Origin of the sequence: Cohnella luojiensis (assembly GCF_004564235.1) — a bacterium.
In the GTDB taxonomy this organism is placed as follows: domain Bacteria; phylum Bacillota; class Bacilli; order Paenibacillales; family Paenibacillaceae; genus Cohnella; species Cohnella luojiensis.
In genome coordinates this window covers 1-54122 of record NZ_SOMN01000036.1, presented here as the reverse complement: position 1 = coordinate 54122, position 54122 = coordinate 1, and the positions used below count along the sequence as shown (strand labels likewise).

Here is a 54122-nt window from a genome sequence, read left to right as displayed (position 1 = left end):
ACACTTTTTCATCTACTTGTCAAGTCCTGTTTTCATTTTTTCATGCAAAAAAAAGAGCGGGCTATCTTTTAGATAACCTGCTCTTGTTCTTAATTTTGGCCCTGCGCCTTAACTTAATGACATTGCCTCTAGGGGTCGGCTTTTATTTCAATTTGAAGTATGATAAGGGTAAGGATTCGTCGAACATGAATTTAGATGGAGGGCTTCCTCGTGAACGAATTCAATGCCAAGCTGATCAGGCCGAATGGAACGGGGACGTGGACGTACGTGAACGTTCCTTTTCAAGTGAAAGAGGTATATGGAAGCAAGGGACAAGTCAAGGTCAAGGGGACCCTGAACGGCATTGCCTATCGAGGTTCTCTCATGCCCCATGGCGACGGAACCCACTATATGGTCGTAAATCAAACTCTGCGAGAAGCTGCAAACGCGATAATGGGAACCATCGTTGAAGTTGTGATGGAGCGAGACACGGAAGAGCGCGTGATCCGTATTCCGGAGGATTTTCTAACTAGCTTGGAAGAAAACGCGGAAGCGTCGGCCTTTTTCCGGAATCTCGCCTATTCCTATCAGAAGGAGTATGTCGTTTGGATTGAGGCGGCGAAGAAACCGGAAACAAGACAAGCTCGGATCGCTAAATCTATAGAGAATCTGAACGAGGGCAAGAAACTAAAATAATGTCGAACAAGAAGGGCAATTAGCCAACAAATGGAGTGGGGGTAAAGGTGTACTAATTAGTCGAAGATGAGTATGATAGATAGGATGAGTAGTCAGGGGCCTATGGTTGGAAAAGAAAAGGGGAACAAAATTGAACGTGAAATTGAATTTTACCGCCAAAGGGAAAATAGCGATCGCGAACTTCTCGAACGATGAATTAATCGAATTGTTTACGAGGTACTCGAATACGTTATCCAAGAATCATTCGATCGATATCTCGATTCCCAATGAAGCGAATCGGAATATCGTTGGCGACGGCTTCATTAAGCTTGCCCTGTCAAACGTGGAATGCGATATCGATGTCTTCTTCCGGGAACTGGGGAGAGATATTAAGGTTCCTCTAAAGAAAAGGCTCGGAGTAGCGATAGACAACGTGTTTAAGTTAGAACGGGTATAGCCCAGCCATTGAAAACCTCAAGCATGAAGCCATGCTTGAGGTTTTTAAGTACAAATTAAAGCATCAAGTCCAACCATTGTTCCTTCGTCACGGGGCCGCAGTAGAAAGGCAGATCTATGCCGTCAAGAAGCTGGCTTAGCGCTCCGGCTTCGTAACGCGTCCCTACGAACTTGGATGCCAACTCCGCGCTGTCGCCCTTGCCGAAGAAATCTCCGTATATCGTTGCCTCCGCGATAATGCCTTTTTCTACTTGAAGGCGAATATCGAACGTTCCCGCACCCTCGATTCGCTTCGTCTGGCGTACATTAAAAGCCGGCGAACGTCCGTAATTCCATTCCCAGCTTCGGTAACGTTCGTCCGCAAGCTTGCGTACGTTGGCCCAGTCCTTCTCGGTCAACTCATAGTAAGGAATCTCGGGTTCGCCTTCGAATAAGGAAGTCAGCAGGCTTTGCTTGAATTGCTCGATGGTCATCGGCTCAGCAAGGAATTCCGAGATATTGGCAACCCTGCTTCGGATCGACTTCGTCGATTTGGAGGCGTATTTCTCGACATTCGCTTTCAGCGCGGAGACGACATGGTCGATTTCCGAATCGAATAACAAGGTGCCATGGCTGAACATTCTGCCTCTGGTGGAGAATTGCGCGTTTCCGGATATTTTGCGTTCGCCCACCTGCAGATCGTTGCGACCGGTCAGTTCCGCATCCACCCCTAGCTTGCGAAGCGCGCGAACGACAGGCTCGGTAAACTTCTTGAAATTATGGAAGGATTGGCCGTCGTCCCTCATTATGAAGCTGAAATTCAAGTTTCCGAGATCGTGGTAGACGGCGCCGCCCCCCGAAAGCCTGCGGACGACGTGAATGTTATTCTGTTGCACGTATTCGGCGTTGATCTCCTCGACTGTGTTCTGGTTTTTGCCGATGATGATCGAAGGTTCGTTAATATAGAACAGCAGATAATCGTCGCTGTCGGGCAAGGAACGCAAAATGTATTCTTCTAACGCAAGGTTCAACGACGGGTCATGATTATTGTTATTGCTGATGAAGCGCATGGGATGATCTCCTCCGATATGAGGTTTAACCTGCGAGCGTAAAAGCGTAAGAGGTGGCACGTTCTTATCTTACATCGCAGCCTCGCGCTTGTCACTTCGCTGGACGAGGGACTTGCTCTCCCACGCTCTACTCCTCCAGCGAACGAACAGAATGAGGCCCCTTAACCATTCGTCGACTATGAACGCCGACCACATTCCGACAAGACCGTATCCCATATGGATTCCGAGGAAATAGGTGAGCGGCAGGCTGAACAGCCAAGTGATAGCTACGGATACGATCATCGGAAATCGGGCGTCTCCCGCTGCTTGAAGCGACTTTTCCAGAATGATGTTGAAATTACGGCCAGGCTCTAGCAAGAAACTAAGCAATAGCAAGGCAGCGCCAAGAGAGATGATCGTAGGGTCATTCGTAAATAGTTCGAGCAGCGGAACTCGGACGAGAACGAGGATACATACTCCGGCAAGCGTAATCAGCAAGCTTCTGCGGAGATTAACGAACACTTCCCGGTACGCGAGCTCTTTCTCGCCGGCGCCGATTCGTCTGCCAACGATGATCTGAACGCCCCGGCCTAGCGACGCCGCAAGGATCATAACGATGAACATGATGTTCTGCGTATACACCTTCGTCGTCATCATCTGGGCTCCGAGCGTCGCGATGAACGCCAAAATGACGAACTGGCTAGCGGAGTAGGACAAGGTCACGGCAGATGAAGGAATGCCGATTCTAAGTACCTTTCTCACCAGATCCTTCTGCCAACGCACGAAATAACGCCATAAGATCGGCACTCCGGACACTTTGCGCAGCAGGATGAAATTGATGATAAGGCCGATACATTGGCTGACCGCCGTAGATATAGCCACTCCGGTCACTCCGAGCTTCGGAAATCCGAATAGCCCGTAAATGAACATGCAATTGCCGATGATGTTGAGGACGTTCATGCCGATCGTGACCATCATCGTTTGGCGCGTATAGCCATAGGATTGGATGATGGCCGCGAGCGCTGTCAGAATCGCCTGAATGAACAAAGTTCCCCCGGCAATATAAAGATAGCTGCGGGCGAGACGAAAGAGGGAGTCGTCGAGCCCGAAGACGTTAAGCAACGGACCGCTCAGCGATACGACGAGAACGCTAATGACGGCGCCGAATAGAAAATTGACGCTTATCGAAGAAGCCGCAAGCCTTCCTAGTTCGCCAACCTTGCGCGCGCCTAAATATTGCGATACGACGACGGCCGAGCCGATGGCCGCGAAATTGAAAATAAGCATCGCGATTTGGATAATCTGGTTCGCGACGCCGACTGCGGCAACCGCTTCATCGGAGACCCGGCTCAGCATGAACGTGTCCGTGATGCGCATGAACATCTGAAGTCCGGATTCGATGAAGATCGGCCAAGTGATGGCGAATAATGAAATGTCGCGAATCATGCTGTTGCTCACCTTGCGCTCCTTCTCGTCCATCCGTCAGATGGCGTACGCGCTTTTGATTTTGGCTAGTCCGTGAATAGCGACTTCAAGGGCAGATTTCCCCCCGAAATCAGCGACGAAAAGCTCAAGGGACAAGTAGCCTTTATAGCCGCCGGCAGCCAGCAATCTAGCGAATTCAGCCGAAGGAGAGATACCGTCTCCGGGAAAAAGTCGCTCCGCATCCGTAATCGTTTCCCGTGAAGGGGAATGAGGATAATCATTCGCGTGAACGATACCTATTCGATCCCCGCTTAAGTAGGTCAGATCACTCAGAACGCTGCCTCCCGTGTACATATGGAACGGGTCAAGCAAGAGCTTCACATCCGGGACGCGGCTTTGCATCGCGACATAGATAGCTTCGCTCAGGCGGGACAGCTTCTTGGCCCTGCCCCAGAATTCCAGGATAGGAGATACTCCGTGGTTGCGTGATTGCTCGGCCAACTCCGCGTAGCGGCTCGCGATCTCATCCAGAGTCGCGTTCTCCACGTCGCCGAACGGAGGAGCTGCGAAAGCCGGGCAACCGAGCTCGGCGAGCAGCGACAGTTCCTCGGACGTCTGCCGCTTTCCCCGTGCCCGAACGCCTTCGTCGGCATCCGCCCATGGAATGAACGAGATCGCGTTTACGATCTCGATTCCAAGGTCTGCGGCCATGTTCCTGAGATCGGCAATTGATCCGCCTGCCTCCGCATAAGCCTGTAAATCCTTCATCCAAATTTCTATTCCTTCGTAGCCTGCTTTCGCGGCGACCTGGATCTGCTCGCTGATTCCCAGTTGAAAGGGAAACAAAGTGGAAGCGTTAAGCGAAGTGCGGAATGGAAACATACGGGTTAATCCCCTTTCGTTAATGTTCTCCGTAGAAAACCCGGTTGGATGGATAAAGCGACTCCCCGTCGATGACGGGAGCTAAGTCTCCATTCCTCGGGTTGTAATGCTTGGCGCGGTATTCCGTCGCCGTTATGGCTTTCGTCGTCTTGAATACGCGGCAGAAGTAATTCTCGTCCGCGAACCCGACCTCGAACGCGATTTCCTTTATGCTTTTCTGTCCGTAGAGCAGAAGCTGGCATGCCCGATCGATCCGTCGCCGGACGATCATTTCCTTCGGGGAAAGTCCGAGATGGCGGGCGAACGAACGGGAGAGGTGCTCCGGCGTCCATCCCGCTTGCTTAGCGAGTCCTTCCACGGTAAGCGGTGCAGACAAGGACATATCGATGGCGTCCAATACTTTGACCACCTGCGGGGGCAGCCGCTTGGTTTCCTCCAACATCGGTTCGTCGACGACCAGCGAGTGGATTTCCGATAGGAGCGCAAGCAGAAGCAGGCTCCCTCGCTCCTGTAACCGTTCCGGCTTCAAGTGGGCGATTGCCATAATCTGCTTCATCATCGCAACCAGCAAATCCCCTTCATAGGGTATGACGGATGGGCCTTCCGGCAAAAGTACCGGCAATGAAGAAGCGGGAAACGACCGAAGCCAGAAATGAATGAACAGATGTCTTGTCGGATGCTGCATATCGTAGCGGTAGCTGTGTATCTCTCCGGGCCGCGTGATAATGAAACAAGGCTGGCTAAGGGTGAATTCCCGTTCGCCAACCCGATAGATCGTACCTGTCCCTTCCGGAAAATACAGCAGCTCGTAGTCCGGGATATCCCGCTCCCCAAGTCCCGTTCCCGGCTTCTTAACGAAGTCGCCGAGAACGCGGATGGAAGGAAGATTGATCGCCGAACGAATAGAGGTTAAATCGCCCGTAGCGGTATCCGGCATAAGCATTCTCCTCTTATAGCCGATTCGCGGGCTTGCGGATCAAATCCATGCTCGCCAGATTGCGATAGCTGATGGCCAAGCTCTCGAACGGATCGCGACGGCACTGATCCTGTTCCACGACGAGCCACTCGGTTCCGACGTTGGCGGCGGTTTTCGCAATGGCCTTGAAGTCGAGGATGCCCTCGCCGATCTCCGCGAAGAACTGCTCCTCGCCGACTTCCACGTCCTTGATGTGCAAGAGCGGGCAACGATTCTTCAGCTTGCTCAGGTACTCGGAAGGATCTAGTCCTCCCTTACGCACCCAATACGTATCCAGCTCCAGCTTCACAAGCTCGGGATCCGTCTCCCGAAGAATGAGATCAAGCACATACTCTCCTTCGAACTTGGCGAATTCCCAATCGTGATTGTGATAGAGGAAAGTCGTGTTCGCGGCGCGGCATATTTCTCCGATCCGGTTGAATTGCTCCGATTTACGGAGTACGTCCTCCTTTGAATCGAAACGCATCGATATCGTGATGTACTTGCCGCCGACTTGGTGAAGATAATCGGTTAGCCGATCGAAGTCGACGTCCAGGTTATCGAATGAGGCATGCGTTCCGATAACCTGCAAATTAAGGCGATCCAGAAGCTCCTTCTGCTTGGCGATCGTCATTCCTTCCGGCGGCAGGCCGAGCTCGATCCCTTCGAATCCGATGCCGGCGAGCTTTTCAAGGGTACCTGCGTAATCTTGGCTTATGGCGTCCCGAACGGTATAAGGCTGGATAGCGATGGGGAATTGGTTCATTTCACAACACTTCCCTTTATCGAATTTGGTTTTAATGGGTTTTATACGGTATCGTTAGCATCCAAGCGATTGTATTTTAATCCAAGCGGAAGCGGGGCGGGACGCGTAATCGTTGATTCAAGAGCAACGTGACGCCCTTCGTTAGATGCCTCGAAAATACCGAGCGAGATATCGAGCACGTGCCGGGCCAATTGACCGCTGGCGCGATGCTGGCGTCCGGTGCGAATGGCATAAGCCATATCCGCAAGTCCGATTCCCCGGCTGTCTTCAGTAAAGCCGGGGGAGTACGGGAATTCCTTCGTTTCCCCATTAGGGAATTGAACGGAAATACGGCCTCCGAAAAAGTTAGGATCGGGAACGGTCAAATTGCCCTCCGTGCCGAAGATTTCCAACCTTGGCAAGTAGCCGAAGCTTTCCTTGGCAGCTTGCAAGCTGGCTACGGCCCCGCTGTGAAAGTCTAGCACTGCCGATACGTTAGTAGGCGCTTCAACAGCGACCTTGTCGCCATATCGCGGCGATTTCGGGTTAATGACCGTAATTTCTTGATTCAGCTGCTGAGCCGTTCCGGTAACTCTCCGAACCGGACCGAGCAGGAAGACTAAAGCGGTTAAGTAATAAGGGGCCATGTCCATCACCGGATCTCCGCCGAGCTTAAGGAAGTTCTGGAAATTCGGGTGCATGCCGCCTGAAGCGTTGCCCATGATAATCGTTCCGTTAGCGGAGTAGGGCGTGCCGATCCAGCCTTCGTCGATCAGCTTGCGGCATGTCTGCAGCCCCGCGCCCAAGAACGTGTCCGGCGCGCAGCCGACGAGCAACCCTTTGGCATCCGCCAGCCGAAGCACCTCATCGGCGTCTTCCCTCTTCAAGGCAAAAGGCTTCTCCGTATAAACGTGCTTGCCAGCCTGCAAGGCTCTCAAGTTAATTGCCGCATGAACGGCCGGAGCCGTCAAATTCAGTACGATCTCGATTTCCGGATCGGCCAGCAATTCCTCGACGGTCCAGGTATTCGGGATGCCGAATTGCTCCGCTCGTTTCCGGGCAAGCTCGGGCACCGCGTCCGCAACCGCTTTCACTTCCAAGATGCCGTCGAACGTCTCCGTCGCGTTCTTTAAGTATATCCCGCTGATTTGCCCCGTGCCGATGACTCCGACTTTGACTTTGCGCATCGATTAGCCCTCTCCTCTACGAATAGCATTGCTTGCTCCCATTATTGCCTATAATAGCGTATATCTCAATGGAGAAAGCCACAGATGAACTGGACAAATTTGATATCCGTCGCAGGGACGACTCTATCGCCGAAAGGTTTCGCGTGCCTCCGACCAACCAAATACCCGCGCCAGAAACGCTTATTTCGCCGAAAGTATGGCTACAAGAAGGAGAAACCGCGCCTGATCACCCCTAACCATAAAAAGTATGGCTATAGAAAGGAGAAACCGCGCCTATCACCTCTAACATTTAAAAGTATGGCTATAGCTCCAAGAAACCGCGCCTGATCACCCCTAACCATAAAAAGTATGGCTATAGAAAGGAGAAACCGCGCCTGATCACCTCTAACATTAAAAAGTATGGCTATAGCTCCGAGAATCCGCGTCCGACCGCCCGCAATTATAAGAAGTATGGTTAGAGCGGCTAAAGTAGGCAGTTTGCATGCTATAACAACAAAGTGCCTCCGACCAACCAAATACTCGGACTAACCAAATAACCGCACCAATGTTAAAATGAAATGATCCCGTTTCTCTACGTACCGAACAAGGAGCACCGAATGAAAAATCTATTGGTCACCGGTTATCGCGCCCACGAGCTGAGTATATTCGATCAAAAACATAAAGGTATTATTTATATTAAAAAAGCTATAACGGCAAAGCTAGTCCCGCTCGTTGAAGAAGGGTTGGAGTGGATCATTACTCCGGGCCAGTATGGCGTTGACTTATGGGCTTGCGAGGCTGTAATTGAATTAAAGCTACAATACCCTCATCTGAAGCTATCGATCATGACAGCTTTCGTCAATCAAGACGAGAAATGGAAGGAAGACAAGAAGCAATACTATCAGGAGATTCTAAAGGGTGTGGATTTCCACGGCTCGGTAAGCAAGCAGCCCTATAGCGGCGTGTGGCAGTTCACTGCGAGAGACGATTTGTTATTTCGGAAAACGGAGGGTATTCTCCTGGTATACGATGAAGATGCGGGAGAGGGGAGCCCAAAGTTTATGAAGGAGAAGGCCTTAAAGAAGAATTTGACCGACGGTTACCGCTATATCAACATCAGCGCCGAGGATATCCAGAGCATCGCGAACGAAGAGGAATTCAGTGGTTTCGATTGACTGCGAGCATTGCAAAAAGTGGGTTCTCCCAAGTCCTTTCCTAGACTTGAGGGGAATTTTTTTTTGCGATTGACAGGTGTTGCGGACTCCCTTATTATGTAATTTAACAAGTATCTAATTAGATATTTATTAAATGTCTTGTGAGGAGGAGCCGATTTCGTGCAGTTAGATAAAGTAGTCAACTACCATAAAGCATTGGCGGACCCGACGAGAATCAAAATTCTGATCTTGCTGGCGGACGGGGAACTGAACGGTCAAGTTCTCGCGGAGAAGCTATCCGTTACTCCGGCGACGATTACTCACCATGCGGCGAAGCTAAGGGAAGCTAGCTTGATTAACGAGCGCAGGGACAAGAACACGATTTATTTTTCGCTGAACGATTACTTTATTAAGAGTAACTCTACCGCCACTGAAAACTTGATCTATCGCAGGGCGGGCACTCAAGGAGATGGAGAAACGATGAATGACGAACGGAATAGGGCGATGGAAACCGTCGTGAAGAACTTTTTCACATCGGAAGGGAAGCTGAAACATCTGCCGGCTCAACTTAAGAAAAAGCTGATCGTCTTGGAGTATCTCGTGTCAAGATTGGATAGCGGCAGGAAGTACGAGGAAAAGGAAATCAACGAATTCATCAAAGATTTTCACGAGGATTTCGCGACGATTCGCAGGGAGTTTATCATGCATCAGTTCATGTACAGGGAAGATCAGATTTACGAGGTGAATCCGAGGGAAATGTGGGTGCGATGGGAAGAGCTTTCCTAAGGTTCCGCTATTATACCGAAAACACCGCCCGCGGTTGCAATATCGGAACGAGGTTCCGCTATTATACCGAAAACACCGCCCGCGGTTGCAATATCGGAACGAGGTTCCGCTATTATACCGAAAACACCGTCAACGCTCGCAATAGCGGAACGAGGTTCCGCTATTATATCGAAAACACCACCCGCGGTTGCAATAGCGGAACGAGGTTCCGCTATTATACCGAAAACACCGCACATGCTCGCAATAGCGGAACGAGGTTCCGCTATTATACCGAATCCTGTTATTCATAGTAAAGCAATCTTTTGGAATAGGCATTCCTGAATTCGGATGGGGTTAATCCGACGATTTTCTTAAAGGACTTCATGAAGTTATGACAATCCTTATACCCCAGTTGAAAAGCAATTTCGCTTACGCTGTGATTCGTATCGGAAAGAATGGATTTCGCGACTTCCATCTTCTGGTGCAAAATGTATTGCTTCAAAGACAATCCTGAAAGTTTAGTAAACAGGTGGGATAAATACTTCTCGTTATAGCCGAAATGATCAGCTATTTGCGAGACTTTCGTATTCTCGTAATGCCTCCATCTTATGTGATCAACAATATCGTTATAAAGCTGCTCTTGCTTAGACTTTTTATTCGGATTGTTTTGCGAGAAGAAGAGCTGGTTATACACTTCGCATAGGATTACCGTCGACATATAATCGTTTAACGTCTTTTCGTTATAACCGCGGACGGAATCTTGCAATTGTTTCATCATGACTATAATTCTCTCAACGCTTTTCAGAGTACCTTGTTGCGGAATAACGATTTTTCCAACTTCATATGCGGAAGAGTCATTTGAATTATCTCTGACCGTTATGTCGTTCTTATAAGAAAAGTGCAGCCAGTAAAAACTGCAATCGGATGATTTGTAACCATACTGATTCGTTAGCGGGGGTAAAAGCAAATATTCCCCTACGTTAACGGTATAGCGATGTTTATCGCCTGCAATATATAAAGTTCCGCTGGTTAAAACAATGAGCTCATAGTCCATCAAATATCTGCTTAAATGCATCCACTCCGAAGTGGGTGCTTTAAATTTGCCAGTTAACTCTAACTTAATAGGCGTATCTACCAGAAATTCATACCCCTTCATCTAACCATACACCACCTTATCTAACGTTCTTACACATATAACTTGATGATTCATCTCTAAATTATCATATAAGTCATGATAATTGCTAACCTTTTCACACCTATTCGAGCCTTTAGCTATTTCTCATTCAGAAGAATGGGTATAGAGTTAAAAATCATCCGGTATTTATTATTAAGGATTGTAGATTGGGGATTAAGCAATGACACATAATAATCATCTGAAGGATTTTAGAATGGATCAGGTTAAAGTGACGAATGAATATTCCAATCATGCATTCGCCAAAGAAATCGAATACTTAAAAAGCCTCGATCCGGACAGGCTCCTTGCCGGCTTCCGCGAGAATAGAGGGTTGCTTCCGAAAGCCGATAAATATTCGGGGTGGGAAAACACGGAAATCAAGGGCCATACTTTAGGACATTATTTAACGGCAAGCTCTCAAGCATTTATTAATACGGAAGATGAAGAAATTCGAAGCAGACTTGATTATATGATAGCGGAATTAAAGCTTTGCCAATTTGATAGCGGATACATTTCGGCATTTCCGGAAACGTTATTCGATAATGTGGAAAATAATAAGCCTGCATGGGTCCCGTGGTATACGTTGCACAAAATTATTTTGGGAATAATAGACGTCTATAAATCCACCCAGAATCGGGTTGCATATGATCTTGCGACCAAATTGGGAGAATGGGTGTTTAACAGAACGTCAAAGTGGACTCCGGAAATTCATGCCAGAGTACTGGCGGTAGAATACGGCGGGATGAATGATTGTCTCTATGAGCTTTATACAATATCGCGCGATAATCGTCACTTGGAAGCCGCGCATAAGTTTGACGAGCTGGCATTGTTTACGCCCATCCGACAAGGGAACGATATTTTGCAAGGAAAACATGCGAATACCACGATCCCGAAATTTCTCGGTGCGTTAAATAGGTATAAGGTGTTGGGCGAAAGCGAAGTTTTTTATCTGGAGGCTTGTATTCAATTCTGGGACATGGTGGTTAATCATCATAGCTATATAACGGGCGGCAATAGCGAATGGGAACATTTCGGCGAGCCTGATATTCTGGACGGCGACCGCTCTCATTTCACCTGCGAAACCTGCAACAGCTACAACATGCTGAAGCTGACAAGAGAATTATTCAAGATTACGAGAAACGTTAAATACGCCGACTTTTACGAGAACACTCTAATTAATTCCATTCTATCCTCGCAGAATCCGGAAACGGGCATGACTACGTATTTTCAGCCTATGGCAACCGGATATTTCAAGGTGTACGGTTCTCCGTTCGAACATTTCTGGTGCTGCACGGGAACGGGAATGGAAAATTTCACGAAGCTGAACGACAGTATCTATTTCCATGAAGATAATCGGATCTTTATCAATCAATTCATCGGTTCTACGCTGACATGGGGAGAAGGCCTAGTAAAGCTAACTCAAACCGCGGCTATACCCGATATGGATACCGTTCAAATTGTTATCCAAACATTGAATAATACGGACAAGAAACTCGCTATACATTTACGAGTTCCCAGCTGGGCTGCGGGTAAGGTTGAAATCGCGCTAAACGATGCAACGATCAATTTTACGGAGCAAGACAATTACGTTGTATTGGATCGGCCTTGGAAAGACGGAGATGTTATCCGGATGAGAATACCGATGAAAGTTTCCTATTCCGGCTTGCCGGATCGTAATAGCGTAGTCGGGTTCAGATATGGTCCGGTCGTGTTAAGCGCGGGTCTAGGGCAAGCGAATATGGAGCAATCGCAAACCGGAGTGATGGTGAGCGTACCTACGAAGAGTATGCTCATTAAGGATTTCATAACCGTAAAGGGAACAAGCGCGGCGAACTGGGTTGAACAGCTTGAGAATAATGTGGTTAGGAAAAAAGATAAGCTGGCATTTGTCTTAAGGAATACGGACGAAGATGAGAACTTGGTGTTCACGCCTCATTTCCAACAACACAGCGAAAGATATGGTATTTACTGGAATTTAGTGGAGTCGGATTCCGACGAATTGCAACGCCATATTTTACAAAACAAGCACAATGAAAGATTAAAGGATACTACGATAGACAGCTTGCCGATAGCCAACGATCAGTATGAGCTAGAGCATAATGTTGGAGGAGAGCATACTTTCGTCGGAACCTGGGATGGATACAATTACAGAGGCGCCGAAGAAAACGGTTGGTTTAGCTACCAGTTGAAGGTATTGCCCCAAGCGGATAATTATTTGTCGGTCGTATACTTTGCGGGCGGCAGGGGGACGGCTTACGACATCTTTGCGGATGGCGAATGGTTATCAAGCGAGATGCTTGCCCCCGAGAGGAATAAAAATTTCCATGACAAAAGATATTTGATTCCCGCGGAGAGGATTAAAGATAAACGAAAGATCGAAATCAAGTTCGTTGCCAAGGGTAAGACTAACGGAATATACGATAGGCTCCGGACGATGAAGAGCTTTGATAACAACGCAAATCTAAAGCAATTAAGCTTTAATTGCGGAACGTTGTCAGAAGACTTTCGACAAGATCTAACAGAGTATACACTGATGATCCCTGGAGAACATTCATCTTTAATGTTAAGCGTAACTCCGGAAAATAAAAATGCTCTGATTTACGTCAATGACATTTTAGTAGAGGATGTATTGCCAAGAAAAGTATCGAAGCAAAATCGGATGACAACGTTAAAGATCACTGTGACTGCAGAAGATCATAGCACCAAAAAGGAATATCAAGTAACCGTTTCTTATTGAAAGAGTTTTTGAGAGTTCTCACCGGTTAAGAAGGCAGGTGAACGGATGTGAAAAAAACCAGGATCAACTTGTTGGCCAGATTTCTAATCTCCTATATGTTGGTGCTGCTGTTTCCCGTAATCCTTATCCTTTTCTACTACTATCCGCATTCGACGGATATCGTAAAGGAGAAGGAAATGGAATGGAACGCGCATATTACCGAGAAGTTTATGAACTCTATAGATATATTCACCCGGTATGTGTATAATCTGCCTTCGGAACTGGTGCATAATCCTGAGATTAAGCTGTATATGGCAAGCGATGACGATTATCAAAGAATCGTCATCGCCCGTGAAATGCGGAAATACAATGCGACGGATGCCTTCGTCTATAACACCTTTCTGTACGTCAAAAGCATCGGCTTTATGTTTGATAAAACGGGAAGCGCTTACAGCGTTCAGGATTTCGAACATCCGGGAGTCGGATATTTTTACGAAAACTGGCCGCATAAAGCCATGTTCGAGCAATTGAACAGCTTGACTGGGCAGACCGTCCGGGCGGCGGAAACCGTCATCGTACCCGGAAACAATCGTTTGCGAATGCTGACGTTCCTATTGCCGTTGCCCCTCGGCGGCGGCAACTCGCCCGGCACGGTATTGATCATGGTAAGAGAGGATACGATCATCCGCTTGATGAAGTCGGTTTCCGAAGCTTATAACGGGGACTTCTTTATCTTTGACCAACAGGGCCGTCGATTGGTTGCCTCGAACCAGACCTCCTATAGCGATTCAAGCGATTTCGAAAATCTGATGTCCCGTTTGGACAAGAGCCGATCAGGATCGGGCATTTATCGGATCGACGGCGAATCTTATATCGTTTCGCATGACGTATCGGATAAAAACGGCTGGAATTATGTGAGTTTAATGCCTTTGACGGAAACGCTGCAAGATATCCGATCGATTCAGCGCAAAACGGTCGTTCTTGTCGCTTTGATTTTTCTACTCGAGGTTGCCGTCATTTACGTGTCCATCCGCAAAAATTATCGTCCGATCAAAGGATTGGTTATTTTCACCAAAAACATGTTTACGCCGAGCGAACCGAGAAAAATGAATGAATTCGATACAATACGATATGCGCTTGATCAACTTTCTTCCGTCAATAGCAAGCTGGACGAAAAGGTGAAAAGCACGCTTCCGATCATGCGGGAGAATCTGTTGTTCGAGCTGGTAAGCGGCCGTTACCCGACATGGGAAGCGTTTCAAAGGGAGGCTGCTCCATATGGGTTGTCGTTCATTCATCCTTATCTTTCAGTTGCCGTACTTTGTTGCGAAACGGGCGACGACATCTTCGCGGCAGCCGAATATTGCCGGATGAAGGAGGACGGGTTTCCGGAAGAGCTTCAGGGGCACTTCTTCAAGAGCATCTATAATCAAGAAATCGTCTTTGTTTGTTCCCACGATCCGGACTTTCAATTAAAGGCGTATATCGAAGGCCTTCAGCAGGAGCTGACCAAACTAAGCGGCAACCGTACGCTGATCGGTATTGGAACGCCGGAAAGTTCCCCGGAAGGGGTCCACCTTTCTTATTTGCAAGCGGTGCGAGCGGCCGAACATCTTCGCGTCCGGAATCAATACTCGGTTCTTCTTTTTGGTGAAATCAAAGTAAAGCAGACCGGTGCGGTTTCCTATTATGCGGATCAACTGCAATCGCTTGAGCTGTTTATACTAAAAAACGAAATCAACTCAATCGAATCGGTCATGGAGCGAATTATCGATTATATATGCAGCGACGGGATTCCGCCGCATATGGTTAGGACTGTTTATTTGAACACGGTCAGCGTGATATTCAATGGATTGGAGAGGTTTCGGCACGACGATCGAAGCTTGCTGCAATTAACCGGCGCAGCTTTCCAACACCGTTACACCATCGAGCAGATGATCGGCATCATGCGGGAAAGCTGCGGCAAGCTTTGCGATTTCATTCGCGGCACATTGCCGCCTCCCCGGACTGCTTCAATAGAAGAGATATCGGCGTTTATTGAAAAGAAGGGCATGGATCCCAATTATTCGCTGCAACTGATTGCCGATCACTTCGGAATGTCGCTCTCCAACTTCAGCTATTACTTCAAGAAAACGATGGGACAAAACTTTAAGGAATATATCGACCGGCTTCGCATTCAAAAATCCATTCAATTGCTCCGAAGTATGGATGAACCGTTAGAATCAATTTCGAAACAAGTAGGTTATTCGAATACGTCCAGCTTTATCCGTTCCTTTAAGAAAATGGTCGGGATTACGCCGGGCCAGTTCCGAGATTCGATTCAGTGAGAGGAAACAGCATTTTTTGAACATATGCAATTTTTCTAAATGGGCATGACACAAGAAATGCAATCGCTTTCAAATGTGTATTTTTAAGCGCTTTCATAAAATGGCGATCGATCAAAAACTGTCCATATACACATCATTTATCGATCATCTATTGTTTAGGGTGCCGAGCGAAATCGCCCTGCGAACAATATAATGGGAGGTCATGCAATGCGTACGAAGTTAATGGTTTTCCTGACAGTTATCCTAATATTCGCAACTGTATTGGCAGGCTGCAGCGGTTCCGATTCAAATGCCGAAGACAAAAGCGGCAGCAACAGCGGTGACAACAGCGGCGCTAAAGCTAAAGTAAAGTTAACCGGAATTATGGTCAAACACCCATTAACGAAACCGCTGGCGGAAATGGAATGGCTGCAAAAGGCGGAAGAAGCTGCGGGCGTTGACATCGAGTGGCAAGAGATTACGGCGGATTGGGGTCAGAAAAAGGGGACGATGCTTGCCAGCGGCGATATTCCGGATTTATTCGTTGGAGGAAATGTCATCACGGATGCCGATTTTGCGCAATTTAAGGGTTTATTCCAAGATTTATCCGAATTGATATCCCAAGCGCCAAAAGTTCAAGAGATGTTTGATACAAAGCCGGAAACAAAGGTAATCGCGACGCAGCCCGACGGGAAAATTTACGGATTGCCGAAATACCAGAGATTTTGGCCAGCGTCTGCAACAAGACAGTTCATTAATCAAAAATGGCTGGACAACCTAGGCCTAGCAATGCCGACTACGTGGGATGAATTATATGAGGTCTTGTTGGCGTTCAAAGAAAAAGACGCTAACGGCAACGGCGATCCCAATGATGAAATCCCAATGGATTTTCCGGGAGGCTTCGGAGGATTTTTTAATCCCGCAGTTCTGCTGGGAAGCGAGGGCATAACTTTAACGGACGGAAGCAGCCAAGGCTATTTTGTCGAAGAGGGCAAAGTGAAAAACTTCCTGACGGACGAGCGTTATAAAAAATTGGTCGTTTTCTTGAACAAACTCAATAAAGCAGGATTGATTAACCCTGAAGTATTTACTCACGATTACACGAAGTACCAATCGATCGCCCGCGGCGAAGGAGATACCGCGAAAGTCGGCTTTACTTGGGGATGGGTCGCATCGGACAGGTTCGGCGAGCAATTGGCTCCGCAATATGCTTCGATGTCCCCGCTTAAAGTGTCGGCTGATTATACAGGCAAAGTATCCTGGAGCTATGATTACAACACATTGAACTATGGCACCAATCATATTGTCATGTCGGCGAAATCGAAAAATAAAGAGGCGGCTATGAGATTCATCAATGAATTGTATAACCCCGTGGTTAGCATGCAAGTCTTATTCGGTTCGATTGGTCCGAATATCAAGGATAACGGAGATGGGACGTACAGCGTGCTGCCGCCAACAGATACGAAGATGGATCCTGGAACTTGGAAGTGGACTTCTTCGATGGCCGATGCCGGACCTATGTACATTGCGGATACGATAAATTTGACTCTCGGTAAAGATATGCAAGAAGTTCTCACGCAATCGGAACCGCTTAAGAGCGCTTTGGAAGTAAATCTAGAGAAAGACGTGTTTCCGGGCATGTTTATCAAATATTCCGATGCGGACAATAACACAATGAGCTTGAACAACACGAACGTAACGAATTTGGCGAATACCAATTTCGCGAAATGGGTTACTAAAGGCGGGGTTGAAACTCAGTGGGATGCTTATGTAAAGGAAAGTATAAAGGCCGGGCTGGAACAAAATATTGAAATCATGCAAAAATACTACGATGACTACATGAGTAAATAATAATAATCATTTGATGGAAGATGCCGAACTGTCCTCATTACGGTACGGCATCTTCCTGATAATAAGGGAGAATATCTTTATGAGCTCTCAAATGATAGATATCGACCGCAAGACAATAGGACCCGGAATCCGATTAGCGAAGAAACCGACGGTTTTAAACACATTCAAACGCGACTATCAATTGTGGATCATGATATTTCCGGCCATTATCGTTATTTTGCTCTTTAACTTTGTGCCGATGTACGGCATTCAATTAGCTTTCCGGGATTACGATTTCAGCAAGGGACTTACGGGAGGGGCTTGGCACGGACTACACTATTTCAAACAATTTATCGACAGCTATTTATTCACCGATTTAATGAGAAATACGTTTCTCATTAGTTTGGCATCCATTGTATTAGGTTTTCCCGCACCGATCCTATTGGCATTGATACTTAATCAGATCCGAAGAAAAAAAATGAAGCAAATTTTGCAAACCACGGTGTATTTGCCTCACTTTATATCGACAATCGTATTGGTAGGGATGTTAAATGTCCTGTTATCGCCGGAAACGGGCATCGTCGGATATATGATGAAGTCGATTGGAATCGATAATGTTAACTTATTGGCTTCGACAAATACATTTATTCCCGTCTATGTGCTTTCCGATATTTGGCAGCATTGCGGATGGAATAGCATTATCTATCTGGCAGCCCTATCGACTATTGATCCGCTATTATATGATTCCGCAAAAATAGATGGAGCCAGCAGATGGCAATCGATACGGTATGTCGATATTCCGGCTATTATTCCAACGATTATTATCCTGTTCATTCTCAGCATGGGGGGTATACTCAGCACCGGCTTTGAAAAAATCTTTCTCATGCAAAATTCGTTAAATCTACCTGTTTCGGAGGTTATTTCGACATACGTATATAAGATAGGGATTATTTCAAACCAATTTAGTTATGCCGCGGCAATCGGATTGTTTAATACAATCATTAATTTCATTTTCTTATTTGCCGTGAATGCGATTTCAAGGAGATTTTCAAATATGAGTTTATGGTAAAGGGTTGCCGAAGGAGGGGAGGATGAGCAATGGGTCAAACGAGTAAGAATGGAAACGAAATCATGTTTAGCCTTATTTTAATTGCGTTAGGTTTGTTGATATTTCTAATCGTTGCTTATCCCTTGTACTTTATCATTATTGCTTCTATTAGCGACTCAACCCTTGTCTCAACCGGTAAAGTGTTTTTTATTCCCAAGGGAATCAGTCTATTCGGATACAATGAAATTTTTCATGATTCAAGAATTTGGACGGGGTATAAAAATACGATTTTTTATACGTTTGCGGGTACCTTTGTCAATTTATTGTTCACATTGCCGGCTGCCTATGTTCTATCAAGAAAGGAATTTAAAGCAAGACGGTTTATCATGCTCCTATTTGTCGTAACCTTGTTTTTTAACGGAGGTTTGATCCCGACCTACTTATTGATGAAAGGGCTTCACTTGACGAATACGATATGGGTTTTTATTCTCCCGTTTTGCGTTAACGTGTTTTATCTGATTATCGCACGAACGTTTTTCGAATCTTCGTTGCCATCCGAATTGTATGAGGCTGCCGCAATGGACGGTTGTTCCCACATCAAATTTTTTATCAAAGTCGCATTGCCTTTATCCAAAGCCCTTATATCCGTTATCGGACTCTATTACTTGGTCGGGCACTGGAATGATTTCTTTACGGCATTAATCTATATAAGGGACAATGAATTACAACCGCTGCAAATTATTTTAAGGGATATTCTATTATCGAACCAGGTATTCGCGAATGGCGCGGGCGTCGGCGGAGATGCCGGAGGTTATGCGCAGAGATATGCCGATCAAATCAAATACGGAGTTATTATCGTATCTACATTACCGATCTTAGTGCTGTATCCATTCTTGCAAAAATACTTCGATAAAGGCGTTATGATCGGTTCCATTAAAGGATGACCTCAGAAAAAAGCCTCCTATGCCACTGTCAAAGCGGTGTAGGAGGCGTCTTGTAATTAGAACTCGCCGGATCAAACTTCGCGCGGTACCGACAATCCGAGGCCATCGGCGACGCCTTGGCCGAACTCGGGATCGGCTTTGTAGAAGTGCCCGATCTGGCGCAGCTTGATCTCGTCTTTCTCGACGGGGAGCATGGCGCCGACGATATTCCGGACGAGACGCACGCGCTCTTCCGCGCTGAGCAGCCGGTACAGGTCTCCAGGCTGCGTGTAATGGTCATGATGGTCATAACCGACGCTATCGGCCTCACCCGATACCGGATACGCAGCTGGTTTGTTCCGAGCTGACTCCGAAGGTCCGCCGTAACTGTTGGGCTCGTAATAGACGGAGCCTCCGCCGTTGTTGTCCGAACGCATCTGGCCGTCCCGCTGATAAGTATTCACTTCGGAATGCGGACGGTTGACCGGCAACGAATTATGGTTCGCTCCGACCCGGTAACGATGCGCGTCGGAATAGGCGAAGAGCCGTCCTTGCAGCATTTTATCCGGCGAAGCTTCGATGCCCGGCACGAAAGATCCCGGGGAGAAGGTAGCCTGTTCGACTTCGGCGAAGTAGTTATCGGGATTTCGATCCAGTACCATTCGGCCCAATTCGATTAACGGATAATCCTTCTGCGACCAGACCTTCGTAACATCGAACGGATCGAACCGGTAAGTACTCGCATCCTCGATCGGCATGATCTGGACGCACAGCTTCCATGCAGGGAAATCCCCGTTCGCGATCGCGTTGAACAGATCCTCCGTATGATAATCCGGGTTCTCCCCCGCAAGCTTAGCCGCAAGGTCGACGTCGAGATTTTTGATGCCTTGCTCCGTTTTGAAGTGATATTTGACCCATACGGCGTCGCCTTGGGCGTTGACCCATTTGAACGTATGGCTGCCGAATCCGTGCATGTGTCTCAGCGTAGCCGGGATTCCCCGATCCGACATGAGGATCGTCACTTGATGCAAAGACTCCGGTGATAAGGACCAGAAATCCCAAACCGCGTTCGGATTCTTCAAGTGAGTCTGCGGGTGGCGCTTCTGCGTATGAATGAAGTCCGGAAATTTAATCGCATCGCGGATGAAGAAGACGGGAGTGTTGTTGCCGACCAAATCATAGTTGCCTTCTTCCGTATAAAACTTCACGGCAAATCCACGCGGATCGCGCACCGTATCTGCCGACCCTAACTCGCCTGCCACGGTGGAGAAGCGAATGAACATGGGGGTGCGTTTGCCAACCTCGGATAGGAAGCTCGCCTTCGTGTATAACGATAAGTCATTCGTGACCTCGAAATAGCCGTGAGCGCCTGCGCCTTTGGCATGCACGACTCTTTCGGGAACGCGCTCTCTATTAAAGTGCGCTAGTTTCTCAAGAAGGTGAACGTCCTGAATTAGCGTCGGACCGCGCGATCCCGCGGTCATCGAGTTTTGGTTGTCTCCTACGGGAGCCCCCCAGCCGGTCGTTAGATGTTTGTTGGAACCCATAACGAAATCACTCCTCAAGAAAGTTTACTTCCCTACTTATTTAGAATTATTCTAAAAGAAATAAAGATATGCTTGGAAGCTTATCTTTTTGAAGCTCTATATTCTTTGGGAGTAAGACCGAAACGTTTCTTGAAAATATGGGAAAAGTACGCTGGATTGTCGAAGCCGACCTTAGAGGCGATTTCATGCGTTTTGATTTCGGATTCGGTTAGCAGATCCATCGCTTTCTTCATCCGGATTTTGGTGATCGCTTCGGTGACGGTTTCCCCCGTTTCCTTATGAAACAGCTTGCTTAAGTAGCTGCTGTTCAAATAAACGGCATCGGCTATCGATTGAAGGGAAAGCTCTTGATGGTAGTTGTTCTGGATGAATTCCAACGATTTGGAAATCAACGCGTTTCCATCCTGGATTCTCGTCGCGGAAACGGTTTTCCGGATATATTCCGTTAAAGCTTCGGCTACTTGCGGTACGGTATCGCACATAATGATTTTGTCATGAATAACGTTGACCGAAGGCTGCGAGTGATTCCATAATTCCAGGTAAAGCTTGATCGCGACGAGCTTATACTTCTCGACGGATCGTTGGAATATTTTTTTGATTTCGAAGCAGGAATAAATCTCTTGAAGGGCAACTTCCAATTGATCTTCTTCCAGGAGCGCGACGATCCGTTCGCAGAAAACGAGCGCGGATCGTTGATAACTCTCCTCCTGGTCGATCATGTCGCTTCGAAAAATCGCGACGTCATTATCTTCTTCGGATCCCAAAGCCATCGCGGAGAGAGCTTCTTGATAGGCGGAGTGAATCTCGGTCAAGACATGGTGGCGGTCGCTGATACCCGCCCGCATCCGTAAGCTGAACAAGCTTTCCGCGGATTGGATCAACTCGAGGCAGATGCCGGCGGTTTGTTCCCGTTCGGCCGATATTACGACGCCGACCTTCTCCCTGCCGATAGGGAATGAGTAACCGTCATACGGTTGGAAAGACGTCTTGATGATATTTTCGATAGTCTTCAAAGGCAGGCGGTTCCCTTCATCCTTCAACGGGTTAATTTCGAACAAAACCAACGAGAAGGAAGAAATATCGATTTTATATTCCTTGCCCTTGCCGAGAATGGTAGGGAGGTCGGTTAGAATCCCGTAAATCATATCTTGGAAAAATTTTTCCTGGATAAGCGTGAATTGACCCTTCGCTTGGCGTTCCCGATCAAGCAATTCCGCGGCTTTGCCTATGGCTTGAATGACTTGTTCGTTGGTAGTCGGCTTCAAGAGAAAGTCGACGACTCCGAAACGGATCGCCGATTGGGCATAACTGAAATCGGCATATCCCGTGAGCATAATGATTTTGACGTAGGGGTAGTGAACATAGAGGAACTCGGTTAATTCCAAGCCGTCTAATCCCGACATCCGGATATCGGTAATCACGATATCCGGATGGAGGAGAGCGACCTGTTCCTTGGCCATCAGCCCGTCTCCCGCTTGTCCTACGATCTCGCAGCCATGTTGCTTCCAATCGATAAAGTGCGTCAGACCGGATCTGATGATAGGTTCATCGTCAACGATGAGTACTCGGTACATAAGCGTTATCCCCTCTCGGTTGTTCACTGATTGCTGCCCTATTGGGAATATCCACCGGAATTCGTACCGTAACCGTAGTTCCTTGTCCTACCTGGCTCTCGATACCGATCCCGTATAGATCTCCGTATAAGAGCTGAATTCTCCTATTTACGTTGTAGAGCGCGATATGATTGTGCTCTCCGCGGGCTTCGGTTCGGTCGCGGGCAAAGCCTACCCCGTTATCCTCGATCACGAAGAAGATCATCTCATCATCCATGAAAATCCCTATCGATAATCGCCAATCGCCTACTTTCGGTTCCAAACCGTGAACGATCGCATTTTCAACGATGGGTTGAATGCTTAGTTTAGGCAAGTAGCTGTCCAGAAGGAGATCGTCCTTGACTGCAATCTCAACTTGCAGCCGCTCCCCGAACCGTTTTTTCTGCAGCAGAATATAAAAATCGATGTATTTCAATTCCTCGCGGACGGTGCTCTTCTGCTGGCCGCTCGCCGCCAGGCTTGTCCTCAGCATATACCCCAGCGACGTTACCATCTCGTAGATTTCGGTATTGTCGCTCATCCTCGCGTGCCAGCTGATCGTTTCGAGCACGTTAAACAAAAAGTGCGGGTTCATCTGCGCATGCAGGGATTTCAGTTCGGATTCCTTGACGAGAAGCTGACTCTCGTAGACGTTCGTTATCAGATATTGCATTTCTCCCGACATTTTATTGAATACGGTCGCCAGTTTGTTAAGCTCGAGCTCCTTGTATGCGGGCATCCGGGTCGAATAATCCCCTTTTCTTATCTGCTCGATTCTTTTCAGGATATCCAGGATCGGCCGGGTAGCCTTCGAGGAGAAGAAATAGCCCAGGACGAGAAAAAACAGAAGAATACCTATGGCAATCGGGATAAACCTGCCGATCGATTCGGATAAATGGGATAACACTTGTTTTTGCGGAATGAGGATAACGAACGTCCAATCGTATTTTTCGATTTTTTTGGTGGCTATGAAGTAAGGGATGCCCTTAAACTTCGTTTGGCTAAATTGAGTGGTCTCAAGGAATGTCGCCAAGCCCTCGTCCATTTTTTTGCCTAGCAAGCTCGTGTTTTTAGTAGATAGGATCGAGCCGTCGGCATCCGTAAGGAAAGCGCTTGCCTCGCCGTAATGCAGAATGCCGTCGTATAGGCCGTTCATTTTTACTTCGTTGATTCCAAGGATAATTTTACCCTTATAGTCGTAGTTTACGATACTTCTGATGCTTTTGACGAAATAAATGATAGGCTGTTCGGGAGCGGGATTCACGATTTGAGTATCCTCCGATCTGCTCATGGAGGAGTCGTAGACGATAAGGTTTCTATTAATCTGCGTTTTTAGGTTGTCATAGTTTTTGAAAACGTAGTAGCTGTCGCCATAATCGTCCACGATCACGACCGATTCGATCACATCGTTCTCCCATAAGTAGTTGTTCGACAAGAGATAGATCATTTGTTCTTCGATTTCCGACTTTGCGATTTGCTTCGAATAGGGGCTCGTTATGGGCTGCTCCTCAAGATGGGCGCTGATTACAGGGTTAGACAAGAAGGAAATAATAGACGTGTCTATAATGCCTAGCTGGGACTCTAGGTTATTGTTGGTTTGTTCGAGCAATCGGGTGAGATTATCGTCGGCGTTATCCCGTAATATCCCGTTCATCGATTGATAGAAATAAATTCCGATAAAGGATAACGAAAAGAACACGATGAGAAGCGTCATGGAAATGACTTTGAATCGAATGCTATGGAAGGGAGGGTCAAACCACTTTCGTTTCACATCTAACACATCCCTATCGTAAGGTGTAATGTAATGTCTTGGGGGGTTATTCTCTCGATATCGCGATATGTCATAATTCTTATAGTAAATCAAAAAAATGATCGTTTATATGGGAATATATTCAAATATACCAATCCAGTGAAACGATAATTGCGAAATTCGACTTATTTTTTATCGATTCATGTCAGTAAATTGAATTACGAGACTCAGTTTGCTTCATTATACTGAGAAAGTCAAACCCATTAGAGGAGGAACGAACATGTTAAAGAAACTATCAAAAGGCGTTATGGTTACTGTTGCCGCAACCTTACTGCTAGCGGGTTGTTCAAGCAACGACAATAAAAACGCGAACGCGAATAACGGAATTGACGGCGAAGAGGTTACGTTAAAGGTTCTGAATTATCATGTGGGCGAAGATTACGCGGCCTCCTTCTTCAAGAAAATGTTTGACGAATTTCCGAGCTCCGAACTAGGCAAGGGCGTTAAGTTCGATATGCAGGAGATTCCGACCACCGATGCGTACGCGCAGAAAATCAAAGTGTTGTTCGCTACCGGGGACATTCCCGATATTATTCTGACATCCGGAAACAACATTCTCGACTTGGCCGTGAAGTCCGGAAAAATCGCGGATCTAACGCCATACTTCGACGCCGACCCCGAATGGAAATCTTCGTTCGATCCCGGCGCGCTCGAACGGAACAGCATAGACGGCAAAATATACGCCGTGCCGAATCAAAAAGAAATCGCCATGATCTATTACAATAAAGCCTTGTTTAAAAAAGCGGGCATAGCGGAACCGGAAACCTCCTTCGCTTCCTGGGAAGAATTTTTCGCCGCATGCGAGAAGCTGAAGGCTGCAGGCATCACGCCGCTTTCCTTGGACACGAACGATTTCGCATGGCTGTCTTCCATGTTCCTTGGAGCCATGATCGGAACGGCTAACGAAGAGGGCAATAAGTTCATGAACGCTTTGCACCCGACCAACTTCAACAATCTCGAAGTCGTCGATGCCCTTAAAAACTTAAAAACGATGCTTACCCAATATTCGACGCAAGATGCCATCGGCGGTAAATACGATCCTATGGCTGCGCACTTCCTTATGGGCGAAGTCGCCATGATCTCGAACGGACCTTGGATGGTGCCCGATTTCAGCAACAAAGAGAAAGCCGTCGAGGGGCTCTCGGATCAAATCGGAGTTATGCTTTTCCCGGAAGACGGAATGGTAAACGTTCCGGGCGCGGGAGATATGGTTTCGGCCGGAGACAAAGCGACGACGGACGCGGCGGTGAATTTCCTGAAGTACCAGACTTCCTTGGACAACCAGATCACTTCGTTGAAAATGACGGGCATCATTCCCGTTTCGTCGAAGGCCGTCGTACCGGAGGAATTCAATAAGGAAAACCCGCTAGTTGGCCGGATGCTCGAGCTTACGACCAAAGCCAAGTATCAATTCGGAGAGAACCAGGCGAATTGGTACCAGAATACGCTCGATACTCTAAGCAGATTGCTTCCTGAGTTAGCTTTCGATAAGATCACGCCTGAGGACTTCGCCAAGAAGCTTGAGGAAGTCGCGAAAAAAAACGAGTAGACCCATAATTAAACAAACGGGCAGAAGCGTATAGATCTCCAGGATATGCGCTTCTGCTTGGAATGGAGGTGCCGATGTTGACGAAAACAAATAGGGTATGGATTTTGTTGTTCCTAGCGCCTTGCTTGCTCATGTTCGTTGTCCTGATAGGCATCCCACTGGTCAACGTCGTATGGACGTCGTTCGCGGATTATACAACGTTCTCCAAACCGGAAATCTCGGGATGGGGGAATTACGAGCAACTGCTCTTCCATGACGATAGCTTCTGGGATGCCGTGAAAAATACGTTGCTCTGGGTTCTGCTGCAATGCACGGTCGGCGTATCGATCGGTTGCGCGGTCGCTTTGCTGCTCTTCCGCAAGCCTTTCGGATGGAAGTTTTTCCGGGCCGTCTATATGATCCCTAGCATTATACCGACCGTCGCTTCAGGTATCATGTTCTATTTGCTCTTGAATCCCGAACTAGGCATCGTGAAGCCTTTGCAGCAATTCCTCGGATCGCAAGGTCCGACGCTTAATTTGTTCGGCAATAGCTCGTATGCCTTCTGGGCTTTAACGTTGACGTGGTTATTTTACTCCGCCATCAGTACCGTAATTATTATGGCCGAACTAGGCACGATATCCGGCTCGCTGCTGGAAGCGGCCAGAATCGACGGGGCATCCCGTTTTCAAATCGATCTATTTATCCTTCTTCCCTTGCTGCGCAATATTATCGGAACATGCGTGATATTGGCGGCGGTAGGCATGATCACCCAATTCGATACCATTTACGTAACGACGAAAGGCGGTCCGGGATCCTCGACTCTTAATCTCTCGGTTTATTTATATAATACGGCCACTCTAGATAACGATTACGGGCTTACTAATGCCATAAGCGTCATGCAGATTCTGCTGGGTCTGTTCTTGGTTCTATTGATTGGGAGAGCGTTTAAGCTAGGTGAATCCCATGAATAGGAGCGGCGCGTTGAATGGGAAGCTGTCTTCGGGATTCGTCTATGCAGCGCTGATCTGCATCGTCTTGATCTCTTTGGGTCCGATTTTCTGGGTGTTGCTGGGCTCTTTCAAAACTCGCGGCGAGATTTATTCGTCGGCGTTCGCCTTGCCTTCGCAATTTAATTTCTCCAACTACGCGGAAGCCTTCCGATTAGCTCCGATCGGCAAGTTTTTCGTCAATAGTCTCATCGTTTGCGCGGTCACGACTGCTGTGAATTTCGCTGTCGTCGCTCCTTTCGCTTACGTTTTGGCAAGGTATCATTTCGGCATGAAGAAGCTCATCGTGGCCGCTATCGCCTCGGTCATGCTGTTGCCGTCCCAATCGTTGGCCGTTCCGATATTCACCTTATTGAGATCATTCCATCTGCTCGACACGAAAACCGGATTGATCTTGATTTACGCCGCCTTTGGAATTCCGATCACTTTTTTCATCTTGCGAAGCTTCTTTCTAAGCATTCCCAAATCGCTCGAAGAAGCGGCTAGCATAGACGGAGCCGGCTTCGCGGTGACGTTCCTGAAAGTCATTCTTCCCTTATCGGTGCCAGGCATGGTTACTGCGGGCATCCTTCAGTTTCTTAGCTCATGGAACGAGTTCTTCTTCGCGCTCGTCCTGACGAGCGGCGACCAGGCAAGGACGGTTCCTATTGCGTTAAGCTATTATTTGGGCACGTTCTCGAATAACTATCCCGCGTTGTTCGCCGCGGTTATTCTTACGATTCTGCCGCCGATCGCCATCTTCGTTTTCTCTCAGGAAAAAGTCGTGGAAAGCTTGACCGCCGGAGCGGTTAAAGGGTGATTATCTAACTATTGTAATTGGAGTGAAACCGGAATGGAACAAGTGAAGATCGCGCTTATCGGCGCCGGGCAAAGAGGACACGTTTATACCAAATACGCTCTGCTGAATCCACATGAAGTTAAGGTTGTCGCCGTAGCGGAATCCGATCCGCTAAGGAGAAAGGCTTTCCGGGATTTGCACGAAATCGAGCCAGACAACGTCTTCGAGGACTGGCGGGATTTGCTGGCCGCTCCGAAGATGGCGGATGCCGTCCTTATCTGCTTGCAGGATCGCATGCACTTCGAGCCTACCAATCAAGCGTTAGAGATGGGCTACCACGTCCTGCTGGAAAAACCGATGTCGACAAATCCTTTGGAATGCCTGATGATGGGTGAGAAAGCGGATAATACGGACCGTCATTTCGATATTTGCCACGTTCTCCGGTATTCGCCTTTTTTCGCTGCGCTGAAGCAGTTGCTCGAGAGCGGCCGGATCGGGCGGCTCATGTCCATCCAGCATAACGAGAACGTAGCGCATTGGCATCAGGCGCATAGCTACGTTCGCGGCAATTGGCGCCGCAGCGACGAGTCGAGCCCGATGATCTTGGCCAAATCGTGCCACGATCTGGATATCCTGCTGTGGCTCGCAGGGGCCGATTGCGTAAGGGTTTCCTCCTTCGGATCCCTCTCGCATTTCCGTTCCGAGAACGCGCCGGAAGGAGCGCCGACGCATTGCATTCACGGTTGTCCCGTCCAGGACCAATGCTTATATTACGCGCCGAATACCTATTTAACCGACAATACCGACTGGCCTACAGCCGTTATAAGCAACGACATGAGCTACGAAGCGAGAGCGGAAGCGTTAAGAACGGGGCCTTACGGACGCTGCGTGTACCGCTGCGACAACGACGTTGTCGACCATCAAGTGGTAAATCTGGAATTCGCGAACGAAGTGACCGCCGCGTTTACGATGAGCGCATTTACGAACGAGAACCATCGCACGATTAAATTGATGGGCACATTAGGAGAAATCCGAGGTGCCATGGACAAGAACGAAATCGAGATTATCCGGTTCGGAAACGGCAAGCCGGAAATCATAACCTTGGAAGACGTCGACGGGCATGTCGGCCACGGCGGCGGGGACTTGCGGCTGATCGCCAACTTCGTTTCCTCCTTGCGGGGCAAGGAAGCGAACGATAGCAGAACGTCCGCCCAAATATCCGTGCAGAGCCATCTGATGGCTTTTGCAGCCGAACAGTCCAGGCTCACTCGCCAAGTCGTGGAAATGGATCGATATACGCAAGATTTAATGCTGTCCGGGAGGTCATCCACATGAATGAAATCCGTCTCGTTAAAAAAGAAGAGATGAAAGACGCGGTCGCTTCCGCCGATGCAATCTTCCGCGATAGCGAAATGATTTCGATGCAAAGTGCGTTCCCTTTTATTTTCTCTGCGGACGTATCCCACTCTTACGGCTTGTTCGAGAATGAACGGCTGCTAGTGTTCATGGGCTTGGTTCCCGCGAACGTCCAATTAGGGAATGCCCGGTTATCCGTCTTCTCCCTCGGTTCCGTTTATTCGGTCGAGGCCGCCCGCAACCGGGGATACGCGGGGGAAGTGTTGGCCGAAATCAAACGCTACGGCCGGAAAGCCGGAGCGTCGCTTCTGCTCGTGTCGGGAGACGGCCCGCTTTACGCGAGGGCCGGGTGCAGGAAATTCGGAGAAGCTTACGAATTCACGTTAAAGCGCGGCTTTACCGAATCATTAACGGATATCCGCAAGGACTATCAATTCGGTGAAGCGCTTCACGGGGACGTTCTAAGACTTCATGAGATCGCAGCCGGGCGCTACTCCGCTTATGAACAGAGCCTGTGGGACTTCTCGGTGTTGATTAAAACGGAAGCCGACATCAGCGGCAAGAAAATGAAACAACGCGTCTACGCGGCCAAGCAAAACGGTATTCCCGTGGCGTTCGTCGTCATGGGTCTTCCGGAAGGTTCTCCTGAAGCCGCTCCGGTCGTCGTTGAGTGGGCGGGCGAGGCAGTCGCCGTATTATCCTTGTTGTCTTACGTGATGACCGAAGCCGATCTGGAGCAGGTTTCGATTACCGTTAGCGGACACGAGAAAGAACTGATCGGCGAATTAAGGCTAATCCCTGCCGAGAAAAAGCGGAACCAGGGAACGGTTTATATTTTCGACGCGGAGCGTTTATTCGATCAGTTGCGGCCTTATTTCGCGGAAATCGATCCGACTGCCGCAACAAGCTTATCCATTGCTAACGCGGTGGACAGCGGGGCGATCTTAACGCTCCCGGGTCTTCCTGAAGCGGAGTTGACCCACGAGGAGCTGGTATCTTTGCTGTTCGACCCCGAGCCCGAAACCCGGCTGTCCGAAGAATGGAAAGAGGCAACCGCCAGAAGGTTCCCGCTCCCGTTTCCCTATACGAACGGATTGAATTTCGTGTAAGTCGCAACGCGACAATAATAAGAGCTGTCTCGAGCAGGTCGCCATGACCTATCCGGGACAGCTCTTTATTGTATTTAGCTCTTCATGACATCGGAATATTGATCTCTGATTTTCAGTATGCCTTGCAGGTTATCGAAAAATATTTTCACCAGCTGAGGATCGAAGTGTTGACCGCTTTCCTGCCGGAAATAATCCAGAATATCCTCGAGCGGCCAAGCTTTCTTATACACTCTTTCGCTACCGAGCGCATCGAATACGTCTGCTAGAGCCGCGATTCTGCCGTAAATATGAATATCTTCTCCCGCTAGTCCGTTCGGGTATCCCTGTCCGTTATACTTCTCGTGATGCTGATGAGCGATGATCGCCGCGGTCTTAATGATATCGCGATTCGAGTGGTTCAACATGGCGTAGCCATGGTTCGTATGGTTCTTGATCGTATCGAACTCTTCCGGAGTGAGCTTCCCGGGCTTGTTCAATATCGCGTCGGGAACGGCGACCTTGCCCACGTCATGCATGGAAGAGGCCAGCCTGACGATCTCGGCTTCTTCCTCGGGTATACCGAACTTAAGGGCAAGAAGCTTGGAGTATTCGGCGACTCGTTTAACGTGGTTTCCGGTTTCTTTGGAACGGGTCTCTGCAATCTCGCCCAATGTAAATATGATTTCCTTCTGCGTATTCTCGACTTCCTCGTTCAGGTATATGTTCTCGAAAGCCACGGAGACATTGGAGCTGTAGATCTCGATTAAGTACCGGTTCCATTCGTTCAGTTGCATTGAACCTTCGAAGTAGATGACGTTCTCGCTGCCCGTCTTGCTCTCGAAGTAGCAGGTGAAATGATCGTCGTAGAAGCTGCCCTTCTTTTCCCGGAACGTATTTTCAATGCTAACCAGAACGCGCGCCGGAACGACGTCCTCGATCTTGTCATTCTCGTTGGGCGAATAGTCGCCCGTAGCCGCGAGGATATAGATGGTTTCTTGCCCTTTGGAGACGGCGAAGCTGTTGCAATGGAGCGCGTTCTTATTCAAATTCAAGATGGAAGTCAGTTGAGTCAGAACGCCGGAAGCGAATTTCCTCATCGACTTCAGCTCGAACAGATCCGCGGAAGAATTAATGATTTTTTCCAACCCGATCTTGTTATTCTCGATCACCATGATATCCCGGTAGGAACGCAGCGCGGACATGACCGTCGTAAAAAGCTTCTGCGAAGTCAATTCGGTTTTTTCTTTGTAATCGTTAATATCGTAGTTCATGATGACGGTTTTCTCCGGAGCTTGTCCGGGTTGACCCGTACGTAAGATGATGCGAGGGGATTGGTACTTTAGTTGCTCCCGTATGTATTTGACCAATCGAAGTCCGGAGTCGTCTTGATCCATCACGACATCGAGCAGAATGATGGCGACGTCCGGATGGTCCTTCAGCACATTAAGCGCCTCCGATTCCGTAAAAGCGCTGATCAGTTCGAGACGCTTGCCATCGAATTCGAAGTCGCTTAGCACCATGCGGGTGACGTTGTGCACCTCGTTCTCGTCGTCCACGATAATAATCTTCCAGCATTCCTTCTCAAGGCTGCGGTCGGTTGAATCCTCTTGCTCGTCTGCGAATATTAGGAAATCTTCTTGTTCGTCGCTTACCATTTAGGTCATCCCTCGTTCATCAATGGAATTTGAATAATAAAGTCGGTACCCGCGCCTGTCTTGCTCTCACATCTTATCGTGCCGCCGAGCGATTGCGTGACAAGATTATAGACAATGTGCATCCCGAGCCCGGTTCCGCCGCCGCTGCGATTGGTGGTGAAGAAGGGGTTAAAGATTTGCTCGACAACGTGCTGCGGCATGCCTTTGCCATTATCCGAATAATGCAGGAAAAGCTCGTTATAATGGGAAGAAATATCGATAGTGATTTGTCCTTCATCTTCCGGTTCAAAGGCATGGATCAGAGAATTCATGATTAGATTGGTTACGATTTGAGAGATGGCGCCGGGATCGCTGAACAGGGTGACCTCTTCCTTGCCCGTGACCCATACCTGATGCTTCGTTTTCTTGAGATTCGGCTGCAAGCTGATAAGAACTTCTTTGATATATTCCTTGATCATGAACCTTCTTTTCGTTTCGATCGATCTGTCGACCGCTATTTGCTTGAAGCTTCTGATCAACTCCGAAGCGCGGAAGAGGTTCGTCTGGATCATTCCCGTCGTCTCGCGCACCGTATTGATGTAGTCCTCCAAGTCCGATCGTTTCATCTTGCTATCCTGGAACAGGGCTTGAAAAGCTTTCGATTTCTCGTCCATGTACGAGACGGCCGTTACGCCAATGCCGATCGGCGTATTGATCTCGTGCGAAACGCCTGCCACGAGATTTCCGAGCGCGACCATTTTCTCTGATTCGACCAGCTGTTTCTGCGCTTGTTGAAGCTCGCAATAACGGCCCTCGAGGTTATGGACCATTTCATTGAAAGCGGAGGCGACCTCATTGATCTCTTGGCTGGAATTAAGCTTGATCTCCATATAGGCAGCGCCTTGTTTAACGGAGATTGCGGCTTCCCGGATTTTCAGCAGTGGTCGAATGAGCAACTTGCGGATAATGAACCCTAAAGCTACCAATAGCAGAGCGGCAATGACAACGCTGACTCCGATGATGAACAGAGTCCTGTTCCGGATGAGATCCGTGCTTTCCGACGTATTCACGAGCAGCTCGATGGCTCCGATCGTTACCCCGTCCTCCTTCAAGGGAGCCGTAAGCCGATCTTTAGGGATGCCGTCCGCGTCATTGCGGATGTGAGCGACTAGAGTTTCGTTTTCCGCGTGCTGGAGCGTCTCCAACAAATCCGTTGGAGAAGGCTTGCCGACTAGCTCCCGGTCGGTCGAGGCAAGTATCTTGTCTTCCCCGTATAAAATCAGCTGCAGCACGTTGCCGTTCTTATATTGGATATAATCGAAAATTTGCTGAACGTCTTTCACGGAATGGGATTCCTCATACCTGCCGTTGATAGCGGTCGTCATTCCGTCCAACTGGCTAACGTAGGTAACCTCGACCGATTTCCGCAGGCTGTACGAATCGAACAAGACGATGACCGACATCAATAGGATGGTTACCGTAGAGACGAGCGCAAGAATTCTATTCTGCAAGCTTAATTTTTTGAGCACGAGGGTTCTCCTGTTAAGGGAAATTTATTGGATTTCGAATTCGAACGTTTTCGTCACGTCGTAGGGGGTGTGATCATTGTTGTGCAGGGAAACTTTAAGCTTGTGCTTCCCCGGAGAAAGATCCGGAATTACCGTATGATCCTCTTTAAGTCCGATCTTGGGAAGGTTGTCCAAGTACATATGAATGTGACCTTCTCCATCCTCGCGCGCCATTCCGTAATGCTCCGGAGAAATTTTCATATCCGTCTCGACCTTAACCGATAACTGATTGCCGGACACTTCAAGCTTGACGTCAAGCGTTGGCTTGAGGGAGGCATCGTCTCCGAAATTCGATGTTGTTCCATCGTTATTGCAAGCCGTCAGCAATAGACAGCATGCGAGCAATAAATACAATATTCTCATAGATACACCCCATATAATGATAGCTTGTACTTCTATTATAAGTGTTTTTTGTCCGCTTTTGTTGGAATTTCTTTCCGCATATCGGCGATATAATACCTTAGAAGATTTCGTCCGTAATAGTGGAAATCGACTTTCGTGAATCGGAGAGGAAGAAGAGGGGTAATATGTGTTAAGAATGGAGGCTGGACCGATGAGGCTAACGCCGGAACAGAGATTTACCCTGCATGGATTCAACAATCTCACAAAATCGCTTAGCTTCAATATGTACGACGTATGTTATACGAAGACCAAGGAAGAGCGCGAAGCCTATATCACCTATATCGACGAGCAATATAATTCGGAACGGTTAACGAAGATATTAAATCACGTCTCCGACATTATCGGCGCGCACGTTCTGAATACGGCCAAGCAGGATTACGTTCCCCAAGGCGCCAGCGTGACCTTGCTCGTATCGGAAGGTCCGATCGTGGAGGTGCCGAACGAATCCTACGATGAATCGCCGGGGCCTCTTCCCAGCAATGTCGTTCTGCAGCTCGACAAGAGCCATATTACGGTCCACACTTATCCGGAATATCATCCGGAGGAGGGGATCAGCACGTTCAGGGCGGATATCGACGTCTCTACCTGCGGGGAAATTTCTCCGCTTAAAGCGCTGAACTACTTAATCCATTCGTTCGACACGGATATCATGACGATCGATTATCGCGTGAGAGGGTTCACGAGGGATATCAACGGGCACAAGCTGTTCATCGATCATGACATTAATTCGATCCAGAATTATATACCGAAGGAAATCATCCAACAATACGACATGATCGACGTCAACGTCTATCAAGAGAATATATTCCACACGAAGTGCAAGCTGCGCGAATTCGATCTGAACAACTATTTGTTCGGATATACGAAGGATAAGCTGGATCCCATCGAGCAAAGGGAAATCGCGCAGCAGCTGAAAGAGGAGATGGACGAAATTTTTTACGGCAAAAATATTAAATAAGCGCTCCGATGTTGTAAAATGGACAGATACACTTACATGGGGTGATCATATGAGCGATAAGACTGCGAATTCCGCCGATGGCGGCACCGGCGCGGAAGAACCGAAGAAGTTGAGCCAAGCAGAAGCGATCAAACGCATTCTCGAGAAGAAGAAACAAGCTCAGCAGCAGGCAAACGGTCAACAAGGAAACAATTCCTCGGGACCTAAGAAGATGAAAACGCAGATTCATAAGGTGCAAAATAACCAGAAGAGGCGTACGGGGGTTTAGGTTAAAAGTTCCACGAGCGGCACAAGCTACTATAGGAGGTGTCGGCGTGGAACTTTGGTTTTTGGGCACGAGCGCGGGAATGCCGATATCAGGCAGGAACGTCACGTCGGTTGCCCTGCGAATGCCGCAGAACAGGGGAACGTTCTGGATGTTCGACTGCGGGGAAGGGACGCAGCACCAATTGCTGCGAACGTCCTTCAAGTTAAGCCGGCTGGAGAAGTTGTTCATAACCCATTTACATGGGGATCATGTCTTCGGACTTCCCGGCTTATTGAGCAGCAGATCGTCGCTTGGCGGAACCGAACCGCTTGATTTGCATGGTCCTCAAGGATTACGGGAATTCATGGAGACATCATTTCGGATCTCGGGGACTCATTTGAACTATCCGCTTCAGATTCATGAAATCGTGGAAGGAAAGGTTTTCGAGGATGAAGCTTTTAGCGTAGAAGCGGCTAAACTGGATCATCGGATCGAGAGCTTCGGGTATCGCATAGCCGAAAGTCCTCGCGCAGGCGCGCTTAATACCGCGTTGCTTGCCGATATGGGTGTTCCATCAGGACCCCTATACGGTAAATTGAAGTCCGGGGAAGACGTATCGTTAGAAGACGGACGAATCATCCGTTCCTCGGATGTTATCGGCAATCCCTTGCCGGGTCGCGTCATTGTCGTGTTGGGAGATACGAAGCCTTGCGCTAGCGCCATACAGCTTGCGCGGGGAGCAGACCTGCTTGTGCACGAAGCAACGTTTAGTCATGATCTGGCGATAAAAGCCGATGATTATACGCACTCCACCGCTCTTCAAGCAGCGGAAACCGCGCAGGCCGCGGGGGCCAAACGGCTGCTGATCACGCACTTCAGCTCCCGATACAAGCCGGAGGATTTATCGGGCTTGGAAGCGGAAGCCAGAAGTGCGTTCCCCTATACGGATGCGGCAATAGAGCTAAGACCGTATGAGATTCCTCTTAACTAATTTAAATCGAGGCGTAGGCTTGCAAACCCGCCTGATTAAGCAGGTTCCAAGGCTTGTTGTAATGCGGCTGGAAGAAGAAGTCGACGAATCCGAGCTCATCCATCGTCATGCCATTCTGGATGCATACCGATAGGGTGTTGATCGACTGAGTCAGATCCGCTTTCGAGAGTACCTGGGCTCCAATGATTCTTCCGCCGTCTGCTTCATAGACGACTTTGAGCAGCGCCTTCTCATGGGTCGGCATGAAATCGGGACGGTAGTCGTCGACAATTGTGATTTCTTTCACATTCATTCCCGCGTCAAGAGCCGCTTGTTCGGTCATGCCAGTCGAAGCGATGTTGTAATCGAAAACCTTAATGCCCGACGTTCCCTGAGTGCCTAAGTACATGATGGTCGGTTTAACCAAATTGCGGGCAACGAGGGTTCCCATTCGGACGGCATTCGTGGCGAGAGGGATGTATGCATGCTTCCCGGTAGGATTGAATCGAATGGCGCAGCTGTCGCCGGCTGCGTATACATCGGGGCAACTCGTGCGCATATATTCATCGACGATAATAGCTCCGTTAGGAAGCATTTCCGCTTGGCCTTCGAGCAGCTTCGTGTTAGGGCGAAATCCGATGCACAGAATGACGAGGTCGGCTTCATGTTCTCCTGCGGTCGTTACTACCTTATTTACTTTTCCGCTTGTACCGATGAACGAGGTAACGGTTTGTTCCAGTGCCAGATCCACTCCCCTTGCCTTTAACTCTTCCTCTACAAGATCGGTGAATCGTTCATCGAGATACTTGCACAGCACTCGCGGCGTATTATCGATTAATGTGACGTGCTTACCTAATTGTTCGAAAGCTTCCACGAGTTCGATCCCGATGTATCCAGCGCCGACCACAACGATTTTCCGCGCATGCTCCGCTTTCTGAATGATAGTCTTGGCATGGGCGTAGTTTTTGCAAAGTAAAATATTATCCAGATTAATGCCTTGCATCTTAGGGATTATCGGCCACGATCCCGTTGTCAATACAAGCTTGTCATACCAATCTTCGCTAGTGGACCCGCTTACGAGGTCGCGAACTTGCACGGTTTTATGGTCGGTATCGATTGCGAGAACATCATGGCGCATCTTCGTGTTTATTCCGAGCTGTCTAAGTTGGCCCGGATTCGAGTAGAAGAGCTGTTCGGCATCGTGAACGACGCCTCCGACATGAAGCGCAATGCCGCATGAAAGGAACGAAATGTTGTCATTACGTTCGTAAACGGTAATCTTAGCATCCGGATAGAGCTTGGCTATCTGAGTAACGGCGGCGGTTCCGGCATGGGTACAGCCAATAACGATGATCTTCATGGCGATTCCTCCTCGAGTTATTTTGTGAATAAATTCACATAATAAACTATGTTGTGATTTAATTCACAAAGTTTTGATATCCTTATCTTAATCCAGATCGGTGATAATTTCAATAGGCTTTGAATCATTCTAGTAAATTAATGTTTCCAAATAGTAGGAACAGGGCGGTGCAATGTCGAATGTTAGAATAACCGACACAATTCGACAGGAAGGGATGTCGCACTTGAAGGATTCCCAGCATGAAACTTCGAAACCATACAAATCGCAGCTGCGGATTGCAGATTCTCTTAGAATTTCGCTTATCTATTTGATCTGCGGAGCGTTGTGGATCCTGTTCTCCGATCAGGCGTTGAATGCGCTCGTACCGAATAAGGAGCTGTTCGCTAAGTTTAGCGTGATCAAGGGTTGGGTATACATTGTGATTACTGCCGCGCTGCTATTTATATTAATATATAGGGCAACATTTCGAATGAGCGTAGCCGAGCAGAAGCTTCACAATCAATATACGGAATTGTTGAATAGCCGGGAAGAGCTGCGCCAAGTTGCCTTTCGGGATCCGTTAACCGGCCTGCCGAATCGGCTTGCCTTGTACGAGAATCTGACCTTATTGAAGGATGCATCCTTGTTCTATGTGGATTTGGATGATTTCAAATACACGAACGACACATTAGGACATGCATTCGGCGACAGGTTGATCAAAGAGATTTCCACGCGCTTAATCGGGGACTTACTTCCGTCCGAGCAACTTTACCGTATAGGCGGAGACGAGTGGGTGATAGTCACCCGACAGCCGCAAGACCGGCTGCATTACAGAGGCGAGAGGTTATTGGAACTATTCGAAAGTCCTTTCGCCGTCGGAGAGCATCGGATGCATATGACCGGGAGCGTTGGGATTTCCCATTTTCCATCCCATGGCAGGACTTTGGATCAATTGTTGCAAAATGCGGATATCACCCTCAATCATGTAAAAAGCAGAGGCAAGAACGGTTTCGCCTTCTATGACGGATCTCTGAGCATTCCGCTTCATCATCGGGCAGATATGGAGCGCCTCCTTCGGAATGCGCTGGATAAAGGGGAGTTCGAGCTGCATTATCAGCCGCAAATCCATTTGGGGGGTCCCCGGGTCGATGGGCTGGAAGCCTTAATTCGTTGGAACAGTCCGGAGCTTGGACGGGTTGCGCCCGATGAATTCATTCGAATCGCGGAAGAAACGCAATTGATCGTTCCGATCGGAGAATGGGTGCTCCGAACGGCATGCCAATTTATTCGGGCCATTCACGAAAACGGGAATGAAAAACCGATGATCTCCGTAAACGTCTCGGTCGTACAGCTTATCGGGCAACGCTACGTCGAACGGGTATTGGATATTTTGCGGGAAACGGGATTGGAGCCCCGATATTTGGAGCTTGAGATTACGGAGTCAATGGTCATAGAGTCGTTGGATTTGATTGCGGATAAGCTGCGCCGCTTGAGGGAGCAAGGAGTGAATATCGCGCTGGACGACTTCGGGAGAGGATTCTCTTCCCTTAGCCACCTTATGAGGCTTCCGATCACGACACTCAAGATCGACAAGAGTTTCATTGAGCAAATCCCGGACAGCATGGATATCCAGCCCTTAACCGGACTCATCATTCGTCTTGCGCAAGGGATGGGGTTAAAAGTCATTGCCGAAGGCGTGGAGACCTATTTCCAGTTGGATTACCTGAAGAAGTACGAATGCGATTGTATTCAAGGTTATTTGTTTAGCAAACCGCTTACCGCTATAATGGCGAGAGAGTGGGTTAAAACGGTGAGTTTGCCTATTACATAAAACAACGCGGAGGTACGGTAATGACGAACAAGGTTTATGCGGGTATCGATTTAGGGGGAACCAAAATACTTGCGGTGATCGTAGACGATAACGGGAATATTCTAAATAAATCCGAGGTTAGCACGAATGCTCAAGAGGGTTCGGATGCAGTCATTCGGCGCATGATTGAATTGATAAGCAAGTGTTTGGATAAGTCGCAGCAATTGGTTAGCATTGGCGTGGCTACGGCAGGGACATTGAATACCGGGGAAGGAATCGTTGCTTATGCTTTTAACTTGGGTTGGAGCAATGTTCCTTTGGGCCAATTGCTGCAGCAGGCATTCGGTGTTCCCGTCAACCTGGAGAACGATGCGAATGCGGCTGCCTATGGAGAATGGGCCGTTGGAGCCGGCCGAGGAACGAAGGATTGCGTTTACGTGACCGTTTCTACTGGGATCGGGGCAGGGATCGTAAGCGGGGGACGGCTCATTCGGGGCAGGGATGCAAGCGCTGGAGAATTGGGTCATATCACTATCGATTGGAAGGGTCCCCAATGTCCCTGCGGAAACATAGGCTGCTTGGAGCTTTATGCTTCCGGGACGGCTATCGGAAGACGGGCACAGCAGTTGGCAGCCGAGTTTCCTGAGAAAGCGTCGGCGTTAACCGGGAAGGCAGGTACTACGAATTCGATTACCTCCCGTCATGTCGCAGAAGCGGCATCGGAGGGGGATGAATTGTCCGCAAGCATCCTTAAGGAGGCTGGTCAGGCTCTCGGGGCGGGACTTGTCGGTATCATTCATGTTATGAATCCGGAAGTGCTTATCGTTGGCGGAGGAGCGGCAAGCATCGGCGCCCCGCTATTGGATCCAATGCATCAAGTCATCGCGGATAGGGGGATTTCCAATATGGCAGCCGGAGTAAGAATCGTTTCGCCGTCCCTTGGCAAAGAAGCGGGGGCGATTGGCGCCGCATTGCTGGTCTTTAACACCGTTTCTTAAGAAACCGCCGCGGATTCAACGGCTTCTAAGCTTCAGTTCGAACTCATACAAGCATTAACAAAAAACCTCATCCTCGTACCGTAGTATACGGCATCGATGATGAGGTTTTTGATTGGACGATTAACCTTCGAGAAGCAACGTTTCCGGATCTTCGAGCATTTCCTTGATCTTAACGAGGAATTGCACGGCTTCGGCGCCGTCAACGATTCTGTGGTCATAGGACAGCGCGATATACATCATAGGGCGGTTCTCCATGCGCGTCGCATCGATGGCGACCGGACGAAGCTGGATCTTGTGCATGCCCAGAATCCCGACTTGAGGAGCGTTGAGGATCGGAGTCGACAGCAAGGAGCCGAATACGCCGCCGTTCGTGATCGTGAAGGTTCCGCCCTGCAGCTCGGACAATTCAAGCGTATTGTTGCGGGCTTTGCCGGCTAGTTGAACGATCGTGCGCTCGATTTCGGCGAATCCTAGGCGATCCGCTTCACGCAGCACGGGAACGACTAAACCTTCTTTGGCGGATACGGCAATACCGATATCGTAGTATTTCTTAACGATAATGTCTTCGCCGTTGATTTCCGCGTTCAGGTGCGGGAATGCCTTCAGCGCACCGACAACAGCTTTGGTGAAGAAGGACATGAAGCCTAAGCCGACGTCATGCTTTTCCTTGAAGGAATCCTTGCGGCGCTTACGGACTTCGAGAATAGCGGTCATATCGACTTCGTTGAATGTCGTGAGCATCGCGGCCGTTTGTTGAGCTTCAACCAACCGTTTGGCGATCGTTAGACGGCGGCGGGACATGCGTTTGCGCTCTTCCGGCTTATTCGTGTTCGAGGTCGGTTTATCCGTCGCGGCTGTAGGAGCCGGTTGCGCTGCTGAAGCGCTTGCGGGCGCAGTTCCCGCGGATTGGACGTCGCTGGAATGAATGCGGCCGATCGGGTCGCGCGCAGGCACCGCGTTCAGGTCGATTCCCTTTTCCCGGGCGAGCTTCCTTGCGGCAGGCGTAGCGAGAGTAGAGCTGGCATCCACGCTCGCAGCTGCAGCAGGAGCGGCAACCGGCGCCGGAACTTGAGCCGGCGCTGGCACGCTTTCTTTCTGCATAACCGCGGCTGGGGCAGCCGCTATAGGTGCCGCAGCCTGACCGGCAGCGCCGATTCTGCCTACGGCTTCGCCGATTTTCACGGTATCCCCTTCGTTCATGAGAATTTCCGAGATGACGCCGTCTTGCTCGGCGCTGATTTCCAGGTTTACTTTGTCGGTTTCCAGCTCGAGCAGGAGATCGCCTTGACTAACGGTATCCCCTACTTTGACGATCCATTTCGAAATCGTTCCTTCCGTAATGGACTCGCCCATCGCTGGTACTATAATGTCATGCATTGCTGTTACCTCCCGGATTTTATGGCCGTTTTCTTCTTCTGGACCAAAGCTTGGTTGATGATGAATTGCTGCTCGAAGCTGTGGATCTGCTGGTAACCGCTAGCCGGGCTGGAACGTTTAGGACGTCCGTTGTAGCCGACCGTCATATCCGAAGATTCGACTAGCTCGCGAATGCGCGGTTCCATGTAGCTCCAAGCACCCATATTCTTCGGTTCTTCCTGTACCCAGAGCACTTCCGCGAGGTTCGGGAAGCGTTCGATAATCGCTTGGATTTCTTGCTGCGGGAACGGGTACAGCTGTTCGACGCGGACAATATGCAACCAATCCCGATTGATATCGGCGGATTTGTCGAGCTCTTCCGCCAAATCTATCGCGACTTTTCCCGTGCAGAGGACAAGTCTTTCCACGCGTTGTGGCTTCTGTCCAAGTCCTGGCTGCTCGACCACGGTCTGGAACGAGCCTTCGCTCAGCAAGGACGAAGGCGATGCCACAAGCGGGTTGCGGATCATGCTTTTAGGCGCCATGACCACGAGCGGACGAGCCGATTCCGTATTCATGATCGAAGCTTGGCGGCGAAGCAAGTGGAAATATTGCGCCGCGCTGGACAAGTACGCTACGGTCCAGTTTTCTTCGCCCGACAATTGCAGGAATCGTTCCATTCTTGCGCTGGAATGCTCTGGACCTTGGCCTTCGTATCCGTGCGGCAGCAGCATCGTCAATCCGGAACGCTGCGTCCACTTGGATTGACCCGCGGAGATAAATTGGTCGATTAGAACCTGGGCGGCATTCGTAAAGTCGCCATATTGCGCTTCCCAGATGACCATCGTCTCAGGGGCATATACGTTGTAGCCATACTCCAAGCCTAGAACGCCCGCTTCGGATAGCGGACTGTTGTGAATGGCGAAGGATGCTTTCGCTTCAGGCAATTCGTGAAGCGGGCAGTAGGTATCGCCCGTCTCGGAATCGTGCAAGACGAGGTTCCGGTGAGCGAAGGTCGCTCTTTCCACGTCCTGGCCGCTCAAGCGGATTGGAGTACCGTCCGCTAATATCGATGCGAACGCAAGCGTCTCGGCATGACCCCAGTCCACTTTCTCGCCATCCTTCAGCGCGTCGGCTCGACGTTCAAGAATCTTTTGAAGCTTTCCGTACACCTTGAACGTCTCTGGCCATGTCAGCAATCCTTTGTTAATCTTACGAAGCTTATCCATTGGAACGGAAGTAGCAGGCTTTGCTTCGCCAAGATTGTACACCGTCGGGCGAGCTTGATGGACGGGATCCTTGTGCTCTTGGCCCTTGACCTGATCGTAAGCGGATTTAAGTTTGTTCAACACGTCGCGCTTGATTTGTTCCGAACCTTCCGCGGATAGAGAGCCCTCGCGAACCAGTTTGTCCGCGTATAGGCGAGCGACCGGCAAATGCGCTTTTACTTTTTTGTAAATCAACGGTTGCGTGGTTTCCGGATCGTCTGTCTCGTTATGGCCGTAACGGCGATAGCCGATCAGGTCGATCAGGAAGTCCTTCTTGAAAAGAGTGCGATATTCGCTGGCCATGCGCGCAGCTGCTATGCAAGCCTCAGGATCGTCCGCGTTCACGTGAATGATCGGAATTTCGAAGCCTTTGGCCAAATCGCTGGCGTAATGGGTCGAACGGGAATCATGGCTTTCCGTCGTGAAACCGATGCGGTTGTTAGCGATGATATGAATCGTTCCGCCGCTCGTATAGCCGCGCAGGTTATTGAAGTTGAGCGTCTCCGCCACGATGCCTTCCCCGGAGAATGCCGCGTCGCCATGCATGATGATGGATGCCGCCAAATCGAGATTTTGAACCGGATAACCAGGCTTGGTACGATCCTCTTGCGCTGCCCGGGCAAAGCCGCCAACGACAGGATTGACGTACTCGAGATGGCTGGGATTGTTGGCTAGCGTAATGCGCGTTTCCGCGGTTTCGCCGGATGGAATCGAGCGATTCGCGCCCAGATGATATTTCACGTCTCCGGTCCAGCCGTAGTTAATGCCGATCGAGCCTTCCGAAGGAATAAGATTCTTGTTAGGGGAGTGATGGAATTCCGAGAAAATGTTGCCGTAAGGCTTGCCCAGAACATGGGCGAGCACGTTCAAGCGTCCGCGATGCGCCATGCCCATGACGATGTGACGAGCGCCATCGTTCGTAAGCTCGTGCACGATTTCATCCGCAAGCGGAATAAGCGCTTCGATCCCTTCCGCGGAGAAGCGTTTCTGTCCGACGAAGGTGCGCTGCAGGAAATCCTCGAATTGTTCAGCCTCAAGCAACTTTCTAAGCAAGGTTTCGCGCTCGGATGCGAGCAACTGGGTAGAAGGAATAACGGCTTCCGCCCGATTGTTCAGCCACTTGCGCTCTTCTTCGGAGTGAACATGGCCGAATTCGAAAGCAATCGGTCCCGTGTAAACCTCGCGCAGCTTGCGAACCGCGTCCAAAGCATTCTTGAATGGATAGGGAGCATCTTCCCATACGCATTCCGGAGGCAATTGTTGCAAGTCCGATTCCGTTAAACCGTACGTGCTTGGTTCGATCATCTCGGAGCTTGCTTTCGGGCTAAGGCCAAGAGGGTCGATATCGGCGGCAAGATGGCCGAACGAGCGTATATTCCAGGCCAGTTGGCCGGCGGCAATTGCTTTCTTAAGCAACTGGGTATCGGTTGCAACCGATCCATCATTTCGTTGGGGTTGCGCGGCCATACCCTGATGGCGTGCCCCGGTCTCGGCGCGAGGAGGAGCTCCGTATTGAGCGAACAACTCGCGATATTGCGGACTCACCGCTTCTGAATTTTGTAAGTAGATGTCGTACTGCTCTTGGATGTAGCCTAGATTAGGGCCGAAGAATTGCTCCCATAGTCCTTGCATTACTTCATTGTCGTCTGACATTGTGCATCCCTCTGCATTCATGTTAGTCATACTTTAGTGCGAAACTTTGAAGTCGTGAGCACCTCTTTCCATTCTAAAGCATTTTTATGTTCGGAAATAGACATTATTATGCATAGGAATGATCTAACAAATAGATCAATCCATAATTCCCCTCAATAAGGATAGATTGCACATTTCAGGCGATTTTGACTCTTATCATTTTTCGACGAGAATAAGTTTGGTTTAGGAAGACGGATGATTGTGTAAGAAATTGGAAGATGTTATATTAGTTGCGTCAGCTACTTCTATTAATAAAGGGTGATGACAAGATGTATTCTTCCGCCGGATTATATCCTATAGGGTTATTAACAGCTGGAGCAGCCAACAGAATCGTCCCTCCCGTAAACTCTTACACGACGCCTCCTTTCATCCCGACGGCTTACAGGCAGCCCGCCGGTTCTTGGTTAAAATCGTCTTCGTCTTTCATTCCCACTCCCTCCGAGCAAATCATCAAGACCGCCGCGACGGAAATAGCCGATTTTCTGAAATCCGCACGGAATGTACAAACCATCGCCAACAGCCTCCTGCAGAAGAACTCTTATCAGTCTAAAATCATCGTACTGGAAAAGGGGGAAGTAACGGCTGCGTTGCTCAAAGCTGTCCCGGAACCGGTCGAGATTAGCGTTCGACCCGACGAGGATAAGACGGTTGAACAAGTGGGGAAGCTGATCGCCGGATATAATGAAATGCATAGCCGTCTGAATAAAGCGGGAGGGTACTTAAGTCCACTGGTAAAAAGAAGCTTGGAGAACGCGGTGAGCTCAAGCGCTTATGAACAAATCGGTATAAGGATGAACGGAGACGGCACTCTGGAACTGGACGGGGAGAAGCTAATCGAGAGTCTAAGCTTGAACGATGAGCAGACGAGAAAAGCGCTAACCGGAAACAACGGACTGGCCAAAAGCTTGGAGAAGGCGACGGACCGCTTTAACGACGTCTCGGCAAGCAGCCTTCTCAACCGGAATAAGCTGGCCATGCAACAGTTCGCCACCTATCAATCCTCCATGCAAGTTTCCCTGCAGATCCCGTCAAAAGGTTTGTTGGTAAACGGGATTATCTAACAACCTTCGGGAGTAGAGTGTCGCCGCAACCTGGAGAAACCGGGTTGTAGAAGCGCGTCGACGCGCCAACTGGCAGAGGGTTAGAGCTCTAAACTAACCTGATTTACTCCGTTTAGACCGCTGGCAGCGGCTTAGAGCACCCAACTAATCGGATTTTTACTATTTAGACCGCTGGCGGCGGCTTATAGCTCCCAACTAATCGAATTTTCACCGTTTAGACCGCTGGGAGCGGCTTATAGCTCTAAACTAATCGGATTTTCTCCGTTTAGACCGCTGGCAGCGGCTTAGAGCTCTAAACTAACCAGATTTTCGCTGTTTAGACCGCTCTCAGCGGCTTAGAGCTCTAAACTAACCTGATTTTCGCCGTTTAGACCGCTGGCAGCGGCTTAGAGCTCTAAACTAACCTGATTTTCTCCGTTTAGACCGCTGGCAGCGGCTTAGAGCTCTAAACTAACCTGATTTTCACTGTTTAGACCGCTGGCAGCGGCTTAGAGCTCTAACTAAACTGATTTTCGCCGAGATTGCAGCCCGGATAAGCCGGGTTAGAGAGCAAGGGACGCCAAGTCCATCCTCGGAACTAACCCTTCATCCATCGCTCGCTGCAACAAGGTGGTTACTGCGGCGAAACCGGCGTCTCCCAGGCTGGCCGTAAACTCGTTTACGTAAAGATCGATGTGCGACTGAGCTACGTCCGGATCCATCTCTTGAGCGTGCGCCATGATATACTCTCTAGATTTATCGGGATCGGCCCAAGCATAAGCGACGGAAGCTTGAATCCACTCGCTAATGGCGGTTAGGTCGAGGGACCGGCGGGCGATGATAGCTCCGAGCGGGATCGGCAAACCCGTATCGCTTTCCCACCATTGGCCAAGATCAACGACTTGGGAGAGCCCGTAATTCCGGTAAGTAAACCGGGCTTCATGAATCACGAGTCCGGCATCGATTATTCCGTCCCGAACGGCTGGCATAATCTCGTGGAATGGCATGACGACGATCTCGCCGACGCCTCCCGGCACGTTCTGCGCCGCCCATAACCGGAAAAGCAAGTAGGCCGTCGATCGTTCGCTCGGTACGGCGACTTTTCTGCCGGACAGGTAGGAAGCGTCTTGCGCTTCGGTGCCGGAAGTCAACACCAATGGTCCGCATCCCCGGCCAAGAGCTCCGCCGCAAGGGATGAGTTTATACTCCGGAAGGATCCAAGGCAATGCGGCATAGGAAATTTTCAGGATGTCCAACTCGGTGGAGCTGGCAGCCAGATTGTTCGTAATATCGATATCCGCGTAAGTGACTTCAAAAGTCGGCGTGTCGGGAATGAGTCCATGCACTAATGCATGGAATACGAAGGTATCGTTCGGACATGGAGAGTAAGCGATTTTCATGAGGTAACCTCCGATAAATAAGTGCTTGCGGCTTCCAACGCGGCTAGAGCATCTCCGATTCGCCATGCCGCCTTGTCGCGCGGTCCGACCGCGTTAGAGATGGCCCGGATTTCAATAAACGGAATGCCCTGGCGATGCGCCGCCGAAGCAACGCCGTATCCTTCCATCGCTTCGGCGGCGGCTCCCGGAATCCGTTCCGCCAACATAGCTGCGGTCTCGGCAGTGCCCGTGACCGTAGATAGCGTAAGAATAGCGCCATATCCCGCTGTCAACCCCGCGGCTCTCAGCGTTTCCACGAGCAAGCAAGACATATTCTCCTCTACCGGAATCCGATTCGTTCCGAAACCAAGCTTGTCCACGCCTGCGAAGCCTTCGGGCGTTTCCGCGCCTAAATCCGCGGCAATGACCTCACTTGCCACGACGATCGAGCCGATCGGGGCTTCGTCTACGAAACCTCCGCCGATTCCGGCGCTTACGACGAGATCGTATCCGCCTGCCGCAGACGACGAGGCCAGTGCAATCGCCGTACTCACCGCAGCGGCGACCGGGCCGACGCCCGCAGCCAAAACCTCGAATCTGCGATCCCCGCGAATACCGCGCATTACCGCCTCTTTTTCCGCGTCTACCGCAGTCATGACCAATATTTTTTTATACATGAGAATCCCCTTCGATCGGGCTTTGTATGAATATCTACTTTATTAATTATAGTACCCTTCCGTTGGAGAGTAAATGAGGTGCAAACAGGCCTTCAAAACTAAGAAAGGTTTCATGAAGCGCAGAGGTTCGAGTCCGGTCGACTTCGCCATACAATAACCTATAACCTATGGAAGGACAGCATGGTGCTGCAGAGGTGAGGGGTATGACCATGATGAACACGATCTCCGCATGGGATGAATTGAGTTTTCAGAATTTGTCGGAGAGGGATATGAGCCTTGATCATGTGCTGGACCGAATTCTTAAGTTTATCTCCAAGGACCCTAAAGGGGCCTACCAATTCGTTATCGGTACGGATAGCCAAGTCCATCGCGGCCAAACCAAGTTCGTGACGGGAATCGTCATTCATCGCATCGGAAGAGGAGCTTGGGCTTGCTACCGTCAACTGGCCGTTCCTAGGCAGTTAACCTCCATTAGGGAAAAACTGATGCTGGAAACCTCATTCTCCCAACGGGTGGCGGGTTACTTCGATGCCGGAGTTCTTACTCGGATGGAAGACCTCATGCTGCCTTACGTTTATCAAGGGGCGATACTGGAAACCTTCATCGATATCGATGCGGGGACGGAGCCGGTGATCAATAAGACGGCAATTTACGTTCAGGAGATGGTGGACCGGGTAGAGGCGATGGGGATGTACGCCCCGAGAGTCAAGCCGGAAGCCTGCGTCGCGTCTTCCTACGCGAATCGTTTCACGAAAAACCGGATGGTTCTTCTGATTCAATAATGCATCTATTTCTCCAGGAATTTGACCCGATCGCATCATTGCCGAGCTGAATTCCTAGGCTTATGATGGTAATATCTAGGCATTCATTTCTCATGCGATCGGAGAGTTTAGGATAATGGGGACAGGAATCATGGATCGATCCTATTGGTTGGAGACTTTGGCTAAGTTAGCCGAACCTGTATTAGGGGCTTTGGAGAACGGCGCTCTAAAAGAAACAATGCCTGTAGAAGGCGGGGCGGAACGGGTTGAGTACTCGCACTTGGAAGCCTTAGGTCGGCTTTTGGCAGGAATGGCTCCGTGGCTGGAATCCCGTCCGATGGATGAGGAAGAAGAAAGAAACCGCGAAAGATATGCTCGGATGGCTAGAAACGCGATTGATCAGGCGACAAATCCGAGTTCTCCGGATTTCATGAATTTCTCCGCAGGCTACCAACCAATCGTTGATGCGGCTTTCTTGTCGCATGCCATCGTTCGTGCTCCCGGCGAATTGTGGGAACGGCTTTCTCCGCGCGTTCAAGCGCAAGTAACCTCGGCGCTGTTGTCGACTAGATCAAGGAAGCCGGGCTTCAGTAATTGGCTGCTATTCTCCGCCATGATCGAGACGGCATTGCTTAGGATAGGCCAAGATTGGGATCCGATGCGTATCGATTATGCTCTGCGTCAACATGAGCAATGGTACCTCGGGGATGGGATGTACTCGGACGGACCGGAATATCGTGCGGATTATTACAACAGCTTTGTCATTCAGCCTATGCTTGTCGATATCGTGGATATCGTTCAGGATCAATCCGAGGATTGGGCGAAGCTTCGCGATCCGATCATGGCAAGGGCGCTTCGTTATTCCACGGTACAGGAAAGACTCATTTCCCCGGAGGGTACGTTTCCTGTAATAGGAAGATCGATAGCGTACCGTATGGGCGCCTTCCAATCGCTTGCGCAATCGGCTCTGCGGGGAGAGCTATCGTCCGAGCTTGTACCTTCTCAGGTTCGTTGCGCTTTAACGGCGGTTATGCGCCGTTTAATGGATGCGCCGAGAACATTCGACGACGGCGGGTGGCTGCGGATCGGTTTCTGCGGACATCAGCCGGAGCTCGGCGAATCGTACATATCAACCGGAAGCCTGTATTTGTGCGCGCTCGTTTTCTTGCCGCTCGGTTTAAGGGAAGATACGCCATTCTGGCAAGGCGAGAGCATGCCATGGACCAGCGTTAAAGCATGGTCCGGTCAATATACTCCGAGAGACCAAGCTATTTAAAGACGACTCAAGTGCGCAGGCGACTAAGCCCGCGCACTTTATGTTCCATTCTCAAGAATCCGTATGCCGCCATTCTGACGGGGACAGCTTCTTTAGTTTCTTAAACGTGCGGCTGAAGTAGTAAATATCGCTAAAGCCCGTTTCCATGGCGATTTCCGAAATGGTCAAACGCGTGCTGCGAAGAAGGCTTTCGGATTTATTGATTCGAACTAGATTGATATATTCGACTAACGTTTTGTCCGTTACCTGCTTGAATAATCTACTGAAATGAAATCGGCTCAGACCGGCATGTCCCGCGAGCTGCTGCACGGTCAACTTTGCCTTGTAATGCTCGTCGATATAGGCGAACACGGGGGCAAGCCGTTCCAATTCCTTCAGCCTATGACGATACTCGTCTTGCTCCGTTAAAGTCGCCATATAGTTGCGAACGAGAAGAGACAATAGCAGATAGAGATGAGACTTAATGGAAAGTTCGTATCCTAAGTCCTTCCGTTCTAATTCTCTTATGATCGTAAGCATGCAACGAGTGATCTCCTCATCATCCGATATCCGGTTCTGGAACAAGATCCGGTTCTGGGAGATCGGAGTGATAAACTTCGTTTCAATCGCGTCCGTGGAGTAGCTATGCAGCAAGGAGATATCGACGATCATCGCATAAAAGGACAAATCTTCGGAATTGGTTATTCCATAATGAAGCTCGTTGCTATTCACGACGCATAATTCGCCTGCTTGATATTGATAAGGAACGGATCCGCATTCAATAGTGGCATTGCCGGATACGAAGTAGAGGAACTCCATATGTTCATGCCAATGATGGGGGAATAACGTGGCCCCCACAACCATTTTACCCGTATGGCGGGGATGGATCTTAATCGGAAAAGAAGGATCCGGCATGGGCATCGGTTCGCGTAAAGAGGCTAGCTTGTTCATGAGTTCACTCCCGGAATCGCACGATTGTACAAACAAAGAGCATGCTTCTTCATGGTGCCCAATACTAATCCTATTATAATACGAATTAAGAATACATGTTAACCACAGGGAGAGTTGAGCGAAGTGAACCCCATTCGAATCGGCGTTATCGGTACTGGTTCAATCTCGGAATCGCACTTGAATGCTTATTCACTTAATCCTAATGCTAGGATCGCCGCAATCTGCGACATCAACGAGGAGAGGGCGGGCCAAGTCGCGAAGAAATACGGGGCGGAAAAGACTTACGCGGATTATCGAGCGCTGCTCTCCGATCCGGACATCGATGCCGTAAGCGTCTGTACGTGGAACAATACGCATGCGCCGATCAGCATAGCAGCGCTGGAAGCGGGAAAGCACGTGCTCGTGGAGAAACCTCTCGCTCGTACGGTTGAAGAGGCATTGCGAATAGAAGAAGCTGTTCGGGCATCGGGCAAGCTGCTTCAGGTCGGTTTCGTCCGCAGATATGACCCAAACGTGCAGATGCTTCGCCAATTCGCCGATAACGGGGAGTTCGGGGAGCTGTATTATGCCAAAGCTTCAACGATTCGCCGGCTCGGCAATCCCGGAGGCTGGTTCGCCGACGTGGAGCGTTCCGGCGGCGGGCCGTTGATCGATATCGGCGTTCATGTCATCGATCTCTGCTGGTACTTGATGGGGCGGCCGAAGGTCAAGACGATCAGCGCCAATACGTACAGGAAACTAGGCAACCGTTCAAACGTTCAGCACCTTTCCTTCTACAAAGCCGCGGATTACGATGCTTCCAAGAATACGGTCGAGGATCTGGCCAACGCGATTATCCGATTCGAGAACGGCGCTTCCCTAATGGTCGACGTGAGCTACTCCCTTCATGCCAAGCAAGATGAAGGCTCGGTTAAGCTCTACGGAGACAAAGGCGGCTTCGAGATCGATCCCACGATCTCCATCGTTACCGAGAAGCATAACACCATTCTGAATATTCAGCCCCAAACCGATAGCTCGGCAGGATTCACCGGGGACCCGGCTTTCCAGAACGAAATCAATCATTTCATCGATTGCATCGTTAAAGGAGATAAGCAGATCAGTCCGGTGGAAGACGGCGTGGAGATGATGAAAATACTGTGTGGAATCTACGAGTCCGCGGCCAAGGGCGAGGAGATCCGGTTATGAAAATAGGAATAAGCACTTACTGCTTCTGGCAAGCGATGCAAGCAGGCGAGATGGACGTCATCCAAGCGATCGGCCACATTGCGGACATGGGCGGCGAACATGTCGAGATCGTTCCTCTCGGATTCGATCTTACCGCAAACCCGGAATTGATTGGAGCCATCAAGAATAAGGCGAAGGAGGTCGGTATCGACGTCTCCAACTATGCGATCGGAGCCAACTTCGCGGGTTTGGGAGCGGAAGCTCTCGAGAAGGAAATCGAGCGCGTGAAAAAAGAAGTCGACATCGCTGCGGCGCTAGGCGTGAAATTGATGCGGCATGACGTTGCTTCTTCTTCGGACACCTCCATCCGGCAATTCATGAAAGACCTGCCTCAACTCGCGGAAGCAAGCCGAAGGATCGCCGACTATGCGGCTCCGCTGGGTATCACGACAAGCGTAGAGAATCACGGATATCATATCCAAGCTAGCGATAGGGTACAGATGTTAATCCACGAGGTGAACCGCGATAACTTCCGAACGACGCTCGATATCGGCAATTTCGTATGCGTGGACGAAAACCCGCTCGTTGCGGTTCGCAATAACATCGACTATGCATCCATGGTGCATGTCAAAGACTTCTATCTGAGGTCCGGGACGCTTGATCCGGGAGAAGGTTGGTTCCGTTCCTCAGGTGGCAATTATATTCGGGGAGCCATTGCCGGACACGGAGATCTCGATATCCGATCTGCGTTCCGCATTGTGCGCCAGTCCGGTTATGACGGTTACCTGTCCATCGAGTTCGAAGGAATGGAACCTTGCGTGAACGCAACGAGGCTGGCGATAAACAACGTACGACGGATGTGGGAACAAACCATTCAAGCCGAAGGAGTGCGATAATCATGGCGGCAATCATCCAGCCTTGGAAAATCGGAGTCATCGTGGACAGCTTCCGAGTTGGCGTTCGCGAGGGGCTCGTTAAGGCGAAGAAAGTCGGAGCGGACGGAGTACAAATCTATGCCGTAACGGGAGAGATGGACCCTGCGAATCTCTCCTCCGCTGCCCGCAAGGAATGGAAAGACTATATCGAATCTCTGGGCTTGCACATCTCGGCTTTAGTCGGGGATCTGGGCGGTCACGGATTTCAGGATAAGCTGGCAAACGCCGCGAAAGTAGAGAAGTCCAAACGAATTCTGGATCTTGCCGTCGAATTGGGTACGAACGTCGTCACGACGCATATCGGAATCGTACCGGACGATCGGAATAGCGAAGTCTATGAATCCATGCATCTCGCTTGCGAGGAATTAAGCCGTTACGCGACGAGCATGAACGCTTTCTTTGCCATCGAGACGGGACCGGAGACGGCGGCACACCTGAAAAGCTTCCTGGGTGGGCTAGGATCCAAGGGCGTATCGGTTAACTTCGATCCCGCGAACATGGTCATGGTTACCGGCGACGATCCCGTTCAGGGCGTTTATACGCTTAAGGATTACATCGTCCATACGCATGCGAAGGACGGCATTCGGTTGCGCGAGGTTGATCCGCGGTTAATATACGGAGCGCTAGGCTTTGACCCGCTGGATCACGATAAGATCGCGGAGCAAGCCGAATCGGGCGATGCATTCAGGGAAGTTCCGCTCGGACAAGGCGGAGTGGTTTGGGACGCGTATTTGAAGGCTTTGAGGGATATTGGCTATAATGGATATCTGACCATTGAACGCGAGGTCGGCGACAATCCGGAAGCGGATATCGCCGCGGCGGTTCAATTTCTCAAAGGGAAGTCCTAAACGGGGTGTCATCGCGTGAGCGAACAATCGAACACCGCAGGAAACTGTCCGTTATGCGGACGAGGCAACCAATGCGGCAATTTGGCAGGCTTGTCGCATGGGGCTTGCTGGTGCAGCAAGGTCGAATTTCCTCCGGCTATTTTCAAGCAAATTCCTGCCGATCAGTTGAATCAAGCTTGCATCTGCCAAGCTTGTCTGGAGAAGTTTGGAGAGTAAGGCTCCTCCGAATCGCGTGCGTATTGTTGCCTGAGCTCCCAAATAAGTGCAATATGCTGTTATTTTCTATAAAGTCCTCGCTGAATCAGCAAATAATTGCATATCGTTACTATTTTTGAACCGGGACTATCTCAAGGTCTTCTCAGACCTATAGGATAGTCCCTCTTTCGTCTCCGAAGAGCCATTCGCAAATTTATGTTATAATGAGGTCCTGAATTTTATCGCTCATACAAATTGGAGTGTGTTACATGATCTTTTCTCGCGAGCTGTCTATCCTTAACGTTATGGAGCCTATCGTTAGCCGCCTATTCGAGGATAATTACGTGAAAACTGGCGGATTGCATTGCGCTTGCGAGAAATGCCAGATTGACATCATTCTGCTGGCGCTTAACCACATGCCGCCGCACTACACCTCCAGTCAAACGGGGGAAGCGTATATTAAGGCGCTTTACATGGAGCCGCAGCTTCAATCCGATGTTCTAAGAGAGCTGACCAATGCGGTTAAGGTCATTCAAGAGCGTCCGAATCATTAGCTTTGCACTATGATTATGAATAAAGAGGCCAGGGGAAATCCCTTGGCCTCTTTATTCATCTAGTGCGCCCAGCATGGGCGTTATCTATAGGGTGAAAGTCCCGAGTGACGAAGGCAGTAGTAGTCATTAGCTTAAGACAAGGGTGTCGACCAAGAGGTCGAATCTGAAGGAAGTCGGCGGCAAAC

The 54122-nt window shown here is 49.4% G+C and carries 46 protein-coding genes; 27 read left to right on the top strand and 19 right to left on the bottom strand.

Annotated features, from left to right (window positions below; translation table 11 throughout):
- The first annotated feature begins 210 nt into the window (after positions 1 to 210).
- Together E2980_RS19870 and E2980_RS19865 are read left to right on the top strand one after the other, a co-directional pair.
- Positions 211 to 675 (top strand): YdeI/OmpD-associated family protein, encoded by a 465-nt coding sequence (locus E2980_RS19870; RefSeq protein WP_167747193.1) that lies wholly within the window; start codon positions 211 to 213, stop codon positions 673 to 675.
- A 130-nt stretch (positions 676 to 805) separates the two neighbouring features.
- Positions 806 to 1111, top strand: coding sequence for a hypothetical protein (locus E2980_RS19865; RefSeq protein WP_135153969.1), 306 nt, complete (start codon positions 806 to 808; stop codon positions 1109 to 1111).
- A gap of 55 nt (positions 1112 to 1166) precedes the next feature.
- On the opposite strand, the gene E2980_RS19860 is transcribed toward E2980_RS19865, so the two are convergent.
- The 6 genes from E2980_RS19860 to E2980_RS19835 form a co-directional block, all read right to left on the bottom strand.
- Positions 1167 to 2159, bottom strand: coding sequence for a lipoate--protein ligase (locus tag E2980_RS19860; protein ID WP_135153968.1), 993 nt, complete (start codon positions 2157 to 2159; stop codon positions 1167 to 1169).
- A gap of 69 nt (positions 2160 to 2228) precedes the next feature.
- Complete coding sequence (locus tag E2980_RS19855) at positions 2229 to 3596, bottom strand: MATE family efflux transporter (protein WP_240703112.1); 1368 nt, start codon at positions 3594 to 3596, stop codon at positions 2229 to 2231.
- A gap of 24 nt (positions 3597 to 3620) precedes the next feature.
- The gene (locus tag E2980_RS19850; protein WP_135153966.1) at positions 3621 to 4445 is read right to left on the bottom strand and encodes a sugar phosphate isomerase/epimerase family protein; all 825 of its coding nucleotides are present in this window, start codon (positions 4443 to 4445) and stop codon (positions 3621 to 3623) included.
- Positions 4446 to 4464: 19 nt separating this feature from the next.
- Positions 4465 to 5382, bottom strand: coding sequence for a helix-turn-helix domain-containing protein (locus E2980_RS19845; RefSeq protein ID WP_135153965.1), 918 nt, complete (start codon positions 5380 to 5382; stop codon positions 4465 to 4467).
- 13 nt (positions 5383 to 5395) lie between these two features.
- The gene (locus E2980_RS19840; RefSeq protein ID WP_135153964.1) at positions 5396 to 6166 is read right to left on the bottom strand and encodes a sugar phosphate isomerase/epimerase family protein; all 771 of its coding nucleotides are present in this window, start codon (positions 6164 to 6166) and stop codon (positions 5396 to 5398) included.
- Between the two features lie 41 nt (positions 6167 to 6207).
- The gene (locus E2980_RS19835) at positions 6208 to 7332 is read right to left on the bottom strand and encodes a Gfo/Idh/MocA family protein (protein ID WP_135153963.1); all 1125 of its coding nucleotides are present in this window, start codon (positions 7330 to 7332) and stop codon (positions 6208 to 6210) included.
- A gap of 596 nt (positions 7333 to 7928) precedes the next feature.
- Between E2980_RS19835 and E2980_RS19830 the strand changes: the two genes are divergently transcribed.
- Together E2980_RS19830 and E2980_RS19825 are read left to right on the top strand one after the other, a co-directional pair.
- A complete protein-coding gene (locus E2980_RS19830; RefSeq protein ID WP_135153962.1) occupies positions 7929 to 8486 on the top strand; it encodes an SLOG family protein in 558 nt (185 codons plus the stop codon).
- 159 nt (positions 8487 to 8645) lie between these two features.
- Positions 8646 to 9251 carry a DUF2087 domain-containing protein gene (locus E2980_RS19825; RefSeq protein ID WP_135153961.1) on the top strand — a complete coding sequence of 202 codons (606 nt, stop codon included), beginning with the start codon at positions 8646 to 8648 and terminating at the stop codon, positions 9249 to 9251.
- 280 nt (positions 9252 to 9531) lie between these two features.
- On the opposite strand, the gene E2980_RS19820 is transcribed toward E2980_RS19825, so the two are convergent.
- Positions 9532 to 10386: an AraC family transcriptional regulator gene (locus E2980_RS19820; RefSeq protein WP_135153960.1), complete on the bottom strand. Its 855-nt coding sequence runs from the start codon at positions 10384 to 10386 to the stop codon at positions 9532 to 9534.
- Positions 10387 to 10585: 199 nt separating this feature from the next.
- Here E2980_RS19820 and E2980_RS19815 point away from each other — a divergent pair, with 199 nt between their 5' ends.
- From E2980_RS19815 to E2980_RS19795, 5 genes are all read left to right on the top strand, one after another.
- Positions 10586 to 13141 carry a beta-L-arabinofuranosidase domain-containing protein gene (locus E2980_RS19815; protein ID WP_205700002.1) on the top strand — a complete coding sequence of 852 codons (2556 nt, stop codon included), beginning with the start codon at positions 10586 to 10588 and terminating at the stop codon, positions 13139 to 13141.
- 47 nt (positions 13142 to 13188) lie between these two features.
- Positions 13189 to 15447 carry a helix-turn-helix domain-containing protein gene (locus E2980_RS19810; protein WP_135153959.1) on the top strand — a complete coding sequence of 753 codons (2259 nt, stop codon included), beginning with the start codon at positions 13189 to 13191 and terminating at the stop codon, positions 15445 to 15447.
- Between the two features lie 207 nt (positions 15448 to 15654).
- Positions 15655 to 17277 carry an extracellular solute-binding protein gene (locus E2980_RS19805; protein WP_135153958.1) on the top strand — a complete coding sequence of 541 codons (1623 nt, stop codon included), beginning with the start codon at positions 15655 to 15657 and terminating at the stop codon, positions 17275 to 17277.
- A gap of 190 nt (positions 17278 to 17467) precedes the next feature.
- Positions 17468 to 18325, top strand: a complete 858-nt coding sequence (locus E2980_RS19800; protein WP_240703113.1) for an ABC transporter permease — start codon at positions 17468 to 17470, stop codon at positions 18323 to 18325.
- 62 nt (positions 18326 to 18387) lie between these two features.
- A complete protein-coding gene (locus tag E2980_RS19795; protein WP_420808665.1) occupies positions 18388 to 19248 on the top strand; it encodes a carbohydrate ABC transporter permease in 861 nt (286 codons plus the stop codon).
- A 71-nt stretch (positions 19249 to 19319) separates the two neighbouring features.
- Here E2980_RS19795 and katA read toward each other — a convergent pair whose 3' ends face one another.
- The 3 genes from katA to E2980_RS19780 form a co-directional block, all read right to left on the bottom strand.
- Positions 19320 to 20774 carry a catalase KatA gene (katA, locus tag E2980_RS19790; RefSeq protein WP_135153956.1) on the bottom strand — a complete coding sequence of 485 codons (1455 nt, stop codon included), beginning with the start codon at positions 20772 to 20774 and terminating at the stop codon, positions 19320 to 19322.
- 80 nt (positions 20775 to 20854) lie between these two features.
- Positions 20855 to 22348, bottom strand: coding sequence for a response regulator (locus E2980_RS19785; protein WP_135153955.1), 1494 nt, complete (start codon positions 22346 to 22348; stop codon positions 20855 to 20857).
- On the bottom strand, positions 22326 to 24137 hold the full coding sequence (locus E2980_RS19780; RefSeq protein WP_135153954.1) for a sensor histidine kinase: 1812 nt from the start codon (positions 24135 to 24137) through the stop codon (positions 22326 to 22328). The genes E2980_RS19785 and E2980_RS19780 overlap by 23 nt, the downstream gene beginning before the upstream one ends.
- 259 nt (positions 24138 to 24396) lie before the next feature.
- On the opposite strand from E2980_RS19780, the gene E2980_RS19775 reads away from it, so the two are divergent.
- The 5 genes from E2980_RS19775 (at position 24397) to E2980_RS19755 (ending at position 29957) form a co-directional block, all read left to right on the top strand.
- A complete protein-coding gene (locus E2980_RS19775; protein WP_135153953.1) occupies positions 24397 to 25725 on the top strand; it encodes an ABC transporter substrate-binding protein in 1329 nt (442 codons plus the stop codon).
- Positions 25726 to 25799: 74 nt separating this feature from the next.
- On the top strand, positions 25800 to 26678 hold the full coding sequence (locus E2980_RS19770) for a carbohydrate ABC transporter permease (RefSeq protein WP_135153952.1): 879 nt from the start codon (positions 25800 to 25802) through the stop codon (positions 26676 to 26678).
- A complete protein-coding gene (locus E2980_RS19765) occupies positions 26671 to 27513 on the top strand; it encodes a carbohydrate ABC transporter permease (protein WP_135153972.1) in 843 nt (280 codons plus the stop codon). The genes E2980_RS19770 and E2980_RS19765 overlap by 8 nt, the downstream gene beginning before the upstream one ends.
- A gap of 33 nt (positions 27514 to 27546) precedes the next feature.
- Entirely contained in the window at positions 27547 to 28827 is a 1281-nt protein-coding gene (locus E2980_RS19760) for a Gfo/Idh/MocA family protein (protein ID WP_135153951.1), read from the top strand.
- Positions 28824 to 29957 (top strand): GNAT family N-acetyltransferase, encoded by a 1134-nt coding sequence (locus tag E2980_RS19755; RefSeq protein WP_135153950.1) that lies wholly within the window; start codon positions 28824 to 28826, stop codon positions 29955 to 29957. Before E2980_RS19760 ends, E2980_RS19755 begins: the two co-directional genes overlap by 4 nt.
- A gap of 74 nt (positions 29958 to 30031) precedes the next feature.
- Here E2980_RS19755 and E2980_RS19750 read toward each other — a convergent pair whose 3' ends face one another.
- From E2980_RS19750 to E2980_RS19740, 3 genes are read right to left on the bottom strand one after another with little or no spacing between them, the layout of a single operon-like run.
- Entirely contained in the window at positions 30032 to 31591 is a 1560-nt protein-coding gene (locus E2980_RS19750) for a response regulator (RefSeq protein ID WP_135153949.1), read from the bottom strand.
- Between the two features lie 5 nt (positions 31592 to 31596).
- Positions 31597 to 33099 carry a HAMP domain-containing sensor histidine kinase gene (locus E2980_RS19745; protein WP_135153948.1) on the bottom strand — a complete coding sequence of 501 codons (1503 nt, stop codon included), beginning with the start codon at positions 33097 to 33099 and terminating at the stop codon, positions 31597 to 31599.
- A 24-nt stretch (positions 33100 to 33123) separates the two neighbouring features.
- Complete coding sequence (locus tag E2980_RS19740) at positions 33124 to 33501, bottom strand: hypothetical protein (RefSeq protein WP_135153947.1); 378 nt, start codon at positions 33499 to 33501, stop codon at positions 33124 to 33126.
- A gap of 190 nt (positions 33502 to 33691) precedes the next feature.
- Here E2980_RS19740 and speD point away from each other — a divergent pair, with 190 nt between their 5' ends.
- Genes speD through rnz form a run of 3 tightly spaced genes read left to right on the top strand, consistent with a single transcriptional unit; the run spans position 33692 to position 35736 of the window.
- Complete coding sequence (speD, locus tag E2980_RS19735) at positions 33692 to 34498, top strand: adenosylmethionine decarboxylase (RefSeq protein ID WP_135153971.1); 807 nt, start codon at positions 33692 to 33694, stop codon at positions 34496 to 34498.
- A 49-nt stretch (positions 34499 to 34547) separates the two neighbouring features.
- A complete protein-coding gene (locus E2980_RS19730) occupies positions 34548 to 34766 on the top strand; it encodes a hypothetical protein (protein ID WP_135153946.1) in 219 nt (72 codons plus the stop codon).
- 46 nt (positions 34767 to 34812) lie between these two features.
- On the top strand, positions 34813 to 35736 hold the full coding sequence (gene rnz / locus E2980_RS19725; RefSeq protein WP_135153945.1) for a ribonuclease Z: 924 nt from the start codon (positions 34813 to 34815) through the stop codon (positions 35734 to 35736).
- A 1-nt stretch (position 35737) separates the two neighbouring features.
- Here rnz and E2980_RS19720 read toward each other — a convergent pair whose 3' ends face one another.
- Positions 35738 to 37075 carry an FAD-dependent oxidoreductase gene (locus E2980_RS19720; RefSeq protein WP_135153944.1) on the bottom strand — a complete coding sequence of 446 codons (1338 nt, stop codon included), beginning with the start codon at positions 37073 to 37075 and terminating at the stop codon, positions 35738 to 35740.
- A 223-nt stretch (positions 37076 to 37298) separates the two neighbouring features.
- Here E2980_RS19720 and E2980_RS19715 point away from each other — a divergent pair, with 223 nt between their 5' ends.
- Positions 37299 to 38885: a putative bifunctional diguanylate cyclase/phosphodiesterase gene (locus tag E2980_RS19715; RefSeq protein WP_205700001.1), complete on the top strand. Its 1587-nt coding sequence runs from the start codon at positions 37299 to 37301 to the stop codon at positions 38883 to 38885.
- A gap of 20 nt (positions 38886 to 38905) precedes the next feature.
- Entirely contained in the window at positions 38906 to 39862 is a 957-nt protein-coding gene (locus E2980_RS19710) for an ROK family protein (protein ID WP_135153942.1), read from the top strand.
- A 120-nt stretch (positions 39863 to 39982) separates the two neighbouring features.
- On the opposite strand, the gene odhB is transcribed toward E2980_RS19710, so the two are convergent.
- A complete protein-coding gene (gene odhB / locus E2980_RS19705; RefSeq protein ID WP_135153941.1) occupies positions 39983 to 41239 on the bottom strand; it encodes a 2-oxoglutarate dehydrogenase complex dihydrolipoyllysine-residue succinyltransferase in 1257 nt (418 codons plus the stop codon).
- Positions 41240 to 41244: 5 nt separating this feature from the next.
- Positions 41245 to 44139 (bottom strand): 2-oxoglutarate dehydrogenase E1 component, encoded by a 2895-nt coding sequence (locus E2980_RS19700; RefSeq protein ID WP_135153940.1) that lies wholly within the window; start codon positions 44137 to 44139, stop codon positions 41245 to 41247.
- Positions 44140 to 44447: 308 nt separating this feature from the next.
- Between E2980_RS19700 and fliD the strand changes: the two genes are divergently transcribed.
- Positions 44448 to 45239 (top strand): flagellar filament capping protein FliD, encoded by a 792-nt coding sequence (gene fliD, locus E2980_RS19695; protein WP_135153939.1) that lies wholly within the window; start codon positions 44448 to 44450, stop codon positions 45237 to 45239.
- Between the two features lie 542 nt (positions 45240 to 45781).
- Here fliD and E2980_RS19690 read toward each other — a convergent pair.
- Both E2980_RS19690 and E2980_RS19685 read right to left on the bottom strand, forming a co-directional pair.
- The gene (locus E2980_RS19690; RefSeq protein WP_135153938.1) at positions 45782 to 46618 is read right to left on the bottom strand and encodes a 1,4-dihydroxy-6-naphtoate synthase; all 837 of its coding nucleotides are present in this window, start codon (positions 46616 to 46618) and stop codon (positions 45782 to 45784) included.
- Positions 46615 to 47274, bottom strand: coding sequence for a futalosine hydrolase (locus tag E2980_RS19685; protein ID WP_135153937.1), 660 nt, complete (start codon positions 47272 to 47274; stop codon positions 46615 to 46617). Before E2980_RS19685 ends, E2980_RS19690 begins: the two co-directional genes overlap by 4 nt.
- A gap of 203 nt (positions 47275 to 47477) precedes the next feature.
- Here E2980_RS19685 and E2980_RS19680 point away from each other — a divergent pair, with 203 nt between their 5' ends.
- Both E2980_RS19680 and E2980_RS19675 read left to right on the top strand, forming a co-directional pair.
- The gene (locus E2980_RS19680) at positions 47478 to 48056 is read left to right on the top strand and encodes a ribonuclease H-like YkuK family protein (RefSeq protein ID WP_135153936.1); all 579 of its coding nucleotides are present in this window, start codon (positions 47478 to 47480) and stop codon (positions 48054 to 48056) included.
- A gap of 115 nt (positions 48057 to 48171) precedes the next feature.
- The gene (locus E2980_RS19675) at positions 48172 to 49311 is read left to right on the top strand and encodes a DUF2264 domain-containing protein (protein ID WP_135153935.1); all 1140 of its coding nucleotides are present in this window, start codon (positions 48172 to 48174) and stop codon (positions 49309 to 49311) included.
- Positions 49312 to 49362: 51 nt separating this feature from the next.
- On the opposite strand, the gene E2980_RS19670 is transcribed toward E2980_RS19675, so the two are convergent.
- Positions 49363 to 50241, bottom strand: coding sequence for an AraC family transcriptional regulator (locus tag E2980_RS19670; RefSeq protein ID WP_135153934.1), 879 nt, complete (start codon positions 50239 to 50241; stop codon positions 49363 to 49365).
- 123 nt (positions 50242 to 50364) lie between these two features.
- On the opposite strand from E2980_RS19670, the gene E2980_RS19665 reads away from it, so the two are divergent.
- The 5 genes from E2980_RS19665 to E2980_RS19645 all read left to right on the top strand — a co-directional run bounded on the left by E2980_RS19665 (position 50365) and on the right by E2980_RS19645 (position 53937).
- A complete protein-coding gene (locus E2980_RS19665; RefSeq protein WP_135153933.1) occupies positions 50365 to 51426 on the top strand; it encodes a Gfo/Idh/MocA family protein in 1062 nt (353 codons plus the stop codon).
- Positions 51423 to 52301, top strand: coding sequence for a sugar phosphate isomerase/epimerase family protein (locus E2980_RS19660; protein ID WP_135153932.1), 879 nt, complete (start codon positions 51423 to 51425; stop codon positions 52299 to 52301). Before E2980_RS19665 ends, E2980_RS19660 begins: the two co-directional genes overlap by 4 nt.
- A 2-nt stretch (positions 52302 to 52303) precedes the next feature.
- Positions 52304 to 53188 (top strand): sugar phosphate isomerase/epimerase family protein, encoded by an 885-nt coding sequence (locus E2980_RS19655; RefSeq protein ID WP_135153931.1) that lies wholly within the window; start codon positions 52304 to 52306, stop codon positions 53186 to 53188.
- Positions 53189 to 53203: 15 nt separating this feature from the next.
- Complete coding sequence (locus E2980_RS19650; RefSeq protein ID WP_135153930.1) at positions 53204 to 53404, top strand: cysteine-rich CWC family protein; 201 nt, start codon at positions 53204 to 53206, stop codon at positions 53402 to 53404.
- A 248-nt stretch (positions 53405 to 53652) separates the two neighbouring features.
- Positions 53653 to 53937, top strand: a complete 285-nt coding sequence (locus E2980_RS19645; RefSeq protein ID WP_135153929.1) for a late competence development ComFB family protein — start codon at positions 53653 to 53655, stop codon at positions 53935 to 53937.
- Positions 53938 to 54122 lie beyond the last annotated feature (185 nt).

Coding starts and splice junctions, on each gene's coding strand:
- E2980_RS19815 (WP_205700002.1), top strand. CDS start 10,586: ATGACACATAATAATCATCTGAAGGATTTTAGAATGGATCAGGTTAAA.
- fliD (WP_135153939.1), top strand. CDS start 44,448: ATGTATTCTTCCGCCGGATTATATCCTATAGGGTTATTAACAGCTGGA.
- E2980_RS19675 (WP_135153935.1), top strand. CDS start 48,172: ATGGGGACAGGAATCATGGATCGATCCTATTGGTTGGAGACTTTGGCT.
- E2980_RS19720 (WP_135153944.1), bottom strand. CDS start 37,075: ATGAAGATCATCGTTATTGGCTGTACCCATGCCGGAACCGCCGCCGTT.
- E2980_RS19660 (WP_135153932.1), top strand. CDS start 51,423: ATGAAAATAGGAATAAGCACTTACTGCTTCTGGCAAGCGATGCAAGCA.
- E2980_RS19835 (WP_135153963.1), bottom strand. CDS start 7,332: ATGCGCAAAGTCAAAGTCGGAGTCATCGGCACGGGGCAAATCAGCGGG.
- E2980_RS19850 (WP_135153966.1), bottom strand. CDS start 4,445: ATGTTTCCATTCCGCACTTCGCTTAACGCTTCCACTTTGTTTCCCTTT.
- E2980_RS19840 (WP_135153964.1), bottom strand. CDS start 6,166: ATGAACCAATTCCCCATCGCTATCCAGCCTTATACCGTTCGGGACGCC.
- E2980_RS19860 (WP_135153968.1), bottom strand. CDS start 2,159: ATGCGCTTCATCAGCAATAACAATAATCATGACCCGTCGTTGAACCTT.
- E2980_RS19700 (WP_135153940.1), bottom strand. CDS start 44,139: ATGTCAGACGACAATGAAGTAATGCAAGGACTATGGGAGCAATTCTTC.
- E2980_RS19680 (WP_135153936.1), top strand. CDS start 47,478: ATGACCATGATGAACACGATCTCCGCATGGGATGAATTGAGTTTTCAG.
- E2980_RS19775 (WP_135153953.1), top strand. CDS start 24,397: ATGTTAAAGAAACTATCAAAAGGCGTTATGGTTACTGTTGCCGCAACC.
- E2980_RS19820 (WP_135153960.1), bottom strand. CDS start 10,386: ATGAAGGGGTATGAATTTCTGGTAGATACGCCTATTAAGTTAGAGTTA.
- E2980_RS19690 (WP_135153938.1), bottom strand. CDS start 46,618: ATGAAAATCGCTTACTCTCCATGTCCGAACGATACCTTCGTATTCCAT.
- odhB (WP_135153941.1), bottom strand. CDS start 41,239: ATGCATGACATTATAGTACCAGCGATGGGCGAGTCCATTACGGAAGGA.
- E2980_RS19800 (WP_240703113.1), top strand. CDS start 17,468: ATGATATTTCCGGCCATTATCGTTATTTTGCTCTTTAACTTTGTGCCG.
- E2980_RS19645 (WP_135153929.1), top strand. CDS start 53,653: ATGATCTTTTCTCGCGAGCTGTCTATCCTTAACGTTATGGAGCCTATC.
- E2980_RS19750 (WP_135153949.1), bottom strand. CDS start 31,591: ATGGTAAGCGACGAACAAGAAGATTTCCTAATATTCGCAGACGAGCAA.
- E2980_RS19785 (WP_135153955.1), bottom strand. CDS start 22,348: ATGTACCGAGTACTCATCGTTGACGATGAACCTATCATCAGATCCGGT.
- E2980_RS19740 (WP_135153947.1), bottom strand. CDS start 33,501: ATGAGAATATTGTATTTATTGCTCGCATGCTGTCTATTGCTGACGGCT.
- E2980_RS19655 (WP_135153931.1), top strand. CDS start 52,304: ATGGCGGCAATCATCCAGCCTTGGAAAATCGGAGTCATCGTGGACAGC.
- E2980_RS19805 (WP_135153958.1), top strand. CDS start 15,655: ATGCGTACGAAGTTAATGGTTTTCCTGACAGTTATCCTAATATTCGCA.
- E2980_RS19670 (WP_135153934.1), bottom strand. CDS start 50,241: ATGAACAAGCTAGCCTCTTTACGCGAACCGATGCCCATGCCGGATCCT.
- E2980_RS19795 (WP_420808665.1), top strand. CDS start 18,388: ATGTTTAGCCTTATTTTAATTGCGTTAGGTTTGTTGATATTTCTAATC.
- E2980_RS19730 (WP_135153946.1), top strand. CDS start 34,548: ATGAGCGATAAGACTGCGAATTCCGCCGATGGCGGCACCGGCGCGGAA.
- E2980_RS19830 (WP_135153962.1), top strand. CDS start 7,929: ATGAAAAATCTATTGGTCACCGGTTATCGCGCCCACGAGCTGAGTATA.
- katA (WP_135153956.1), bottom strand. CDS start 20,774: ATGGGTTCCAACAAACATCTAACGACCGGCTGGGGGGCTCCCGTAGGA.
- E2980_RS19755 (WP_135153950.1), top strand. CDS start 28,824: ATGAATGAAATCCGTCTCGTTAAAAAAGAAGAGATGAAAGACGCGGTC.
- E2980_RS19760 (WP_135153951.1), top strand. CDS start 27,547: ATGGAACAAGTGAAGATCGCGCTTATCGGCGCCGGGCAAAGAGGACAC.
- E2980_RS19710 (WP_135153942.1), top strand. CDS start 38,906: ATGACGAACAAGGTTTATGCGGGTATCGATTTAGGGGGAACCAAAATA.
- E2980_RS19685 (WP_135153937.1), bottom strand. CDS start 47,274: ATGTATAAAAAAATATTGGTCATGACTGCGGTAGACGCGGAAAAAGAG.
- speD (WP_135153971.1), top strand. CDS start 33,692: ATGAGGCTAACGCCGGAACAGAGATTTACCCTGCATGGATTCAACAAT.
- E2980_RS19770 (WP_135153952.1), top strand. CDS start 25,800: ATGTTGACGAAAACAAATAGGGTATGGATTTTGTTGTTCCTAGCGCCT.
- E2980_RS19765 (WP_135153972.1), top strand. CDS start 26,671: ATGAATAGGAGCGGCGCGTTGAATGGGAAGCTGTCTTCGGGATTCGTC.
- E2980_RS19845 (WP_135153965.1), bottom strand. CDS start 5,382: ATGCCGGATACCGCTACGGGCGATTTAACCTCTATTCGTTCGGCGATC.